Annotated in this window: 40 protein-coding genes, 15 tRNA genes and 1 pseudogene (2 of these 56 running past the window's edge); 31 read left to right on the plus strand and 25 right to left on the minus strand. The window is 38.8% G+C overall.

From position 1 onward, the window contains the following. The 4 genes from AOR04_RS06075 to AOR04_RS06090 all read right to left on the minus strand — a co-directional run. Positions 1–17, minus strand: a tRNA-Val gene (locus tag AOR04_RS06075) (it extends 59 nt beyond the left edge of the window). Between the two features lie 155 nt (positions 18–172). Next, positions 173–248, minus strand: a tRNA-Val gene (locus AOR04_RS06080). A gap of 150 nt (positions 249–398) precedes the next feature. Continuing rightward, positions 399–474 (minus strand) — tRNA-Val (locus AOR04_RS06085). 614 nt (positions 475–1,088) lie between these two features. Continuing rightward, positions 1,089–2,504: an IS4 family transposase gene (locus tag AOR04_RS06090; protein WP_096792777.1), complete on the minus strand. Its 1,416-nt coding sequence runs from the start codon at positions 2,502–2,504 to the stop codon at positions 1,089–1,091. A 659-nt stretch (positions 2,505–3,163) separates the two neighbouring features. On the opposite strand from AOR04_RS06090, the gene AOR04_RS06095 reads away from it, so the two are divergent. From AOR04_RS06095 to AOR04_RS06140, 10 genes are all read left to right on the plus strand, one after another. Further along, positions 3,164–3,239, plus strand: a tRNA-Ala gene (locus AOR04_RS06095). 37 nt (positions 3,240–3,276) lie between these two features. Then, positions 3,277–3,352 (plus strand) — tRNA-Glu (locus AOR04_RS06100). Between the two features lie 144 nt (positions 3,353–3,496). Continuing rightward, positions 3,497–3,572: transfer RNA gene (locus AOR04_RS06105), tRNA-Glu, on the plus strand. 93 nt (positions 3,573–3,665) lie between these two features. Continuing rightward, positions 3,666–3,741, plus strand: a tRNA-Glu gene (locus tag AOR04_RS06110). A gap of 181 nt (positions 3,742–3,922) precedes the next feature. Then, a tRNA-Glu gene (locus AOR04_RS06115) sits at positions 3,923–3,998 on the plus strand. Positions 3,999–4,090: 92 nt separating this feature from the next. Beyond that, positions 4,091–4,166 (plus strand) — tRNA-Glu (locus tag AOR04_RS06120). Between the two features lie 90 nt (positions 4,167–4,256). Then, positions 4,257–4,332: transfer RNA gene (locus tag AOR04_RS06125), tRNA-Glu, on the plus strand. Positions 4,333–4,515: 183 nt separating this feature from the next. Next, positions 4,516–4,591 (plus strand) — tRNA-Glu (locus tag AOR04_RS06130). A gap of 34 nt (positions 4,592–4,625) precedes the next feature. Beyond that, positions 4,626–4,976 carry a hypothetical protein gene (locus AOR04_RS21570; protein WP_157770537.1) on the plus strand — a complete coding sequence of 117 codons (351 nt, stop codon included), beginning with the start codon at positions 4,626–4,628 and terminating at the stop codon, positions 4,974–4,976. Positions 4,977–4,984: 8 nt separating this feature from the next. Beyond that, the gene (locus tag AOR04_RS06140; protein WP_008137432.1) at positions 4,985–5,251 is read left to right on the plus strand and encodes a DksA/TraR family C4-type zinc finger protein; all 267 of its coding nucleotides are present in this window, start codon (positions 4,985–4,987) and stop codon (positions 5,249–5,251) included. Between the two features lie 292 nt (positions 5,252–5,543). On the opposite strand, the gene gloA is transcribed toward AOR04_RS06140, so the two are convergent. Further along, positions 5,544–5,930 carry a lactoylglutathione lyase gene (gloA, locus tag AOR04_RS06145; protein ID WP_007378595.1) on the minus strand — a complete coding sequence of 129 codons (387 nt, stop codon included), beginning with the start codon at positions 5,928–5,930 and terminating at the stop codon, positions 5,544–5,546. Positions 5,931–6,604: 674 nt separating this feature from the next. On the opposite strand from gloA, the gene AOR04_RS06150 reads away from it, so the two are divergent. From AOR04_RS06150 to AOR04_RS06200, 11 genes are all read left to right on the plus strand, one after another. Beyond that, entirely contained in the window at positions 6,605–7,483 is an 879-nt protein-coding gene (locus AOR04_RS06150; RefSeq protein ID WP_002962960.1) for an NAD(P)-dependent oxidoreductase, read from the plus strand. Positions 7,484–7,630: 147 nt separating this feature from the next. Continuing rightward, on the plus strand, positions 7,631–9,889 hold the full coding sequence (locus AOR04_RS06155; protein WP_096792778.1) for a polysaccharide lyase 6 family protein: 2,259 nt from the start codon (positions 7,631–7,633) through the stop codon (positions 9,887–9,889). Positions 9,890–9,894: 5 nt separating this feature from the next. After that, positions 9,895–12,114, plus strand: coding sequence for a heparinase II/III domain-containing protein (locus tag AOR04_RS06160; protein WP_096792779.1), 2,220 nt, complete (start codon positions 9,895–9,897; stop codon positions 12,112–12,114). 5 nt (positions 12,115–12,119) lie between these two features. Next, entirely contained in the window at positions 12,120–12,464 is a 345-nt protein-coding gene (locus AOR04_RS06165; RefSeq protein ID WP_002962963.1) for a cupin domain-containing protein, read from the plus strand. A 2-nt stretch (positions 12,465–12,466) separates the two neighbouring features. Beyond that, complete coding sequence (locus AOR04_RS06170) at positions 12,467–13,774, plus strand: MFS transporter (protein ID WP_096792780.1); 1,308 nt, start codon at positions 12,467–12,469, stop codon at positions 13,772–13,774. A gap of 74 nt (positions 13,775–13,848) precedes the next feature. After that, positions 13,849–14,781 (plus strand): sugar kinase, encoded by a 933-nt coding sequence (locus AOR04_RS06175; RefSeq protein ID WP_096792781.1) that lies wholly within the window; start codon positions 13,849–13,851, stop codon positions 14,779–14,781. Between the two features lie 229 nt (positions 14,782–15,010). Further along, positions 15,011–15,628 carry a bifunctional 4-hydroxy-2-oxoglutarate aldolase/2-dehydro-3-deoxy-phosphogluconate aldolase gene (eda, locus tag AOR04_RS06180; RefSeq protein WP_096792782.1) on the plus strand — a complete coding sequence of 206 codons (618 nt, stop codon included), beginning with the start codon at positions 15,011–15,013 and terminating at the stop codon, positions 15,626–15,628. 14 nt (positions 15,629–15,642) lie between these two features. Further along, positions 15,643–16,725 carry a class II fructose-bisphosphate aldolase gene (gene fbaA / locus AOR04_RS06185; RefSeq protein WP_096792783.1) on the plus strand — a complete coding sequence of 361 codons (1,083 nt, stop codon included), beginning with the start codon at positions 15,643–15,645 and terminating at the stop codon, positions 16,723–16,725. After that, positions 16,722–17,684 carry a class 1 fructose-bisphosphatase gene (locus AOR04_RS06190; RefSeq protein WP_096792784.1) on the plus strand — a complete coding sequence of 321 codons (963 nt, stop codon included), beginning with the start codon at positions 16,722–16,724 and terminating at the stop codon, positions 17,682–17,684. Before fbaA ends, AOR04_RS06190 begins: the two co-directional genes overlap by 4 nt. Positions 17,685–18,143: 459 nt before the next feature. Further along, positions 18,144–20,876, plus strand: a complete 2,733-nt coding sequence (locus tag AOR04_RS06195; protein ID WP_096792785.1) for a poly(beta-D-mannuronate) lyase — start codon at positions 18,144–18,146, stop codon at positions 20,874–20,876. A gap of 386 nt (positions 20,877–21,262) precedes the next feature. Further along, positions 21,263–24,301: a TonB-dependent receptor gene (locus AOR04_RS06200; RefSeq protein ID WP_096792786.1), complete on the plus strand. Its 3,039-nt coding sequence runs from the start codon at positions 21,263–21,265 to the stop codon at positions 24,299–24,301. A 283-nt stretch (positions 24,302–24,584) separates the two neighbouring features. On the opposite strand, the gene AOR04_RS06205 is transcribed toward AOR04_RS06200, so the two are convergent. The 6 genes and pseudogenes from AOR04_RS06205 to AOR04_RS22125 form a co-directional block, all read right to left on the minus strand. Then, positions 24,585–25,325 (minus strand): FadR/GntR family transcriptional regulator, encoded by a 741-nt coding sequence (locus tag AOR04_RS06205; RefSeq protein WP_096792787.1) that lies wholly within the window; start codon positions 25,323–25,325, stop codon positions 24,585–24,587. A gap of 554 nt (positions 25,326–25,879) precedes the next feature. Further along, positions 25,880–26,347: an OsmC family protein gene (locus AOR04_RS06210; RefSeq protein WP_007378953.1), complete on the minus strand. Its 468-nt coding sequence runs from the start codon at positions 26,345–26,347 to the stop codon at positions 25,880–25,882. An 81-nt stretch (positions 26,348–26,428) separates the two neighbouring features. Further along, entirely contained in the window at positions 26,429–26,986 is a 558-nt protein-coding gene (locus AOR04_RS06215) for a GNAT family N-acetyltransferase (protein WP_096792788.1), read from the minus strand. Positions 26,987–27,425: 439 nt separating this feature from the next. After that, complete coding sequence (locus AOR04_RS06220) at positions 27,426–29,336, minus strand: aminotransferase class V-fold PLP-dependent enzyme (protein ID WP_033016109.1); 1,911 nt, start codon at positions 29,334–29,336, stop codon at positions 27,426–27,428. A gap of 427 nt (positions 29,337–29,763) precedes the next feature. Beyond that, positions 29,764–31,599: an SIR2 family protein gene (locus AOR04_RS06225; RefSeq protein ID WP_096792789.1), complete on the minus strand. Its 1,836-nt coding sequence runs from the start codon at positions 31,597–31,599 to the stop codon at positions 29,764–29,766. Positions 31,600–31,834: 235 nt separating this feature from the next. After that, a pseudogene (locus AOR04_RS22125) lies at positions 31,835–32,157 on the minus strand (hypothetical protein); the annotation flags it as partial. 150 nt (positions 32,158–32,307) lie between these two features. On the opposite strand from AOR04_RS22125, the gene AOR04_RS06235 reads away from it, so the two are divergent. Next, positions 32,308–36,135, plus strand: a complete 3,828-nt coding sequence (locus AOR04_RS06235; protein WP_232525518.1) for an SIR2 family protein — start codon at positions 32,308–32,310, stop codon at positions 36,133–36,135. A gap of 73 nt (positions 36,136–36,208) precedes the next feature. Here the strand turns inward: AOR04_RS06235 and nth are convergent, their stop codons facing one another. The 12 genes from nth to AOR04_RS06295 form a co-directional block, all read right to left on the minus strand. After that, on the minus strand, positions 36,209–36,844 hold the full coding sequence (gene nth / locus AOR04_RS06240) for an endonuclease III (protein WP_096792790.1): 636 nt from the start codon (positions 36,842–36,844) through the stop codon (positions 36,209–36,211). 46 nt (positions 36,845–36,890) lie between these two features. Further along, a complete protein-coding gene (locus AOR04_RS06245) occupies positions 36,891–37,589 on the minus strand; it encodes an electron transport complex subunit E (RefSeq protein ID WP_096792791.1) in 699 nt (232 codons plus the stop codon). Further along, complete coding sequence (gene rsxG, locus AOR04_RS06250; protein WP_007379032.1) at positions 37,586–38,227, minus strand: electron transport complex subunit RsxG; 642 nt, start codon at positions 38,225–38,227, stop codon at positions 37,586–37,588. The genes AOR04_RS06245 and rsxG overlap by 4 nt, the downstream gene beginning before the upstream one ends. Further along, positions 38,224–39,282: an electron transport complex subunit RsxD gene (gene rsxD / locus AOR04_RS06255; RefSeq protein WP_096792792.1), complete on the minus strand. Its 1,059-nt coding sequence runs from the start codon at positions 39,280–39,282 to the stop codon at positions 38,224–38,226. The genes rsxG and rsxD overlap by 4 nt, the downstream gene beginning before the upstream one ends. Continuing rightward, complete coding sequence (gene rsxC / locus AOR04_RS06260) at positions 39,279–41,822, minus strand: electron transport complex subunit RsxC (protein WP_096792793.1); 2,544 nt, start codon at positions 41,820–41,822, stop codon at positions 39,279–39,281. The genes rsxD and rsxC overlap by 4 nt, the downstream gene beginning before the upstream one ends. 8 nt (positions 41,823–41,830) lie before the next feature. Further along, on the minus strand, positions 41,831–42,385 hold the full coding sequence (gene rsxB, locus AOR04_RS06265; RefSeq protein WP_007379057.1) for an electron transport complex subunit RsxB: 555 nt from the start codon (positions 42,383–42,385) through the stop codon (positions 41,831–41,833). Position 42,386: 1 nt separating this feature from the next. After that, a complete protein-coding gene (rsxA, locus tag AOR04_RS06270) occupies positions 42,387–42,968 on the minus strand; it encodes an electron transport complex subunit RsxA (protein WP_008134172.1) in 582 nt (193 codons plus the stop codon). Positions 42,969–43,586: 618 nt separating this feature from the next. Next, positions 43,587–45,527 carry an EAL domain-containing protein gene (locus AOR04_RS06275; RefSeq protein WP_096792794.1) on the minus strand — a complete coding sequence of 647 codons (1,941 nt, stop codon included), beginning with the start codon at positions 45,525–45,527 and terminating at the stop codon, positions 43,587–43,589. 154 nt (positions 45,528–45,681) lie between these two features. After that, a tRNA-Asn gene (locus AOR04_RS06280) sits at positions 45,682–45,758 on the minus strand. A 29-nt stretch (positions 45,759–45,787) separates the two neighbouring features. After that, positions 45,788–45,864: transfer RNA gene (locus AOR04_RS06285), tRNA-Asn, on the minus strand. 21 nt (positions 45,865–45,885) lie between these two features. Then, positions 45,886–45,962 (minus strand) — tRNA-Asn (locus tag AOR04_RS06290). A gap of 21 nt (positions 45,963–45,983) precedes the next feature. Further along, a tRNA-Asn gene (locus tag AOR04_RS06295) sits at positions 45,984–46,060 on the minus strand. A 1,038-nt stretch (positions 46,061–47,098) separates the two neighbouring features. Here AOR04_RS06295 and AOR04_RS06305 point away from each other — a divergent pair. The 5 genes from AOR04_RS06305 to AOR04_RS06325 all read left to right on the plus strand — a co-directional run bounded on the left by AOR04_RS06305 (position 47,099) and on the right by AOR04_RS06325 (position 53,215). Further along, entirely contained in the window at positions 47,099–48,478 is a 1,380-nt protein-coding gene (locus AOR04_RS06305; protein WP_007378929.1) for an MATE family efflux transporter, read from the plus strand. After that, the gene (gene uvrB, locus AOR04_RS06310; protein WP_007378930.1) at positions 48,475–50,469 is read left to right on the plus strand and encodes an excinuclease ABC subunit UvrB; all 1,995 of its coding nucleotides are present in this window, start codon (positions 48,475–48,477) and stop codon (positions 50,467–50,469) included. The genes AOR04_RS06305 and uvrB overlap by 4 nt, the downstream gene beginning before the upstream one ends. A gap of 2 nt (positions 50,470–50,471) precedes the next feature. After that, positions 50,472–51,410 carry a class I SAM-dependent methyltransferase gene (locus AOR04_RS06315; protein ID WP_096792795.1) on the plus strand — a complete coding sequence of 313 codons (939 nt, stop codon included), beginning with the start codon at positions 50,472–50,474 and terminating at the stop codon, positions 51,408–51,410. Continuing rightward, complete coding sequence (locus AOR04_RS06320) at positions 51,411–52,091, plus strand: tRNA (adenine(22)-N(1))-methyltransferase (protein WP_096792796.1); 681 nt, start codon at positions 51,411–51,413, stop codon at positions 52,089–52,091. A 101-nt stretch (positions 52,092–52,192) separates the two neighbouring features. After that, positions 52,193–53,215, plus strand: a complete 1,023-nt coding sequence (locus AOR04_RS06325; RefSeq protein ID WP_096792797.1) for a hypothetical protein — start codon at positions 52,193–52,195, stop codon at positions 53,213–53,215. 4 nt (positions 53,216–53,219) lie between these two features. Here AOR04_RS06325 and AOR04_RS06330 read toward each other — a convergent pair whose 3' ends face one another. Beyond that, entirely contained in the window at positions 53,220–53,462 is a 243-nt protein-coding gene (locus AOR04_RS06330; RefSeq protein WP_010553668.1) for a hypothetical protein, read from the minus strand. A gap of 470 nt (positions 53,463–53,932) precedes the next feature. Here AOR04_RS06330 and AOR04_RS06335 point away from each other — a divergent pair, with 470 nt between their 5' ends. Further along, a complete protein-coding gene (locus tag AOR04_RS06335) occupies positions 53,933–54,382 on the plus strand; it encodes a methyltransferase family protein (protein ID WP_096792798.1) in 450 nt (149 codons plus the stop codon). A 93-nt stretch (positions 54,383–54,475) separates the two neighbouring features. Here AOR04_RS06335 and queC read toward each other — a convergent pair whose 3' ends face one another. Continuing rightward, positions 54,476–55,132 (minus strand): 7-cyano-7-deazaguanine synthase QueC, encoded by a 657-nt coding sequence (queC, locus tag AOR04_RS06340; RefSeq protein WP_008136967.1) that lies wholly within the window; start codon positions 55,130–55,132, stop codon positions 54,476–54,478. Between the two features lie 146 nt (positions 55,133–55,278). Between queC and queE the strand changes: the two genes are divergently transcribed. From queE to AOR04_RS06355, 3 genes are all read left to right on the plus strand, one after another. Then, positions 55,279–55,944: a 7-carboxy-7-deazaguanine synthase QueE gene (gene queE / locus AOR04_RS06345; protein WP_002960417.1), complete on the plus strand. Its 666-nt coding sequence runs from the start codon at positions 55,279–55,281 to the stop codon at positions 55,942–55,944. 241 nt (positions 55,945–56,185) lie between these two features. After that, positions 56,186–56,929, plus strand: a complete 744-nt coding sequence (locus AOR04_RS06350; RefSeq protein ID WP_096792799.1) for a class I SAM-dependent DNA methyltransferase — start codon at positions 56,186–56,188, stop codon at positions 56,927–56,929. A 271-nt stretch (positions 56,930–57,200) separates the two neighbouring features. Next, on the plus strand, positions 57,201–57,671 hold the 5' end (the start) of the coding sequence (locus AOR04_RS06355; RefSeq protein WP_096792800.1) for an IS110 family transposase. Its footprint extends 567 nt past the window's final position; 471 of the gene's 1,038 nt are visible here — the first part of the coding sequence; the start codon lies at positions 57,201–57,203; its stop codon lies off the right edge, out of view.

Here is a 57,671-nt window from a genome sequence, read left to right on the forward strand (position 1 = left end):
AACTGAGCTAACGACCCATATTACATGCTACTACCTAGATAGTACTGGACTTTAACCAGTGAACTTCGCCATCTTTTATAAAGGCGGTGATGCTCTCTTTTCTTGTAACTGAGCTAACGACCCATATAACAATTTTAAAACGCGACTATTATATAATAACAGGTTTTATATGTGGTGGGTGATACTGGACTTGAACCAGTGACCCTCGCCTTGTAAGGGCGATGCTCTCCCAACTGAGCTAATCACCCACATGTAAATTAAAACGCTACTATTAAAATAAATAGCACTGGATTTTAACCAGTGAACTTCGCCGTGGCTTGTAGGTAACGGTGATGCTCTTTTTCTAACTGAGCTAACGACTCATATAGAATTTAGATGTGAACACTTTAATTAAAAAGTGGTGGGTGATACTGGACTTGAACCAGTGACCCTCGCCTTGTAAGGGCGATGCTCTCCCAACTGAGCTAATCACCCACATCTAAACAACATTGCATTGCTGCGTTGTTGTGGGGCGCTATTATAGATAGAGTTGAAAATGTGTCAACACTTGAATGATAAAAATGTACTGAACGAAGGTTTTATAAACAACAGGATACGATTGAAGTCTATTTTATCATCAAATTTAAGGTTGCAGTTCAATTAAACACCTAAAAGTGAGCAGGGAATTGTAGTTCTATTAATCTTAAATTTAGTTTTACGATACTCATTGTTTTTTATTTGAGTCGTTTTTATGACTATGAACAAGATGAATTAGCATTAGGGCAAGTTATTTAGTGAATAGAGCGGTCCTTTAAAAATGAATTTAATCTAAACTTCCCAAAACAAATGCTATTTTCAACATTCTAAACTCTATTTTTGTACTTACTTTATTTTTATAAGCCAACCTAGCCATTTCGTAAATACGTATTCCTCACTACTAGCCTTCGGGTTAAGACTAAATAGATCACATATAACTAGGGCGTGTTGACCTTTGTGGATTCAAATTTGTCCAATCTAGGGACGATTAAATCGCGGCGCGAGGTTTGTAACCTAGTGGGCTCGGTAACTGCTCCTGCGTTACCCTAATGGCTTACATCCCTGTCTCTTGATCACAACTTTTCTGTCTGCTGAATTGATATTAACAATTCGGCAGATTCGACCATTTCTGCTAATTTCAACCACCCCTTCCAGAGTGCTTTTACGCCAACTCGACCATTTCTTTTACTGTCATACCACCCTCCCAATTTCGCTAAACTATAGTATAGCCAATGGAGAGACGGTACTTTATCCGGCAACACATCCTTTTCAACCTTTGCCCATAGTAATTTCCACGTCATCTCTTTAACACAAGTTGTACATCTCACTTCTTTGTCTAATTCACTCCTTTGCGCCATATTTTGCAGCTGTAATAACCTGACAGCAATAAACGCTTTAATGATCGCAATTCGTAAAATATTATCACTGTGCTGCAAACGTAAATCTTCTACTTCGGTTCCATCTGTTTTCCATGTTTTATGAAACTCCTCTACACGCCAGCGAAGTTCATAGTATCTTACTAATTTCTGGGCATCTTCTGCTGTATTTACGGGCTCTGTCGTATATAAAATCCAACATAATGGATTTTTTTGCGTACTTTCTTTTTCCTGACAGACAATGACATTGACGCTCAATGTCGGTGATTCTTGCCCTTGTACTCGCTTAGGCTTGGCGAGTGTTATAGGTTGATAGCTCAATGTAATTCGGGCCTGACGCGCTTTTCTTCCCGCACGTTGCGCTATATTAATAGTGTAACAACACTGACCCTGCGCTGTTTCTATTAACTGATTGAGATTGCATTGAGGCTCTATTAATTTTCTATTTTCTTTTGCTCTGACTAAAAATCGATGCCCTTCATCTTTTTGGTAAGTCATGTACTCATAAATGTCAGCTTCTCTGTCGCAGATGTTAAGTATATTTGATAATTCACCTGTACGTTTTTTTATATCCATTAATGTTTGTTGCCAGCGATAGCTTTCTTTCTCTTCGTAAGGGCGTTGCTGTTGTTGATCTTTAGTCCCTTTAACCTTTGATTTCCTAAACCAATAGTACTGGTCGAGTAAACCAATAACGTGCTCCGTATCTGCATCAATTGCTAAAGTTGAATACGCATATAGCGTTCTTGTTTTTGATGGTTTTCCTAATGTATTTGTACAGTTCACATCGCCTAATTCTTTGCAAACACTGTGTTTAAATGTCAATCCTGTCGTATCTTGGATAGCGAGAACCAAAGGCAACTGCTTTACCGCTTCACTCGTTTGTGAGAATCCTGAATAGGCAATCGCTTGAGGGGATATTTTCTCATTTCTAATGAAACGATAAGCGGCTTCAATTTTTGCGGGTGTATCAGAAGCCTTAACAATTGAGCTGTCTGCATTCTCAGCCATATCGCTTGCTAGTAGAGCTAATCGTCGGGTGCGTCTCGGATCTCCTAAATTAGCGTTACCAAAAATTAATTGAGCCCATTCTTCAGAAGTGTTTGTGTGCATATGATAAATCTATGAGTGATGATGATCGATTAGATCACAGACTTAACGATATTCAAAGACTTGTGTATAAGAGACAGGCTTACATCCATGTAAGAATAAGTAAAAACCGAGCAAAGCTTCCGCTTCACCCACCAAAGGTCAACGCGCCCTGAAGTTTTGTAGATAGAATTACGAAGCTACAATGCTCTTTTAAAAATGCTCTTCAAACAATAATCGAATTTTTAGTACGAGTTACGCTGGTTATTAAGCAAGTAAAGGCTGCGGGTACTCTCAAACCCACACTTAAGTTTTGGTTATTATAAGCAATTGTAACTTTTAAAAGATTAAGGCGATTGGCGAGGCCTTAATTGGTAGTTTTTAGATAAGTTTAATTTGCATATAAATGTATACCTTTGCTTTGATGAAATTTTGTTTCATTAAATGGGGGAGTGGGGGCTATTGAGTATTCGTTGTAATATAGTGATGTTATTATAAGCAGTAGGGTTAGAATCTTATTCAAATTGTATTTTTTAGCACGCTTGATAGCCAGTTTGTTGAAAATTAAACCATTTAAATAAAGCTAGGTAAAAAACTGTTGACTTTATTTTGGGTGGTGCATAGAATGCGCCCCGCACTAAGCGATACACGATGTGTTCATCACGACGGGTATTGATTAAGTTGGGGCCATAGCTCAGCTGGGAGAGCGCTTCGCTGGCAGTGAAGAGGTCTGCGGTTCGATCCCGCATGGCTCCACCAAAAATTAGTGTTTTGTCCTAGGGTAGCAGTTTTCTGTGTCCCCATCGTCTAGAGGCCTAGGACACCGCCCTTTCACGGCGGTAACAGGGGTTCGAATCCCCTTGGGGACGCCACTTAACTTTTATTAGTTAAAGGCGGTTTTACCGAGAAAATAGCGTCACAATTAAAGCTCGAGTCTTTACTTGTATTAAACGCAATTACCTTAAAGCTCATGATGTGAGTTAAACTTATCAACTGTCCTAGTGACACATTTATGTGTCCCCATCGTCTAGAGGCCTAGGACACCGCCCTTTCACGGCGGTAACAGGGGTTCGAATCCCCTTGGGGACGCCACTTACTTATTTTTAATAGGGAAGTGAAGTGTTATTAAGAAAGCTCGCCTGAAACGAGTCTAAAAATTCAGTTGTCCTAGTGACACATTTATGTGTCCCCATCGTCTAGAGGCCTAGGACACCGCCCTTTCACGGCGGTAACAGGGGTTCGAATCCCCTTGGGGACGCCACTTACTATTTTAAGTATTGTGTAAAGCAGTGTGACACCGCACTCTCTATGCACGATGTTATCAAGAGTACTAATCTCTTGGGGACGCCACTTACTTATTTTAATAGGGAAGTGTAGTGTTATTAAGAAAGCTCGCCTGAAACGAGTCTAAAAATTCAGTTGTCCTAGTGACACATTTATGTGTCCCCATCGTCTAGAGGCCTAGGACACCGCCCTTTCACGGCGGTAACAGGGGTTCGAATCCCCTTGGGGACGCCACTTACTTATTTTAATAGGGAAGTGTAGTGTTATTAAGAAAGCTCGCCTGAAGCGAGTCTAAAAAATCAGTTGTCCTAGTGACACATTTATGTGTCCCCATCGTCTAGAGGCCTAGGACACCGCCCTTTCACGGCGGTAACAGGGGTTCGAATCCCCTTGGGGACGCCACTTACTTATTTTTAATAGGGAAGTGAAGTGTTATTAAAGCTCGCCTGAAACGAGTCTAAAAATTCAGTTGTCCTAGTGACACATTTATGTGTCCCCATCGTCTAGAGGCCTAGGACACCGCCCTTTCACGGCGGTAACAGGGGTTCGAATCCCCTTGGGGACGCCACTTACTTATTTTAAGTATTGTGTAAAACAGTGTGACACCGCACTCTCTATGCACGACGTTATCAAGAGTACTAATCTCTTGGGGACGCCACTTACTTATTTTTAATAGGGAAGTGTAGTGTTATTAAGAAAACTCGCCTGAAACGAGTTAAACTATTCAGTTGTCCTAGTGACACATTTATGTGTCCCCATCGTCTAGAGGCCTAGGACACCGCCCTTTCACGGCGGTAACAGGGGTTCGAATCCCCTTGGGGACGCCACTTACTTATTTAATAGGGAAGTGAAGTGTTATTAGTGTTGAAAAATCCAAAAATCCAAAAATCCAAAAATCCAAAAATCCAAAAATCCAAAAATCCAAAAATCCAAAAATCCAAAAATCCAAAAATCCAAAAATCCAAAAATCCAAAAATCCAAAAATCCAAAAATCCAAAAATCCAAAAATCCAAAAATCCAAAAATCCAAAAATCCAAAAATCCAAAAATCCAAAAATCCAAAAATCCAAAAATCCAAAAATCCAAAAATCCAAAAATCCAAAAATCCAAAAATCCAAAAATCCAAAAATCCAAAAATCCAAAAATCCAAAAATATTCAGTACTTATAAAGATTCAATTTGGTAGCATAAATTTAAACATCCAACTTTATTAGGAGGATTTATGGCAAGTGGATGGGCACGAGACGGTGCAATTCAAGATCAAATTGATGCAAGTGTTAACGACGCCGTGCAGTTTGCAAGAAGCAATTTAATATCTGGCGCAAGTGCAGAGCTATGTGATGAGTGTGATGAGAAAATCCCACAAGCACGAAGGCTCGCGTTACCTGGAGTGCGTTATTGTGTTGCATGCCAAGCTGCAATAGAAGGTAATGATACTAGCGCTAAATCGTTTAATAGACGTGGCAGTAAAGATAGTCAGTTGCGTTAAAAAGGTGCTGAAAAGCACCTTTTATTTAATACCAATCTAAATAAGTATTTGAAAATTTATAAAATTAAATCCCTCCATAGTTATACCAACCAGCATAAATCTTTGATCAATTTAACGAATTAAATTGCACTATAACGTCGTTGAAAATTTTCATTTAGAACAACTAGATACAAAAATTTTTACCTAGTTCTAGCGTAATTTTCTTAACGTTAAATAGACCCCATATATAAGCAGACTAGCATTAAGCAAATTGTTATAACTTGAATTAGTTGGTAGGTAATTTAAGATTCACTCATATTTTTTTCTGAATTAACTCAATTGCATAACCATCAGGGTCTTTTACAAAAGCAATTTCAGTAGTACCACCTTTTACAGGCCCAGGTTCACGGCTTACATTGCCACCGGCAGCTTTAATATCAGCACATGCTTTGTAAATATCATCAAACTCAATAGCAATATGGCCATATCCATTACCAAGGTCGTAGCTATCTTCGTCCCAGTTATAAGTTAGTTCTAACACTGTGTTATCTACTTCATCGCCATATCCAACAAAAGCAAGCGTGTATCTGTATTCACTGTTATCGGCTCTGCGTAATTCCTTCATACCTAGTATTTCAGTATAAAAAGCAATTGATTTATTCAAATCGGCTACACGCAGCATAGTATGTAATAAGCGCATTTTTACTACCTTAGTTTCATTTATTAAGCTGTTATTTACTGCACAGTGTATGAGCTTTATGCGCTTTTGCAATAGATGAAGGCAAGCTGGGCAAATAAAATCGGTTGAGCTAATCCTGTTACAACATTTATTTATTGATTTACTTTATTTTTGTCTAATATAACAAGTTTAACAGTGAAAGTTTGATTATTGGTCAACCTGTGAATGGTTATGAAAACATTTAAATATTTATTGGAAATTATTGCTTGAAATATGGTTTTTATTAACCAAGTTGTTGTTATTAAGTAACTTAGTTGTTTTTGGTTTAATGCATTGTAAATTGACATGTTTTACAAAGTTAACTTATTGGTTGACAAAATTACTGTATGGTAATAAAGTTTTTGCATACCAATTGGTAACCTCTGTTTTCAGGGGGTTAAATATGTTGGTAAATTATCAGAGTAATACTTAGTCGTAGTTAATATATAACCAGTAATGTTTCAGCCAAATAAGACAACTTATTTATAGGTAGAGTTATTTTATATAGCAAAATTGCAGAACATAGATGGTTTATTTCATTAGCTTACTAAGGGTTACTCTACTGAATTAAAATAAAGACAGAGCGTACCTATTTTATGGGGTAAATCATTACTCATACTCATAAAAGTTTGCGCCATCATATCTAGGAGTTATTCATGTCAAAACCTGTTATTGGTTTCATTGGTCTAGGCCTTATGGGCGGCAATATGGCCGAAAATTTACAAAACAAAGGCTATGAGCTAATTGTTATGGACCTTAGTAAAGATGCGGTTGCAGCATGTGTTGCTCGAGGTGCAAAAACAGCAAGCACTGCAAAAGAGCTAGCTGAAGGTTCTGATATTGTTATGTTTTGTCTTACAACGTCTGCCGTTGTAGAAAAAATTGTTTACGCAGAAGACGGTATCCTAGCGGGCATTAAAGAAGGTGCAGTATTAGTTGATTTTGGTACTTCTATCCCATCATCTACGAAAAAAATTGGTGCTGATTTAGCAGCTAAAGGCGCAGGCATGATCGACGCGCCACTAGGTCGTACACCAGCACATGCTAAAGACGGTCTTTTAAACATTATGGCTGCAGGTGATATTGATACATTCAATAAAGTTAAACCAGTACTGGAAGATCAAGGTGAAAACGTTTTCCATCTTGGCGAGCTAGGTGCAGGCCATACAACTAAGCTTATCAACAACTTTATGGGCATGACGACAGTATGTGCTATGTCACAAGCATTTGCAGTGGCAGAGCTTGCTGGTGTTGACCGTCAACAACTTTTCGACATCATGTCGACTGGTCCATCTAACTCACCGTTTATGCAATTTTGTAAAAACTATGCAGTTGATAATGTTAGCGACCTTGGTTTCTCAATTGCTAATGCAAACAAAGATTTAGGCTACTTCCTACAAATGGTAGAAGACCTAGGTACTGAATCAAAAATCGCTGAAGGTTCATCAGCTAACCTACAAGCAGCGTTTGACGCTGGTATGGGTCAAGGTAACGTTCCTGAAATTTTTGATTACTTCAAAAAGTTAGAAAAGTAATACTTCTCGACCTTATTGAGCGCTTTAAGTTTTAACTTAAGGCGCTTTAACACACATGACACCAATTGACTAAAGTCTTTGTGTAATGTCAGCTTTTTTAGATTCTGATGAAGCATTACTTTCAGTCACAACGAAAAAGAGTTAACTATGCGTTTGATTAATACAATAAAGCTTAGTCTAGTTCTCATCGGTTGCATATCCACACAAATAGCGGCCAAAGATTATTTTATAGAAAGTAAACAAGCTTTTAATGATATCGCAGCCAATCTAGTTGCTGGCGACAAAGTAGTACTTAGAAATGGTACTTGGTCTGACTTCGAAATCCTACTTGAAGGCCAAGGTACAAAAAACTCTCCTATTATATTAACCGCTGAAACTAACGGAAAAGTAATTCTATCAGGTCAATCTAACCTAAGACTTGCAGGTAAATATCTTGAAGCCTCAGGTTTAGTATTTAAAGACGGCTACACACCGAGCTCAGCTGTAATAGAATTTCGTAAAAATAAAAATGAATTAGCCTACAATTCACGAGTTACTCAAACAGTAATCGATAATTACAGTAATCCAGACAAACGAGAGTCTGATTATTGGGTTGCCTTATATGGACAGCATAACCGCTTTGATCATAGTCATTTAGTTGGTAAACGAAATAAAGGTGTGACAGTTGCTGTTCGTTTAAACACTAAAGCAAGTCAGGAAAACTATCACCGCATAGACAACAACTATTTTGGCTACCGTCCTACTTTTGGTTCGAACGGTGGTGAAACCCTGCGTATTGGCACCAGCCACTACTCACTAACTGATTCGCATACATTGGTTGAAAATAATTACTTTGAACGTACCAATGGTGAAGTAGAAATTGTTTCGGTTAAATCAGGCAAAAACATCCTTCGTAATAACGTATTTTATGAAGCGCGCGGTACATTAACGCTGCGCCATGGTAATGGTAATCTTATAGAAGAAAATATTTTTATTGGTAATGGTGTTGATCACACAGGTGGTATCCGCGTTATCAATAAAGATCAAATTGTAAGAAATAACTACCTACAAGGCCTAACAGGCTATCGTTTTGGCAGTGGTTTTACTGTGATGAACGGCGTACCAAATTCATCTATTAATCGTTATCACCAAGTAGAAAATGCGACGATTGAAAACAACACATTTATAAATGTGCGTCATATTCAACTTGCTGCAGGTAGCGATGCTGAGCGTAGCGCAACCCCTAAAAATAGCGTAATGAAAAACAACTTAATCATAAATCAAGATGGTGAACAGCCATTTACAACATTCGACGATGTAAGCGGGCTGGTACTAAGTAACAACATTGCAGATACAAAAGTGCTTTCTGAGCTAACGTACGGTGTAAAAAAAGAAAAAATCACGCTTGAAAAAGCAAGTAATGGTCTACTTTACCCAACATCTAAAAGTTTAAATGTAGGTGCAAAGCGCGATTTAAAAGTACTTAAAAAAGAAGATACCGGTGTTAGCTGGTATGCAAAAGTACCTGCTTTAGTTGATTTTGATTCTGGTAAGACACATTCTGTTAAAGCTGATGTAAGTGCATTACTAGACGCTATTGATAATGCAGAGTCTGGCGATGTTCTAGAACTAGCGCCTGGCCAATATGATGTTTCTAAACTGGTTAAAATTGATAAAACGTTGACAATTAAAGCGAAGCAGAGCGCAAAGTCTAAACTTACTTTTCAACGCTCTACCTTGTTTGAAATACATGATGGCGGCAGCTTAAAACTAGATGGTTTATCAATTTCAGGTGAAAACGCGCCAGATGCAATAGGTAACAGCATTGTTCGTACGCAAAAATGGGGTATGGTTGATAATTACCGCTTTGTAATGACCAACTCACAGTTAAATGCTTTAGATATTAATCATTCATTCCATTTCTTTATCACTGGTAAAGGTGCAATGGCTGACGAAATTATTGTTACAGATAATACCTTTAATGCAGTAACTGGCGATATTTTACGTTTAAATACTGAAATTGAAGACTTAGGTGTTTATAACGCGGAATACGTTATTGTCAATAATAATACATTTAATGATGTAAAAGGCGGCATAGTTAAGCTTTACCGTGGTGGTTCTGATGAAAGTACATTTGGCCCCCATTTTGAAATGACAAATAACACGCTTAATAACGTCGGCCTTGGTAAGCGTAACAAAGAGCAAGCGAGCATTTATGTTCACGGTGTTCAGGTTACTAATATCAAAGATAATAAATTTGTTAAATCTGCTCCTATTGTTGTAGAGCACACAGTAGGCGAGCCTAAAACTGAAATCTCAGACAATATATTTGATGCAACTAAAGCACCAAGTGTTAAAGAACTAAGAGTTAAAGGCCCACACACGGCAGTATTAAAAAACAACAACATTTTAAAGAAGGCAGGGTAAATACTATGTACTTATTAAAATGCCAAACAGGTTTTAAAATAGCGGCTGTAGCAGCACTTACATTACTTACATCATTGGGTGCGCATGCAGCGCACCCAAACTTAGTAATTACTACTGATGATGTTAAGCAAATGCGCCAAGCAATAGGCAGCGAAGGTAAATTTTCTACTGCGTTTGAGCTATTAAAAGCGCAAGTAGACGAACAAATAGCTCAACCAATTGCGGTACCTGTACCAAAAGATGGTGGTGGTGGTTATACACATGAACGCCACAAAAAAAATTATCAGCTTATGTATAACGCAGGAATCATTTATCAACTAAGCCAAGATGATAAATATGCAAACTATGTACGCGATATGTTGCTTGAGTATGCAAAATTATACCCAACGCTTGGTCTGCATCCAAAACGTAAAATGGACTCGCAAAATCCAGGTAAGTTTTTTTGGCAAAGCCTAAATGAAGCAATGTGGCTTGTGTACACAATACAAGCTTATGATCTAATTCATGACTCGTTAAATGCCGATAACATTAAAACAATCGAGAATGACTTACTCCGTCCTGTTTCGTTGTTCACGTCTGTAGGCCAACCCTCTACATTTAATAAAGTACATAACCATGGAACATGGGCAACAGCGGGTGTTGGCATGGCAGGGTATGTATTAGGCGAATCTGAGTGGGTAGAAAAATCATTATACGATTTAGAAAAGTCGGGTAAGGGTGGCTTTATTAAGCAGCTAGAGATGCTGTTTTCACCACAAGGTTACTATAATGAAGGTCCTTACTATCAACGCTTTGCACTATTACCCTTTGTAACGTTTGCTAAAGCGATTGAAAATAACGAACCACAACGAAAAATATTTGAATATCGCGATGGCATATTATTAAAAGCGATTGATACGACGATTCAACTTAGCTACAACGGTTTGTTTTTCCCAATTAACGATGCAATAAAAAGTAAAGGTATCGATACTATTGAGTTAGTTAATGGTGTAACGGCAGCCTATGGCTTAACCAACGATGCGGGTTATTTAGATATTGCTAAGCAACAAGACCAAATAATTCTCTCTGGTGATGGACTAAAAGTAGCTCAAGCACTTGATAACAACATGGCAAAACCTTATTCGTTTAAATCTGTTGCCTTCGGCGATGGTAATGACGGTAAACAAGGTGCTCTAGTTGTAATGAGAACGCAGGTAGGTGGCGATCAAGCACTGCTATTTAAACCTGCTGCACAAGGCTTAGGTCACGGTCATTTTGACAAACTAACATGGCAATTTTACGACCACGGTAATGAAATTGTATCTGATTATGGCGCAGCACGTTTTTTAAATGTAGAAGCTAAATACGGCGGTCGTTATTTACCTGAAAACGAAACTTACGCTAAACACACTGTTGCGCACAATACGGTAGTGGTTGACGAAACAACGCATTTTAATGCAAATGTTGAAGTAGGAAATAGTAATTACCCTACACTTAACTTTTTCGAAACAAATGAATACGGCACGATTTCAAGCGGCGAAATAAGCACAGCTTATAACGGCGTTGATCTTGAGCGTACGCTTGCACTTATTAACTTACCTGAACTACAAAGCACAGTTGCACTTGATATATTTGATGTTGCTGCAAATAAAGCGCATCAACTTGACCTGCCTTTGCATTATAAAGGTCAGCTTATCGATACTAGCTTTGAGTTAAAAGCAAATGCAACACAACTGTCTGCGCTAGGTACTAAAAATGGCTACCAACATCTATGGCTTAAAGCTCAAGCGCAACCTCAAAGTGGTTTAGCTAAAGTAACGTGGCTAAACGAAAATGGTCGCTTTTATACGCAAACGAGCTTGGTTAAAGGTGATGAGTCTTTCTTATTTACTCAAATAGGCGCAAACGACCCTGATTTTAATTTACGCAACGAAAACGGTTTTATTCGTCGTGTTGAGGGTCAAAAAAATCATAAATTTATATCAGTATTAGAGCCTCACGGTGAATACAACCCAAGTAAAGAATATACCTTAGAAGCTGTTAGTAGAGTTACAAAGCTTGAATATAGTCAGCAGGGCGATTTAACACTTGTTGAACTTGATATTAAAGGCAATTCGTATTTAGTGGCTATTAACAAAGTTGCTGAATCAGCTAAGTCTGGCACACACACATTCAATTATCAAAATAAAGAGTTCACTTTAAATGGCCGATTAGGCGTTTATATGATGAACAATAATCAGGAGTAAACAGGATGCAAAAGCAAAGCGCAAACTTTTCATTTGGCAACGAGACCGAAATTGAAGATTTAGGAAATGGTCTAAAACGTCAAATGCTAGGTTATAACGAAGAGCTAATGGCCGTTAAAATTTGGTTTGAGAAAGGGGCTATTGGTTATAACCATGCTCACAGACATTCTCAAGTAACGTATGTTGTTGAAGGTGAGTTTCACTTTAACATTGATGGCGTAACTAAAATCTTAAAACCGGGTGATAGCTGCTTAATCCCTCCATTTGCTGATCATGGTGCTACCTGTCCAACAGGCGGAATCCTGATTGATACCTTTAGCCCAGCGCGTGAAGACTTTCTTGAGGATTAATTATGCAACTTAAAGGCTTACGTTGGTGGGTTATAGCGCTAATTGCGCTAGCGACCATTATTAACTATATAGACCGCCAAGCACTTAGTGTGCTTTGGCCGGACATTGTTGAAGATTTGTTCCCTGATGAATCAGCATTAGAACGTAAACAAATATACGCTAACATTTCAATTGTATTTGTATTTGCTTATGCATTTGGTCAGGCCATATTTGGTAAAATATTTGACTGGGTAGGCACACGCTTCGGTTTTGTTTTATCGATAGGTGTTTGGTCTATTGCCACCGTTGCGCATGCATTTGCACAAGGTGTACTTAGCCTTAGTATTTTTCGCGCAATCTTAGGTGTAGCAGAAGCCGGTAACTGGCCGGGAGCAGCTAAAGGTAATGCTGAATGGTTTCCAACTAAAGAGCGCGCCTTAGCACAGGGTATTTTTAACTCTGGTGCCGCAATTGGTGGCATTATTGCTATTCCTTTAATTGCTTATTTAACTATCTACTTTAGCTGGCAAATGGTGTTTGTTTTTGTGGGTGTATTAGGTTTTCTTTGGTTAGTGCCTTGGTTAATTTTAGTTAAAGCGCCGCCTAGCTCTCATCCTTGGCTTACTGCCGAAGAACGTGAATATATCTTAACAGGTCAAAGACGTGTTGATGATAACGGCGATGTAACTGGCGAAGATGAAGAAGAATATAATCCTTCAACGAAAGAGTTACTGTCTCGTAAGCAAAGCTGGGGTGTAATTATTGCCTCTGCTGCGATTGACCCTATTTGGTGGTTATTTGTTTTTTGGATTCCTATTTACTTAAACGAAGTATATGGCATGGATGTTAAGTCTATTGGTATATACGGTTGGGTACCTTATGTTGGCGCTATGTTTGGTGCTTGGTTTGGTGGCTTATTGGCTCAAAACCGACTTAAAGCAGGCTGGAATACAGACAAAACACGTAAGCTAACTATTACGCTGGGTTGTTTAATTATGCTACCTGCGTTACTTGCAATGGCAAATCCAGGTGGACCAACAACTGCGGTACTAATTATGGCTGTTATCTTATTTGGTTTTCAAACTGCAATTGGTAACGTGCAAACACTACCAAGTGATTTGTTAGGCAAAAAAGCGGTAGGTACATTATCAGGTTTCTCTGGTATGGCGGCAAAACTTGGCGCTGTAGGCCTTACATCGCTTGTGCCTATTCTTACTGCTGATGGTAACTATACGCCAGCATTTGTTATTGGTGCTTCTTTAGCCATTATAGCAATGGCCGCTGTTTGGATTTTAATTCCAAAAATAGAACCTCTTAAAAAGCCTCAATAATCTAGATAATAACTGCTATGCCAACATATTTTGTATAAGCGCATAGCAGTTAACTAAATAGGGTAACTTCCAAGATGAAAAATATTTACTTTATCGGTGAATGCATGGTCGAGCTTAGAGCTATGAGCGCAGCCACACTACACCAATCATTTGCAGGCGATGTTTATAATTCTGCAGTGTATTTAAAACGTTGCTTCCCGCAGGTTACTACTTCGGTTGTTACGGCTTTAGGTCAAGATAATTTAAGTAAAAAAATGCAAGAACGCTTTGAAAGTGAACAAATAAATACACAACTCGTATTTGCTCACGATACCAAAGTACCTGGCATGTATTACATAGAAACCGATGAGCATGGTGAACGTAGCTTTATTTATTGGCGTAATGATTCTGCAGCTAAAAAGGTTGTTGATTTTTTAGATGCTGATGCGCTCGAGCAGCTTAGCCAAGGTGATATGTTTTTCTTTTCAGGAATTTCATTAGCAGTAATTGAAGAAAGTGCACGTGAGCATTTTTGGAAAGTTGTAAAGCAGCTCAAAGATGCTGGGGTTAAAATAGTTTTTGATCCTAATTACAGAGCGCGTTTGTGGAATAGTGTAGAGGAAACAAAAGAGCAGTATCATTTAGCTTTTACGCTTGCAGATATCACCCTACCAGGGGTTGAAGATTTAACAGCACTTTATGACGTACATAGCGTAGAAGCGGTTGTTGAATATTTAAAACCTTACCAAATTGAAGAAATTGTTGTTAAAAATGGCCCTAAATCGGTAGTGACAAAAGAGGGCGATACGCTTCAAAACCACACCATAATACCGGTAACAAATGTTGTAGATACGACATCCGCAGGCGATGCCTTTAACGGTGTTTATTTAGGTGCTCGTTTATCTGATAAATCAATTTCAAGTGCTGTACAACTTGCTGCAAAAGCAGCAGGTGCTGTTATACAACAGCCAGGCGCAATTGCTCCAAAAGATATATTTCAGCTAGCAATGGCTGAAGCTGGGAGCTGATACCAATTTTATTAAAAACATGATCACCTTAGCGTATTAAATAACTCACTAACTACGTTAAAAATTATTTATATAGAGCAACTATGTATCATAATTTTAGCCTTGTTATTGAGCTATTTTCTTGTCGCTATAATAGCTCATTAATTTAATGCAATTGGTATAACAAAATAATCAAACATTAAAGGCCGTTATACCTCGGCCGCATTACTTTTTATAAAGGAACAAGGTTATGACTCGCTTTTCTAAACTTATGTCAGGACAAACACTGCTACCTATAATTCAAGCTGATACGCCAGAGCAAGGTGTTCAAATAGCAAAAGCCATGGCTAACGCGGGCCTTACTCTAGTTGAAGTAGTACTAAGAACAGAGGCATCAATAGAGGCATTAAAAGCTATTAAAGCACAAGTGCCTGAGCTAAAAGTAGGTGCGGGTACAGTCATAAATACTGATATTTTAGAGCAAGCACTTGAAGCGGGTTCTGACTTTATTGTAACGCCAGCGGTGTCTCCTGCATTACTTACAGCGTTTGCTAAATGTAATGTACCGGTACTTCCTGGTGTATCAAACACCGGTGATATTTTAATGGCGCTTGAATATGGCTTTGAAGAGCAAAAATTATTCCCGGCTTCGCTTGCCGGTGGAGCACCTTTTGTATCAGCTGTGTCGTCAGTATTTAGAGCAGTCAGCTTTTGTCCTACAGGTGGTGTTAGCGAAAGTAACAAAATGGACTATCTTTCTTTAAATAATGTATTCGCCGTTGGCGGTACTTGGATAGCGAAAAAAGAATGGGTTGAACAAGAAAATTGGCAAGCAATTACCGATTCTTGTATCCAAGCTTTAAAGTAGAAAGGATCTGATAAATGAATTATTTAGCCCCAACAATACTGCCAGGCGTAATCGTTGGCGACGAAGTAAGTGCTGTGTATGAACACGCACGTACTAACCAATATGCGTTACCAGCGGTAAATGTTGTTAGTACAACATCTATAAATGCGACGCTAGAAGCTGCTAAAAAGAAAAACTCGCCCGTTATTATTCAGCTTTCTAATGGTGGAGCTCAATTTTTTTGTGGTAAAAGCTTATCCTTACCAGAGCAACAATCAGCAGTGCTTGGGGCGGTAAGTGCTGCAAGATATGTACATTCAGTGGCAGCACATTATGAAGTGGCAGTGATGCTTCATACTGATCATGCAGCTAAAAAGCTACTACCTTGGATTGATGGTTTGCTTGATGAAGGTGAGAGACACTTTGAACTGACTGGCGAACCACTGTTTAGCTCGCATATGATTGATCTGTCAGAAGAGTCTTTAGAAGAAAATATCGAAATTTGCGAACGTTACTTAATGCGTATGGCAAAAATAGGTATGACGCTAGAGATTGAGCTTGGCTGCACGGGCGGCGAAGAAGACGGTGTTGATAACTCACACTTAGATAGTTCTGCTTTATATACTCAACCTGAAGATGTTGCATTTGCTTACGAGCGTTTAAGTCGTATTAGCCCTAACTTTATAATTGCGGCATCTTTTGGCAATGTTCATGGTGTATATAAACCGGGTAACGTTGTTCTTACGCCAACTATTTTAAAAGATTCACAAACTTACGTATCAGAAAAATTTAATCTACCAAGCAACTCAATTAACTTTGTATTTCATGGTGGTAGTGGTTCTGAGTACAATAAAATTGCAGAGTCTTTAACCTATGGCGTAGTGAAGATGAATATTGATACCGATACGCAGTGGGCGTGTTGGACAGGTATTTTAGATTACTACAAAGACAAGCAAGCATACCTACAAGGGCAAATTGGTAACCCTGACGGGGATGATAAGCCAAACAAAAAATATTACGACCCTCGCGTATGGCTGCGTCATTCAGAGCAAAGTATGGTTGCAAGGCTAGAGCAATGCTTTGACGATCTAAATTGTGTAAATAGGTATAGCGTATGAAAAGATTAAATACAGTATTGAAAGAAGACGGTGTAAATACCGACCTTATTTTACTTATTCGCACAATTTTAGCGACCAGTAAAGAGATAGCTTTTCGAGTAAGCCAAGGTGAATTAGCCGGTGTTTTAGGTTCAACATTGAATGAAAACGTTCAAGGTGAAGTTCAAAAAAAGCTTGATGTAATCGCAAATCAACTACTTAAAGACATACTACTTGACGATAGCAGCGTACGAGCAGTTGCATCAGAGGAAGAAGATCATGCGGTAGGTGGCCATCCTGAAGGTCAATTTATTGTTGCTTTTGACCCGCTAGATGGCTCTTCTAATATTGATGTTAATGGGCAAATAGGCACTATATTTACTATTTACTTAGCCCGTGATGATGTTCCTTTTGACAGCGACGAGCAATTTAGTCAGCCTGGTATAAATCAAGTATGTGCAGGTTATGTGTTATACGGCCCTTCATCATTACTTGTAATGAGCACTGGCGGGCCAACACGTTGTTATACATTAGACTCAACACACGGCGGTTACTTACTGACAAATAAGCAGTTAAGTGTGCCAGAGCAAAGTCGTGAATTTGCCGTTAATATGGCTAACTACCGTTACTGGGACGAACCAACACAAGTGTATTTTGATAAATTGCTATACACCTGTGAAAACTTCGAAAAAAGCTCAATCCGTTGGAATGCAGCGATGGTCGGCGACGTTCATCGTATTTTATGCCGAGGCGGTTTATTTTTGTATCCACAGGATAAACGTATCGGTAACGATAACGGAAAAATAAGACTGCTTTATGAAGCAAATCCGTTAGCACTTTTAGTTGAAAACGCAGGTGGCAAAGCAACCTCTAGAGGAGCGCGAATTTTAGATATTGCGCCAACTAGCTTGCATCAACGTGTGCCTGTTGCTTTAGGCTCGAATGAACCTGTGGAATTTTATAATAGCGCTATGTTATAAAACAGCACTCAACAAAAAAGGGGCAAGAAAATTGCCCTTTTTTTACCCTTATTTTTCATTTTCTTTGTAAATAATCCTTTCTATGCAAATTCACTGCATTTCTTAATTTTTTATAGTCTTCAAGTAAGAATACTTCACATATTAAATAAATCTTATTTACTTAATCCCGAGTAAAACCAATTTTTTACTCTAGGGTTATGTATTTTCCTAGTAATTATGCACGATTGAATTCAATTTTTGACTAGAAATAACAGCGTAGGGTTAACTGTATGTTCATTTATTGTTATTTAATTCGGTGGGTATAGTGGAAAAAGTTATTTTATTATGGTTATATTACCAAGTTGGTTAACAATTCATTTGCAATTTAGATGGGTTTGGTAATAAGCGCACGATTTATTTGGTAACACACACAATAGATAGCCAAATATTAAAACTATAAATTTGGAGAATAGAGCCACCATGAAATTAAAACACTTTGCACTATGCGCTATTGCGATGGCAATAGTTGGTTGTGACACAGATTCAAACAATAATGACAACAACTTGGGCTCTATTGCTCTAACCGGAACAGTAACAAGTGGGCAAACATTAACAACGGCCGTTAGTGACCCAGATGGGATATCGGGTGAAATTACATATTTTTGGTATGCAGATGGGCAAGCTATTGAAGGGGCTAAAAGTTCATCATTTACATTAACGGATGACCAAATCGGCTTATCTATTACTGCACAAGCACTTTATACCGATGATGATGGCATTAATGAATCACATATCACAGAACCAACCGCAGATGTTGCCGCAATTGCATTCCCTGCAAGCTTAACCATTACGGGTGACGCGCTAGTTGGTTCGCAACTAACTGCCAATGTAGCTGACGAAAATGGTTTTGATGGCGATACAGTAACTTATAAATGGTTTGCGGATGATGTAGAAATTGCAGATGAAGTACTTTCAACGCTCACGTTAACAGACGCACAATTTGGTACGGTTATTACTGTTAGTGCATCTTTTGAAGATGATCGTGGGTTTGCTGAATCTGTTACTTCAGCCAGTACAGAGGTTGTAGCACGAACAAACTCAGAGGGTGAAGTGATAATTAGCGGCACGCCAACTGTTGGAAACACATTAACAGCAGAAATTAATGATACCGATGGAGCATCAGGAGATATTACTTATCAATGGCTTGCTGACGCACAAGAGATAGATGGCGCAATAGAGAGCACCTTTGCAGTTGATGCATCACTTTTAGGTCAAAAAATAAGTGTGCAAGTTGCTTATACAGATGATAATGGATTTATCGAGGATAATACATCAGAGGAAACAATTGCTGTTTCTGCTGTTGCGGTTGACGAAGCCGGTAGCGTAGCCATTATGGGAGTAGTGCCTTATTTAACAAGTGGTGAGTTAACCGCTGAGATAACTGATAACAACGGTGTTGAAGAGGCTAACGTTACTTATACTTGGTCTGCTGATGGCGTTGAAATAGCTGGCAGCAATAGTAAAACATTTACACCTTCTGCTTACGCAGGCTCAATAATGTCAGTTACAGCTACGTATACAGACAACGATGGCTTTGCAAGTAGCGCTACAAACTCACTTGACACAGTGGTTTACACACAATTAGTTACTAGCCCTGAAGCACTCCTTGGTGCTATAAGTGGCGGTTTAGCTGATGGCGATGTTATTGGCTTAAACACCGGTGTTTATGCTGATATGGACGCAATTTTATTAACCAGTGCAGTAACACTGCGCGCTGTAGAAGGGCAGAATCCGGTACTTAGCGGGGAAGTATGTGTACATGTTGCCAACGGCGTTGACGGCGCTGCATTAACAGGGCTTACCTTTAAAAACATAGACACTAAAGCGGGTGCATTTTGTGAAACCGAAGAAGAAACTGTAATTTACTCAGAGGGCGATAACTTTATATTTTCACAAAATACTATGGATGGAGAAGACACTTCACTTAATAACGCTAAATACAATTGGATAGTGTTAAAAGGTAAAGGCGCACTAGTGGAACGAAACACGTTTACTAACCGAAATACGGTAGAAGAAGGCTCTGTGATTAAAATGTCATCTTCAAGCTCTGATCACACTATTCAGTATAATTTATTCAGTGATAGTAATAATCCAAACTTTGCTGAATCAAGCTTACACCTAATTAATGCTGGTAATACAACGGGCGCTGACGCGGCAGAAAACGCTAATTTTACTATTCAATACAACAGGATAGAAAACTTTGTAACAGGGCGTCGTTTAATCAAAGTGCAAACATCTGGTGCAACTATCAAAGGCAATACAATTGTAAATCCTAATGGCGGTATTTCATTAGAAGATGGAGGATTTAACAGTGTCACAGATAATGTGATTATTCGTACTACGGATATTGCTAGCTCAGATGATAGACCGAGCGGTGTGTTAATTACACCACTTGGACATACCGTTAGTAATAACTATATTGCAGGTATTCGCTCTGATAATAAAGAAGCGGGTGGCATAGTGTTTACAGCTAATCCCTTTTCGCAAGACGATGGCGGCGTACCAAAGTCAGGAAATCAAGCAGTGCTAAATGCTGCTGGTGACTTTACACTTAACGTTAAGAACAATACGGTATTAAACTCTCAACAACCCATAGTGTTCAGTACTGAGATCGGCTCTAAAGCACCAGCAAGTGATTGTGATGAGTTAACCGCAGTGAATGCGCCAGTGCTATATGGTCTAACCAAAAATGCGTTTGTTATCAACTTTGATGGAAATTTAATTGCAAACGGTTTAGGTGATCAATCTAGTAGCGATACAATTGCCAGTAGTGCATTAACACAAGGTTTATTTTACCCATATACACTTAGTAGTGACCATGCTTTTGAATATGACTGCGACTTAATTAATCATACTTCATCGGTATTAAGTAACAACTTTGGTTATACGGATAGTCGAGTATCAGGTGATGCAAGCGGCGACTGGGTTGAAATCAGAAAACTAAACGGTAATGGTGCATTTGATACTGATGGAGCTATCGACCAAGACCCAGCAACTAATAATAAAGAAGTGCTAGAGTATGTTACAGCAACAAGTACGCTAATAGAAACATCGCCAACTGGTGCGCAGGTTTTGGCTGGTGCTAGGGGCCTTCATTATATTCAAACTTCAGAAGTGGGTGTTGGATCTACTTGGAAAATACAAAACGATTAATTTGTAGTAAAACGTTTAATCGGTGTTTTGATTAAAAACTTACTAATTTTTTAGCCCCAATTTTGGGGCTTTTTATTTCCTCCCAAATACACCCCTCAAATCTGCGCAGCAGGTAAATTGACTCCCAATAGATAGACACGCCCAGACGCATGTTGCGTTTATAAGCAAATATTTTATTCGTAATACTTGTACCAACAACCTATTTTACCCCTTGGTAATACCTATAAAATAGAATTGGTCTTAACGCTGGTAATATTTAAGTGTTAAATTGGTTGATCAAGTGACTTCAGTTGAGTATATTAAATACAGGATTCACATTCTATCTACACAAGCATAACAAGCGACACATAACTAAAACACACTACAACAACCAACGGAGAATTTTAATGTCGTTGAAGTCAGAAAATAATAATTCGATAGCGGGACCATTTGTACTAAGTCCAATAGCAAAATGGGTAAGAACAGCGGTAATTGCTGGTATGGCTGGTTCATGTGCACTTACTGCGCAAGCTCAGGAAGCTGAAAAAAAGGTTACTGAAGTTGAACCTGATGTTGAAATCATTAGCGTTACAGGTACACGTAAAACAATACAAGATCAGATTGCTATTAAACGTGAGTCTACCACTGTAGTTGATGGCCTTTCATCAGAAGACATTGGTGATTTACCTGCACTGTCTATCGGTGAAGCGCTGGAATCAATTACAGGTGCTGCATCTCACCGTGAAAATGGTGGCGCAACAGAGATTACTATTCGTGGTCTTGGACCATTTTTAAGTGCCACTCATATCAATGGCCGTGAAGCAACCAATGGTGGTGGTGACCGCTCAGTTAACTTTTCACAGTTTCCATCAGAGCTCGTAAAAAAAGTAGCTATCTATAAAACGCAAGATGCATCAATGATTGAAGGTGGTGTTGCAGGTGTTATTGCTCTTGAAACCGTAACCCCTCTCGATTTTGGTAAGCAACGCGTATCAGGGGAAGTTAAATTAAACTATAACCCTGATGAAAGTAATGTAGAAAACTCATTACAAAGCGATTTAGGTTATCGTGGTACGTTTAGTTATGTGGACCAGTTTGAATTTGATAACGGCCAAGCCGTTGGTGTGTCTTTTGGTGTACAACGCCAAGATATTAGCCAACCAGAAGCTGAATATAGAAGCTCAAGCCCGTCAGGCTCTTCATTATGGGCGTGTTTAAACGATCCTAACAATACCAATGAAGGTTTTTATCGTAGCAGCGCAGGTGACTGTGAAGATCAAGTTAGTGGCAGTAGTAACCAAGGTTACGATACAGATATTGATTCTGAAACCGGCAAAGCAAAAAGTGATGGTACGCCTTATGCGTGGACTGGCAGTAGTCGCAGTTTTCGTCAAAATGAAACATCGGATGAGCGTGACGCAGCATTTTTTGCATTGCAATACCAGCCTTCAGATGCGTGGGATATTAATTTTGATACGCAAATTTCAGACAGAACACAAAAAGAAGCGCGCCACGATTTAATTTTTTTACAAAAACGCGCAACACCAGGTATTACTGGCCCCACACTTGTTACTAACGATGTAGGTGGTATTTTACATTGGGAAGGCGAGGAGCGCATTGAGTCAGCGGGTGAGCAATTTTCTCGTGAAGAGAACTACCAAGGTTATGGTTTAAACATTGAACACAATGTAACTGACCGATTAACGGTTAATCTTGATTTAGCGTATTCAAAAACAGATCGTGAAGAACTACAAATTTCAAACCGCGGTAGAACATCGGATCGTAATTTTTTCTCTTGGGATTTGGGCGATGAAATTCCTCATTTCACATTAACGGATTTTAATGTTACAGATATTTCTAATTTTACTGACAGTTTAAGAACACGTTTAGATCGTGAGAATGTTCGCGAAAATGTAATAAAATCAGCGCGTTTAGATTTTGATTATGAATTAGATAGTGGTATGTTCACTAAAATTGAAGGGGGTATCAGAACATCTGAGCTTTCTTTCATACAATTCGGTGGCAGCCAAGGTAATGGTTCAAGAAACGAATACACAGTAGGTGACGATACGGCACTTGAAATTCTGCAAGGCTGTCAAATAGACTTCCCTGAATCAGACTTTTTATCAAGCGTGTCTGATGGCAACATTGTAACCAATGTTGATAGTGATGGTAACGTTATTGGTTCAGGTACAGGTGCTTCGTGGGCAACCTACGACAACGTCTGTTTTTCGCAAGCAGTTGCAGCAACTGATGCCGATTACAACGGTGTGTTCGCCTATCCTGACGTTGAATACCAAAATACTGGTACTGTCGATGTAACGGAAAAAACCACTTCAGCGTATTTAATGGCTAGTTACGATACAGAGATGTTTGGTAAATTTATACGTGGTAACTTTGGTCTTCGTGTAGTAGATACTGAAGTAACATCTGTTGGCTTCAGAACAGATTATTCTGTTGGTACGGATGCAGACACTGGATTTCTTGAATTGGTATCAGATTCTACAACACTTGATAAAATTCAAAGCGGCTCTAGTTATACCAAATATTTGCCTAGCTTTAACTTAGTTGTAGATTATAGCGAAGATATATTATTGCGTGCGGGTATTTACCGTGGTATGTCTCGCGCAGACCCGTCAGATTTGAGCTTTAACCGTGAATTTTCAACGAACAGTAACGATGATGGTGCAGCCACTTCACTTTCTGATTTAGTCGTAGGTGTAAACGGTTCTGGTAACCCTGCCACTCAGCCATTAATGTCATGGAACTATGATGCGGCGGTGGAATGGTATCCGAATGAAGATTCGATTGTAGCGTTTAGTCTATATTACAAACAGTTCCAAGGCGGTTTTGAAAAACAAACTATTTTAGAAGAGTTTATAATAGATGGCGAAAGTATATCTCTGCCTATTACTAACTCTGTTACATCAGACGATGACAGCGAAATAGTCGGTCTTGAAGCTTCGCTTTCTTACCGCTGGGATAATGGCTTAGGTGTAAAGTTTGGTTATAACTTCGCTGACACTGATTTTGAATTTGAAGATAGCTTATACGGTGATACATTCACTACTGACCTTGATGGTAATACAACACAATTAACGGAAGGTATTGTTGAGCCAGGTTCAGTTCCTGGTTTTTCTAAGCATGTATTTAGTAGTCAACTTTACTACCAAATTGGCGACTTTGATACTGCGGTTATTTACAAATACCGTAGTGAGTATTTCCAACCTTATACAAGTAATGGTACTCGTTTACGCTATGTTGACGCTGTAGGTGTGTGGGAAATGCGTGCATCGTATAAAATCAATGAGCACTTTAGAATCAAAGCTGAGGCAATTAACTTATTTAGTGCACCTAAATCACAAGACTTCTTTGTTGAAGATAATTTAGGTGAAGTGAATGATTATGGCCCACGTTTATTCTTAGGCATGAGCTTTAAACTTTAAACTATAAAGTTAGAAATAGAAAAGGCGGTTTACCGCCTTTTTTCTATTTTTATCATTCTAAAGCTAGGTGAGTTTGTGTATTAACTAAGCTGAACTCTGGTTAAGAGATTTATTATACCAATCTGCTTATATATGGGTCTATTTAACGTTAAAAAATTACGCTGAACTAGGCAAAATTTTTGTATTTTGTTCTAAATGAAAAACTTTTAACGACGTTATAGCGCAATTTAATTCGTTAACTTGCTCAAATATTTATGCAAGTTGGTATTATTCAGAGTTCAGGTTATTTAGTTAAGTGAGAAATTGAATAAAGCCCACGAGTTTCATCTGTTTTTCGTCTTACTTCTTCCAATGCTTTAGCTTCACTTGCTTCAAATAATGCATTGATCAATCTATTAAAGTGATTATGCATCGCCTTTCTTGCGGCGGATGGGTTTCGATCAGCTATTGCATCATAGATAGTGGTGTGCTCAGCCAAACGCTGATTTATATTTTGCGAACAAACACCTTGGTGAGCTAATAATATTTGTGGTTCTGAGCGTCGTAACTTCCAAAAGTTATTAATGGTGAGTGCTAGCGCTTTATTACGAGTTGCTTGTGCGATAATTTCATGGAAAAGTTGATCTGCTTCATCAGCTTTGTCAGAAAATTCCATGTCTATTAGTGTTTGCTTAAGTGCTTGTAGCTCACTATCTAAAATTTTAGAGGCTGCTAGAGCTGCAGCTTCCGATTCGACTAATGCGCGTGCCTGAGTTAGTTCAAATGCACTTATTGGGGGAATTAAAGACGCTGTTTTTTTGCTACTAGTAACAAATACACCCGATCCAGTTTTTACTTCAACGCGCTTTCTAACTTCCAGCGCAATAATAGCTTCACGAATAGTAGGGCGACTAACATCGTAAACTTCTGCCATTTCACGCTCTGCAGGCAAACGGCCACCTACTGGATAAATACCTTGATCAATTAAGGCTTCTAGTTTTTCTACAACCATCCAGAAACGTCTGCGCTTTTTAACATTTTGCATTACTTAATCTCTCAAAGTGGGGAGGTTTTGTTAACTTTAAACTCAAATTTTATGCTGCTTATAACGTAAAGAAACACAGTTAAAGCTTGGCATAATTAATTTTTATTATAAATACGAAATTTTAGTAGTCAAAATAATAAGTATTAGTCTAACTGTAAGCCAAGGAATTATCTTATTTTTCTTTTAAAACAGAGCATAAGCTAATTTACGATTTTTTGTTATTGATAAAACTTTATTTTATGGCGTTTTGTCTTTAAATTCACATAAATCGTATAATCCGACAACAATCTTGCTTACAGGCAAGAGGGTGTATGGTGAGTACAATACTCATCAGTGTTTTATATAAGCTGGTTAATACTACACAGGCTACTTTGTAAACTTTAACAGCATTTTTACTCAAGGCGAAGTTAGCACGATAAAATGCGAAAATATGCATGTTTCAGTGATTACAGGCCAGTGCATAGTCTCAAAATAGCAGTGGATAAACTCATTAACCCGACAGTTAAAACGACTAAAAAGAGTCATGAGTTGTCGGTAGTATCTAAACTTACTAGTTAAACTGAAATTTCCGTAACAACTTCAGTTTTTACGGAATTAGCTATAAAACATTGTTCATGGGATTGATGATGCATTTTCTCAAGTTGCTCCATTGTTGGTTTCTTATCGCCTGAAAACTGAACATGTGGTTTAAGTGTGACTTTAGTCATTGAAATTTTACCATCACTATCTTTTTCCATAATACCAACTGCCTCGTCTACATATGAGTCAACTACATACTTTTTTTTGGCGGCAATAGATAAAAAGAATAACATGTGGCAACTAGAAAGTGATGCAACAAAAGCCTCTTCGGGATCGACATTTTTTTCAATTGAATAAGGTAATGGAACAACATGAGGGGAAGATGAAGCTAGTACGGTTTGACCGCCATCGAAAATCCATTTATGCCCACGGCTATATTTATTATCAATATAACTTTCATTATTTTCTCTTACCCAATTAATTTTGGCAAAATATTCTGACATATACACTCCATGTTGATGGACGTAGCCTAAGGGATAACTTAAATAGCCTCAACGTCTTGTGAATAAAAATTGTAAACATATTTATATAGGACTGAACTCTGAACGGAGTAAGCCGAAGCACTTGAGGTCATGAAATTTATTTTTCCAAAACCCACACTCACGTCGAAGTCCTTCTTCTTTAAATCCAAGCCGCAACAATAATGATTCAGATGCGATATTTTCAGGTATCGTATCAGCCTGAATTCGGTTTAACTTCCCACAAGCTAATATTCCAGAAAAACCAGCATCAACAATTGCGCGGACTGCTTCCACAGTATAGCCACATCGCCAAAATTGAGGGTGTAGCTCGTAACCAATTACAGCATTACGCATTTTACTGTTCCACGAATTAAACCCGCAAGTGCCTATCAATTGTCCTGTTGGTTTTAATCGGATGGCCCATCTGATGCCTTGCTGTTCGTGGTATCTTTCATTAAAAAGGTTAATCAAATTAGCAGCTTGATTGTGTTCACGAAAAACATTTAAATCATAGTATTCGATTACAGATGGGTTAGAAAATAAATTGAACAACTCAGCTTCATCTTCAACACGAAGCTCTGTGAGTAATAGCCGATCAGTTTCAAGTGATGGAAATACCATCTAAATTCCTTTTATAATAAATTAATTGCACATGTATCTGTTGATGCTGCGCTCATGCTTTTAGTTTTCTTTAGTGTCAATGTCAGGCCAGTTTTTGGCTGTGTTCACTCGCTGCGAGCTATAACAAGTTTGTGGTTTGTACCTACGCATAACCAACCCTGTATGGCTCAGATATTGATCATCCCCAATACGAACCCAGCCATACTCCCATCTATACATTGAACCGTATACCAAAAGGCATCGATTATGTCGTTAATGACGGTCATAAACGCGAAGTCATAAACATTAATGATATTAAAGTGGAACAACTGTTAATTACGCGCTTGCATTAAATTATCGGTGTAATCTGGAATTATCACTCATACAATAACGCTTCATACAGCAGCAATGTCTTGCGACATTACTGCCCAGCGATAACGATAGTACTAAACGAATACCGTTACTTCTTAACCTTTCCCTTAAGTACATAAATTTCACCATCAAAACTGCCTTGAATTGTCAGCCCTTGGCTTGCCAATTCCTGCAAATATTCAATGTGATCTTCAGTAATATGCTGGCCCGGCACTAAAAGCGGAATACCTGGCGGATATGGGGTAACTAAACCAGCGCAAATGCGGTTGTTACTTTTGCTAATAGGCACCGATTCGCGCTCGCCATAAAAAGCATCGCTTGGAATACAGGCTAGATCGATGGCGGGTAAATTTTCTGGTAAGCGGGCTCTGCGCGTCGATTTCGACAGCTTCACTTTGCCCCCATCTAGCTTTTTCAATGCATTGTACAAACGAATTATTTTCGAACGTGTGCCGCCAAGCGTGAGTAAAACCAAGATAGTGCTGTGCGTATATTTTTCTATTTCTAGACCAATTTCGTCCAGTAAATATTTATGAATATCTTTTAATGAATAAGGTAGCTCACTAATATCAATGAGTATTTTTAATGGGTCGTGGCCCATGTTATCACCGCTAAAGTGCGGAAATATATCCATAAAGTCTTGCTTACCGAGCACTTTAATGTGCTTGAGCGACGCCATCTGTTGTTTAAATTCGTCAACATGATTTAGCAACGCATTGAGCAACTTATAGCCTTCCATCTCTAATTGCTTTTGGCATACATCAAGAGACGCAATAAGCTGATATTTGGGCGATGTGCTGGCGTAGATACTGTAAATATCTCGAAAAAAATCAGCATCAAAATCGGGGTCGTTAATATGGATATAAGACGCCTGAGAAAATGCCGAAACTACTTTGTGTGCGGAATGCGTAATGTAGTCAGCCCCAGCATGTATTGCAGAATAATAGCGAAAGCTAGGATGAAACAAAGAGTATGCAAACCATGCCTCGTCAATAAACACCTTAATACCATATTGATGAGCGTAATCTACGACTTGTTTCAGGTCGCTAAGCAGGCCATCGTAAGTACAGCCGGTAAGCACCAGTAATTTAGCATCAGTATTGTTTTCAATTGCTAACTTTATGTCGGCCAACGACGGTGGCGCGAAAATTCCATATTTTGGATTTAAAATACTCGCCAAATAAATGGGGTAACTGGCAGATTGCAAAATGCCATAGTGGACTGATTTATGACAATTACGGTCAACAATTACTTTATCTCCCTTACGCAGGAGTGTTTGTAAAATAATTTTATTTGAGGTAGACGAACCGTTTGTAACAAAGTAGGTGTGCTTAACTTCAAACGTTGCCGCTGCTGATTCTTGAGCGCGACCAATAGTATTCGTGCTGTCTGACAATGAGCCTAGCGAATCTACCGACACCGACAGGTCGCCAACAAATACATTGCGGCCATAAAACTGATAAAAATCTTTAATATAAGGAGAGTTTCTAAAGCTAGAACCTCCGCTATGACCCGGTGTGTGCCATGAATCGTTTGACTCGCCCACATAACGACGATACGCCGTCCAAAATGGCGTTTCCGAACGGTCGTCAAAATCGTTGATCATATAACCTAAAATTGCTTCAGGGTCAGAAATTACTTCATCTTTAAAGAAAAACGATTCAATTTCTTCTGACTCGTTAACGATTTCCAGCCCTTTGGTGTCGTCGCCAACAACATAAACCGGCAGCTCAAGACGAATAGCCTTTAACTCTTCAATAAAGCGGCTATACATACGCTCACCCACTTTATTGTGCATATCCCAGCTTAGAACCACGGCTTGAATATCACCATCTTCCGCTACATGTTCCAACGCGCGTTTAAGCTCAAGGCATTCAATAATATCGATATGAATATCATCACGCTCAAAGTTAGGAATAGTCTTTGACAGATTCGTTGAAAGCCCTTGTAAAGTGGTTGGGTCTTGCTCAATTATCAAGATACGAAGTAGAGGTAGCATAGAGGTTTTCGCAATAAGATTTATAATGCTCAATAGCATAACCAAAGGAGTGTAACTTGTGAAATTAATACTTTGATAATGTTCTAATAATTGGGCTGTTTCATTGGCTACTACAAATGAGAGGCGCAATGAAATTCATGTGTTTTCTGTTTCCATCGTAAGCAAAAAGATTTTGATCATTATCAACGGTAATATACTTCCTTTTAAGTTTTATACCACTACAGTATAAAAATTATACCTATTTGATGGGCAGTTTTCTGCCAGTGTAGGTCGAATAAGCGAAGTGCCATCCGACACAGTAAAATACCTTGCCAATTATTATCAATATTTTATGTTGTCGAGTGGTTGAAGAGTGCCAGTTGCAGACACTCATAACCTTAGTCACTTGTTAGCTTTGCGCTATTATAACCTGTTAAAGCCATACGAATTACACATTATTTAAAGAGTTTAGTGCAATTAATCGTCGTTCCTTACCTGAGCTGTCACCTAGTGAAATGGCTATCTCTATACTTTTATCTAAATGCATTGCGGCATACTTAAACTCCCTAGACAGCACGAAATACTCGGCAATATTCTCATGCCACTTCCCTTGCCCAATATTATCACCACACTCAATAGCAATAGAAAGAGCGTCATTCATTGCTACAAATGCTTTTTGTAATTTACCTTGACGAAGGTACATAATTCCTAAGTTTCCTGTCCATACACCTATATTGAAAGTATGGTCCATTTTTTTTGCTATATTTAAAGCTTCTTTATAATTGATTTCTGCTTTTTTGTAACAGTTAAAATGATGGAAGTAAATATTCCCCAAATTCCCTATACTCCAACCAACATCTGTAACACTACCAATAACTTTGAATAATTCGGAGGCCTTTAAAAAATGAGTTTCTGCACTCTTATATTTTTCTATTGCTTTATATGAAATACCTATCTCCATATGCACTTTTCCACGAAAAACCATGTCAGATATAGAACAAAGTTTCAAAGATTTTGTTAAATTAAAAAGAGACTCTTCAAAATTACTCTGATTCCTCTCACTTACACCTAAATTCCTTAGATGCAGACTCATCATTTTTTTGTCTTTAATTGATTTTGCTATTTTAAATCCTCGCTCTGAATATAATTTAGCTTGCTTGGGATTAGAAGACGCATAGAGAAACGCTAGATGGTTGAGCGCCATACATTCAATTTCTAGATCGTGTTCTAAGATAGAAATTTTTAAGGATTCTTCATAGTAAGGAATCGCACTTATCTTTTGAGAAGCATTATTTAGTAGTTCACCTGAGATAAAGTATGAAAAAGCATTGGATTTAATGGAGTTAAATTGTAAAGCCCATGATTCGATAAGTTTCGATACTTTATCTTGAAATTCAGTTAACTGCTTATTGGATAAAGCGCAGACCCGCGAGCTAAAATATTTATCCGTTTGATGAGCTAGCTCGTCTATTACAAAATCTGTATTTGCTTGGATTAAAGCCCCTTTTGCATTAGGGTGATAAAATCCTTTAAAATCCCCAAGGTTTTCACTAAAAACCAAGGAGTCTAGTCTGTTCTTTGAATGTTCGTGATTAAGGTGATAAATTTTGTTTTTACAACTACCCCTTTTAAACATTGGGGTTAAGTCAAATACATCTGAGCAACTGTAACCCATAACTAATACTGCTTCATGTTGAACAGATGAAACGAGGTGCTCAACTATTCTCTCTCTTGGTGAAATAGCAGCTTTTTTAGCTACCTTTTCTATGGTTATAACAAGATCTTCTTTTCTTGAGATACAACCATGTATTTTAATTAATACTGGCAGCACACCTTCTAAATCTATCGACATGAAATCACTATCACTTCTAGCCACCAGATAGTCTTTACCTTCTACCATCCCTTCAAATTCAAGAGCTTGCTCTATATGTTCAGTGAAGTTTGTTGTCACTACTGTTTTTATATAGCCACACTTAATGGCTTTTGCAATAATATAATGATTCTTATTTGGTTTTCCAATATTGAATATCTCAAGTAAGTGATCAATGTTGCTATGTTTTCCTAGTATGCTAAAAAACGCTTCAAATGGCATGTTTGACATATTCAATAAAAAATCATTATCTTCAGCTGAAAAAGGTAGTTGGGACAATATTTTTGTCATTATCCCGTGTTCCCCTTTCACTAACGGCACACCCGAATAAAAATCTAAACCAGCTCCAAAAAATATAGCTAATTTACTGTTTTTTATTAAATTTGATATTTCAAAAATATTTTCTGATTTCATAATTATGTCAATAGACTAAAAGTTTAATTGTGGGGGCTAGAAAAGCTAACGAGCCTGTAGATTAACTCGTTTTTTATTTATGAATAAACCATAGCTGAGTTCCTATTTTGGTTCAATCGATTACTGTGTTTTTCATCGAATATAAAAAGCTGGTTTAGTGTTGTTTTAATTGGCGTTTGGAAGAGATTACCGGTGTTTGAGTGGCTTTTATTTAGAGTAAAAAGGCTTCCCCTTCTCAGTGCATTGTGTTTTGCAGCTTTTCTATATTCTGAACAAGACAATACAGTTGCTGCAGCGTCAAGTAAGGCATTCACTTTCATTTGACCTCGTAAGGTCAGTTTGTTCATCCCTTTATTCACCGTAATATACCGCTTTTTATTTAAAGGAAAGCCGGTTCGATACAGCCGAGTCGTTTGCCATTCTTTAATAAACAGCTATCGTCGTCCGATTGGGCTGTCTGTTTTTACTTTCATTTTGTCAACATAGCACAGCTTTTTGTGTGATTCATTATTTATAACAATGCACACTTAATGCTGTTTTTGTTGGCTTTTTTCGCAATAATTAGGATGGGTGTCATCCTAATTTCATACTAATTATGATATTTAATAAAGCGCCTTTATGAATCAGTGAAATAAACATAAAAACTTGATTTATATATATTTAAAATGCATATTGTCGTTAAGTTTGTACGCCAAGGAAGACTAAATTATGAGTATTAAAATTCCAACATCTTTACAAAACCGTATTGCAAATGGAGAGGTCATACCACTAATTGGTGCTGGTGTTTCAATGTCAGTAATTACTAACATGGGTATAACAGCTTTTCCCTCTTGGGAAGAGCTGTTAAATGCAGCGGCTGAAAAACTTGCAGGTGAACTAAAGGAAGATGAATCCACTATCGTTAAACTACAAATTAAAAAGAAAAAATTTCATAATGCTGCTAAGGAAGTAATTGAAGGGCTTCAAGGGAGAGTGTGGTATAACTTCTTAGACTCAAAGTTTAATATAAATTTCGATGAACTCAACGAAACCAGTAAATTATTGCCCCATACTATATGGCAATTGAGTAATCGAGTCGTAACATTGAACTATGACAAAGTTTTATCATGGGGCCATACTCAGCCGGCAAATGTGTGCGCGTTTGATAATGCAAATGGTAGCAAGCTTGCTGAGTTCACAAGAAATGATAGAAGCCAAGATATGTTGTGGCACTTGCATGGCAGAATTGAAGATCCTAAACACATAGTTCTCACACCTAACTCATATCATCGGTTGTATGAAGAGGATGCTGAAGAACACTATGTTGCGGCACTACAAAAATTCAAAGAGTTAATTTCTAACAACACGCTGCTCTTTATTGGTTGCTCTCTTGATGATGCTGAACTACTAGATAAACTTATAAGCGAGAACAAACTTTTTGAAGGCAATACAGGACCTCACTATGCATTAGTATTAGAAGCAGACAGACAAACAATTGAACAAAAGTTACAAGGTAACAACGTTGAATTACTTACATTTAGTGGGTTTGGTCAGCCACTGATTGATGCTGTGCAACAATTGGCCGACTGCAAAGGTGAACAAAAACAAGCAAACCAAGAGGTCGTAGAGTCATTTGAACAAGCCAAAGAGCAGTCCAAACAGTATGATAAAATAAGTGTATATACTGCCTCCCCACTAGATAAACCACTAGCTAGTTCAGATATCGTCGCAAAACTTAAAAAATTTAAATATCCTATTTATCATCAGGCTTTTACAGAACGCAATTTAAGAGAAGGGGATGATTACTCAATTTTATTTTTACTTGCGAAGAAAACAAGCAATGGATTACTAATTGAAGATGATAGTGCTTGTAGTGAGTATATAGCTATTGATGAGTTGCAAGAAAACTTACCTTTAAACGCTAAGTTGACAGTATTAATCACTGACAAGCTACTTAGCGAGCAAGAGTTAGAGCAAGTTGACTTTCCTCTGCTTGTTTTATCACTGTTGAACAAGCAAGGAAGGGATCTAAAAGTTTTAGATAAATTAACTCATCAGTTATTTAAAAACCCTGATACTAAACACTTTATTGATAAACAGGATATTCAGTTGGTAAAGGTTACTAAATCTTTATTAGAATCCCTTAATCCTGAAAATAAACTTCATTGGTCATGTCATCAACCTGTATTGCCTAGAGATATAAATTCGAGTGAGTTACAAGGATTTACTGGCCGACTATCCGATTTAGCGGATATTAGCCAAAAGCTCGCTAAGGCAGCCAATGGGCAAAGACTATTAACAATAAAAGGTAGTGGTGGCTTAGGGAAAACCACGATAGCAAAAAAAGTGGCGTTTGAATTAGCCATTCGCGGGCATTTTGATGGAGGCGTTTATTTTATTGATTGTGAAAATATAACGAGTGCTAATCAACTTGAAATGCACATAGGTGAAGCCTTTAATTTACGCACTGCCGAAGATTTATTTGGCTACTTGGCAAAACATCACGATCAACGTAGCCGATTGTTAATTTTTGATAACTTAGAAAGTTTATTGTATTTAAAAAAAATAGATAAAAATACAAACAAACAAGCTATCGAGCAAGTCAAAGACTTGTTATCACGAACGTTAATTTATTCAAAGGTATTGGTGACATCAAGAGAAAGCGTCAACACAGATTGGGAAGATATTCTCCCCTTTAGGCAAATGGAATCAGAAGAAGCGTTATCTTTATTTAATCACTTAACTAAAAATAGTTACCTCAGTGGGGAAGAACAGGAGTTTGCGCGCAGAAAGGTTTTAGAACCATTACTTAATAATAATCCGTTAGCAATTAAGCTCATTTGTGATGGTATGCCCAAAGGTAAAAGTTTAAAAGAATTGAAGCATGAATTAGAGGAAGATTTTTTTGGTAAGGTCAAAGAAGAAGATTTAATTCTAATGTTTGACGACGAAGTAGACGCTAATATTAATCGTCAAGAATCAATCTATATCTCTATACTCTATTCCTATCAAACACTTACCGATAGCCAAAAACGTGCTTTTGAATCGTTTTCTCTATTTCCCGATGGTATTGATTTAGACACTTTTAAGCATTTAATAATAGAAAGTAAAAAGGCAGATAGAAACCAACAAGTCGACAAGCATAAAAGACCAATGAGTGACAAAGATATTGCAGTGCTCGCGAATAAGTCATTAGTTGAAGATTATAATGGGTTCTATACACTCCAATCGGTTATACAACGATTTGCTCGCTTTCAATTTGAGCAACATATGCTAGAAAAAGATAAGCTGGAACTTTTTAGGCAAGCATTTCGTTTTAATCAGCAGCTTGTTGAGTATATTAACGAACTAAGAGATATAAATAATAAAGCGATTTTTATTTTTTCATCTCTATTCAATAACTTTTTAGCGGCTATTTCTTATGGTGCTAAGAAAAATGTATTGAGAAGTGATGAAGAACTAGAAGACTACTTCCTGATGTTAAGACTCATTTGTGGAATTTCATGTGAATTAAATTTATCCCCTGATTTTTTAGCAACTACTAATTTAATTGATATTAAAGGCTTTGTAACTGAAAAAAATAAAGAGCAAGTAGGACTTACATGGCAAGTTATTGAAATTTCTTCAAAGTATTATAAAGGAGAATTTGCTGACGCTTATAATCAACTAAAAGTTTTAATACCAACCGAGAACTTTATTTCTATTTCTGGGGATATTGCGAAAGGTCAAATGCTTAATGCTATTACTTTGAACGTTGCACGGCATATATACACATTGGAAGGTGATGCTTTTTCCAGTATTTTATATGATATAAACCTTAGTAATAACTACTATAGAAATACAAGCATAGATCTTGCTTGTGTGCAGATAGCTATGAAAGCTGGGTCTCTAATGGCTTTATTGATGACTTTAGTGAAGTTGGATATGTGTTATTTTGAGGCGCAAAGTTATTTAAATGATGGCATAGATCTTAATCAACTTGATAAGGTGATAGATCGGTTACATGAGAGTGAGCACTTACAAAAAGTGAATTTAACTTACATGAAATCTCGCTATACTTATGTAAGTTATGAATCTATAGATAAGTTAGTTAATGTAAACCCTTATACTAGGGGGTTAAAAAAACTCATGTATGCTTTTTCATGCGAACATGAGCTATTTGCCAGTGAAGATAGTAATAGTGAATTGAATCATAGAGTTATTAAATACTATCAATCAGCACTTCCAGACTTAAGCCATATTAAATTTTACTACGTACAAGCTATTTATTTTTATGCTCGATTTTTACAGCAAATAAATAGTCAAGATTTTGAAACAGTCTACGAGCAAGGATTAGAATTAACTAGAAAGCACTATTATCGCTATTGGCAACATAGTTTTCTATTATTGAAGCAACCATCTCTAGGGAGTTATGAACCTGAAGATTACCCACTACCTGGAAACCCCGATATTTCACCATTAATTGAAAAACAAATTAAGTGGATAAAGAAGAGTTATGGCACAAGTTTAAATCCTTTTAACCAAGAACTAGAGGCTTTAAAGGCTATTACTAGTTGAGATTTGGAGATAACTTAAACAATGCGGAGCGCAAATAATGCACCGCATAAATCAATTAAAAATCTTAGAAAAATTAATCTGACGTTTTATCTTTAAACTCACACAAGTCTTCGATAATACAGCTGCCACACTTAGGTTTACGTGCTACGCAGGTGTAACGTCCGTGAAGAATCAACCAATGATGTACGTCTACTTTAAATTCTGCAGGCACTACTTTTTCAAGTTTTTGTTCAACGGCTACAACATCTTTACCCATGGCAAGCTTAGTGCGATTAGAAACACGAAATATATGCGTATCTACTGCTATTACAGGCCAACCAAAGGCGGTATTGAGTACAACATTAGCTGTTTTACGGCCAACGCCTGGTAGGGCTTCTAGGGCTTCACGATTTTCTGGCACTATGCTGTTATGCTCATCTACCAATATTTGGCACATTTTGTAAACGTTGGCCGCTTTTGAATTAAATAGGCCAATGGTTTTAATGTAATCACGCAGTGTATCGTGGCCTATATCTAAAATGGCTTGGGGTGTATTAGCAACAGGGAACAGTTTTCGGGTTGCTTTATTAACACCGACATCGGTTGCTTGTGCTGAAAGAGTTACTGCTACTAGTAACTCAAATGGGCTTGAATATTCAAGCTCTGTAACTGGATGTGGATTATCGTCGCGCAGGCGCGACAGTATTTGGTGACGTTTTTCTTTATTCATGCAACTTAAAACGCATTAGCTTTTGCTAAGTTAATGCGCTTTCCCCTTAAGTTAAGCTAGTAACACGTGCTCGAGGGCCTTTTTCTGCCTCTGGCGGTGCGATTTGTTTTGATTTTATTTGTGCGTCTATTACGTTTTTAGCCGCAATAAGCAGCCCTAGGCCTAAAAATGCGCCGGGTGGCAAAATGGCGAGTAAAAATTGGTTATCAAAGCTAAATACTTCAATGCGTAAGCTTTGTGCCCACGGGCCTAATAATAAGTCGGCGCTGTCGAATAACGTACCTTGGCCAATTAGTTCACGCATTGCGCCTAAAACGACCAGCACAATCATAAAGCCCAAGCCCATCATTAAGCCATCAAAGGCTGATAAGTGAATTGGGTTTTTAGACGCGTAGGCTTCAGCACGGCCAATAATAGCGCAGTTAGTAACAATCAGCGGGATAAAAATCCCTAAAGACTGATAAAGCCCAAATGTATAAGCGTTCATGAGTAACTGCACTATGGTTACAAAGCCTGCAATGATCATAACAAACACCGGAATACGAATATCTTTTGGTACCCAGTTTCTTACTATTGATACACTAATATTAGAGCCGACTAAAACAAGCAGTGTTGCAAGCCCTAGACCCAGTGCATTTGTAATTGTAGAGGTAACAGCTAATAACGGGCAAAGACCTAAAAGCTGCACTAGGGCAGGGTTATTTACCCATACACCTTCTTTATATAAAGTTTTTAATTCGCTCATTTAGTTACCTCTGCACATTTGGCGTTAGGCGCGGCAAAAATAGCATCAAATTCACTCTGTGCGAATAGCACTGCGTTTTTTACTGAGCCAACCACTGCGCGAGGCGTAATGGTGGCTCCTGTGAACTGATCAAATTGTCCCCCGTCTTTTTTAACGGCCCAGCGAGCATCGTCTTCGCCTTGCACTGTTAAACTTTTAAATGTGGTGATCCAAGAGGATTTTTTAACTTCTACCTTATCACCTAAACCAGGGGTTTCTTCGTGTTTAGTGCTGCGCACGCCTGCAATAGTACCATCACTTAAAACGGCCGTTAGCAAGTTAATATCGCCACTGTAACCACTTGGTGTGACATGCCTTACAACAAGAGCAACGGGTTTGTTATTTTTGCGGGCGCGATAAATTATTTGATTAGCATAAGGGCCTAACCGTTCATCTGAAATAATAACGCAATCGGTTGAAAGCGCGTTATCGTAAGTACTCGGGTCAAGCACTTCTTGCAATTGAGACGTTAGGTGTAGCTGTTCTTGTTCGGCAATTTTATCGGCGGTTAATGCATTAATTGACGCAACGAGCCCCGTGGTTACAAGGGCAAATGCCGTTAAAATAGCGCCATTTTTAGCCATTGATGAAATAATCATTTTACTGCTCCATGGCCATAAGTACGTGGTTGCGTGTAGTAGTCAATCAATGGCACTGCAATGTTTAATAACAGTACAGCAAACGCAACGGCATCAGGATAACCACCAAAAGTACGAATTAAATACACTAGTAAGCCAATTAAAGCACCGTAAATTAAACGACCTTTATTAGTTGTTGCGGCTGAGACAGGATCGGTCGCAATAAAGAATGCCCCCATCATAGTGGCACCACTTAATAAGTGAAATATTGTACCAGGCTCAGTTCCTGGCGCTGCAATATAACCAATGGCGCTGCACATAGCTAAGCTTGCAATAAAGCTGACTGGGATATGCCAGTTAATGACTTTTTCTTTAAGTAGGTATAAACCACCGGCTAAAAAGCCTAAATTAACCCACACCCAGCCAAGGCCTGCCCATTCATTAAATAATGATTTTTGCATGCTTTCGGTCACCGTTAAGCCGTGGCCAATATCGGTTTTAATAGTATCAAGAGGTGTTGCCATCGTGATGCCATCAATACCTGCACGGACTTGGTCTAAGCTGTAACCAAGAGAGGTGAAGTCGGTAAATATTATGCGCAGTTGTTCAGTAAATCCAATAACGTTGTTAGATAGTTCAGACACAGGTAACCACGAGGTCATTTGCACCGGAAATGAGACTAATAACAGTACATAGGCTGCCATTGCAGGGTTAAATAAGTTAAACCCTAAGCCGCCATATAATTGTTTAACGATAACAATAGAAAATAAGCAACCAATAATAATTATCCACCACGGGGCTAAAGGCGGAATGCTTAACGCTAATAACACAGCGGTTAGCCACGCACTGCCATCACTTAATGCAGGCCAAATAGGGCGCTTACGCAAAAACATTATGGCCGCTTCAAAAACCGTTACTGCAGTTAATGCCAGTACTAACTGAATGAGCACGCCAGTGCCAAAAAATACAACTTGAGCAATGAGTCCAGGAATACACGCAGCTATAACGGTAAGCATTAATCGCGTTAACGATTTATGACTGTGGTTATGCGGCGAACTGGCCATGGTTAATTTCATGACTGATCATTTCCTTCTTTTTGTAACTTTTTGGCTTTTGCTCGGGCAATAGCGGCAGCAACAGCTGCTTTTTTCTTATCGTCGCTTGATTTAGGTACGTCAGCGTCAATAGAGCTAGATGAATTGTCGGTATTATCGGGTGCGTTTGGTGCTTCTGCATCTTGAAGTGCTTTAGCTGCTTTTTTAGCTTTGGCGCGTGCAATAGCAGCGGCAACGGCGGCTTTTTTGTCATCAACTGGTGCTTCGGTTTGCGGCGCTTCACTAATGGCTGGCTCTGCATTTTCTAATGCTTTAGCTGCTTTTTTAGCTTTGGCGCGTGCAATAGCAGCGGCAACGGCGGCTTTTTTATCATCAACTGGTGCTTCGGTTTGCGGCGCTTCACTAATAGCTGGCTCTGCATCCTCTAGTGCTTTAGCTGCTTTTTTAGCTTTGGCGCGTGCAATAGCAGCGGCAACGGCGGCTTTTTTGTCATCAACTGGTGCATCGCTTTGCGGCGCTTCACTAACGGCAGGCTCTGCATTTTCTAATGCTTTAGCTGCTTTTTTAGCTTTGGCTCGTGCAATAGCAGCGGCAACGGCGGCTTTTTTATCATCAACTGGTGCTTCGGTTTGCGGCGCTTCACTAACGGCAGGCTCTGCATTTTCTAAGGCTTTAGCTGCTTTTTTAGCTTTGGCGCGTGCAATAGCAGCGGCAACGGCGGCTTTTTTGTCATCAACAGGTGCTTCGCTTTGTGGCGCTTCACTAACGACTGGCTCAGTACCTTCATTTGCTTGCGCTGCTTTTTTAGCTTTAGCGCGAGCAATTGCTGCAGCCACTGCTGATTTTTTATCATCAACAGGTGCAGTATCGGCTGATTCATCTGTTTGAGATTTTTGATCTTTATATTTTCTAGCTTGTTCTTTACGTAGTGCGCGTTCTTTTGCGACTTCACTATTATCAGGTTCTAATTCCGCAGATTGATCACCGAGCTTTTTAGCTTTAGCGCGGGCTATAGCGGCAGCAACGGCTGATTTTTCATCGCCATTATCTGATTTGTTTTTAACGCGGGCTAAAGCATCAGCTACTTTTTGTTTTTCGTCAGCCGATTTAGCAGCAGGTTTACGTTTATGGCGGTTTTGTCTTTCTTCTTGCTCGCGATCTAGGCGCTCTTTACGTGCATCAAAACGCTCTTTTGCGCGCTCGGCTTTAATTTTATCAGCCTGTTGTTCTTTAATTTCCACTTTGGCGACACGGTAGTACTGTACAAGTGGGATTTCACTTGGGCAAACATAGGCACATGCGCCACATTCGATACAATCAAATAAATTGTGTTCTTGTAGTTTGTCGTATTCTTTTGACTTAGCAAACCACTGTAATTGCTGTGGCAATAAAGAAGCAGGGCAGGCATCAGCACACGCACTACAGCGTATACAGGCTTTTTCAGGGCCGGGTTCTGCTAGCTCTTTATGATCAGGCGCTAAAATACAGTTAGTTGTTTTAACTATGCCAATCCGCACTGTTGGCAGAGTAAAGCCCATCATCGGGCCGCCCATAACAACGCGTTGCTGTGGTACAGGTGAAAAACCTTGGCAATCAAGTAAATGTTTAATTTCAGTGCCAAGTAGTGCCCATACATTACCTGGTTTATGAATAGTATTACCTGTTACAGTGACTACCCGTTCAATGAGTGGCTTACCTTCGTACACAGCTTGCTGCACGGCAAACAACGTACCTGTGTTTTGTACAAGTACGCCAATGTCAGCCGGTATGCCGGCGCTTGGCACTTCACGATTAGTGAGTAGCTTAATAAGTTGTTTTTCACCACCCGATGGGTAAATAGTCGGGACCGTTTGCACAATTATTTTTTCGCTATGCTCAGCCGCCTTAGTCATAGCAACTATCGCTTCAGGCTTGTTATCTTCAATGCCCACAATACACAACGCTGGATTTAGCAACTGTTGCATGAGTTCAAGGCCTTGAATTACCTCAATTGCATGCTCACGCATTAAGGTATCGTCGGCTGTAATATAGGGTTCACACTCAACCGCATTGACTATCAAAAACTCAATCGGTTGCTTTGTGTCAGCTTTTACATAAGTAGGAAAACCTGCGCCGCCCATACCGCTAATACCGGCTTGATGAATTATATTTACTAGTTCGTCGTGGGTAAGCGTTGTTGGATTATTAATTGGGTTAAGTGCCACCCATTCATCTTTACCATCTGGTTCAATAACAACACTCAGCTCAGGTAATGCAGAAGGATGCGCAGAAGGCATTGGTGCTATATCAGTAACAATACCCGAGCTTGGGGCATGTACAGGCACTGACCAGTTTGCAGCAGGGGAGGTTAGAGCTTGGCCTTTAAGTACACGCTGTCCTTTTTCTACAAGCAGCTTACCGTTTGCGCCTATGTGTTGCTTTAGCGCCACTACGAGCTTATCGGGCAATGGTAGGCGCGTAATGCTAGCACTATTAGAGAGTGATTTTTGTTGTGGTGGGTGTATGCCGCCAGAAAATGGCCAAACAACCCCTTCTTTTATTTGTTCAAGTAACTTATCCACTCAAACCTCTAATCTATTTGTGTAACAGGAATAGCATCTAGCTGCCATTTCCAGTTTTGTTTAGTTTCGGCTACAGGCAGCATATCAATGCAATCTACAGGGCAGGGCTCAACACATAAATCGCAGCCAGTACATTCATCAATTAACACCGTGTGCATTTGGCGAGTCGCGCCTAAAATAGCGTCAACAGGGCAAGCCTGGATGCATTTAGTGCAGCCAATACATTCGTCTTCGCGAATGTAGGCTACCGTTTTTATTGGCTCTGCTTGTTCGCCGCCGGCAAGTGGTTTTTCATCAACTCCCATTAAGCCGGCAAGCTTTTTCATGGTAGCTTCGCCACCCGGTGGGCATTTGTTTATTTCATCGCCATTTGCAATTGCTTCAGCATAGGGGCGACAACCTGGGTAGCCACATTGTCCGCACTGGGTTTGCGGTAAAATGGTGTCTATTTGCTCAACAATGGGATTGCTCTCTACGCGAAATCGTATAGCGGCAAATCCTAAAATCAACCCAAAAACCAGCGCTAACGAGCCAAGCGCAATTAAGGCATAAAACAAGGTCATATTAAAATTTCACTAATCCGGTAAAGCCCATAAACGCCATCGACATCAATCCTGCGGTTATCATGGCAATAGAGGCGCCTTTAAAAGGAGTGGGTACGTCAGCTGCTGCTAAACGTTCACGTAATGCTGCAAATAATACCAGCACTAACGAAAAACCAACCGCAGCGCCAAAACCATACACTGCCGATTGTAAAAATGAGTGATCTTCTTTGATATTCAGTAAAGCGACACCTAATACAGCACAGTTAGTGGTTATAAGTGGTAAAAATATTCCTAATAATCGATATAGGGTTGGGCTGGTTTTACGTACCACCATTTCGGTAAATTGCACCACAACGGCAATTACTAAAATAAAGCTCATTGTGCGCAAAAACTCTATGTCGAGTGGGATTAAAATATACTGATTCACTAAATAACTGGTGACGGAGGCGAGCGTAAGCACGAAAGTGGTAGCCAAAGACATACCAATAGCTGTATCAAGTTTTCCTGATACACCCATAAAAGGACATAAGCCTAAAAATTGTACTAATACAAAGTTATTAACCAGAACAGTACCAATCAATAACAAGACATATTCAGTCATGCGAGCCTCACGCTATAAAAATCCTGTGTATTATCCTTTTTTCTGGTGTGATTAACAACATATGCAGTGATTATCATTTAAATAAACAATATTAATTTAAGGGGTAATAACAAAGATGTAAAAATACTGTGATTCGTATGTAACCTGAGCTCTGGATAATAAATCTATCCCGAGCAAGTAAATTAAGCACTAACTGCGTTGAGTTTACTTGTATATAGGCTGGCTATTAACGTGTAAATTCGCCTTGTTTTCACTGAAAATCTCTGGCTAGAGAAAATAAATTTAAATATCACCATGGCTCAATACGTTAGTAAATCCCTTAGCCAGTGTTCAGGTTATGTAATACCAACCGGCATAAATCTTTGATCAATTTAACGAATTAAATTGCACTATAACGTCGTTAAAAATTTTTATTTAGAGCAACTAGATATAAAAACTTCAGCCTAGTTCTAGCGTAATTTTCTTAACGTTAAACAGACCCCATACATAAGCAGATTGGTATAGTATTCATTTTACTTTGCAGTGTTAGTGGTGCCACCAAATAACTGTACTACGATTTACAAAGCAAAAAAGAGCAACAAGTGCTCTTTTTAAATTAGTCAATGTTGCTTAATTGGTTTAGATATCTTTAGGTTTTTCTATGTAATAACCTTGCACGCCATCTAAGCACAAGGTTTCTATAATATGTTTTTCTTCTTGGCTCTCAACACCTTCGGCAAAAACATTAACACCAATGCGGTGGGCTAAATCGACCATTAAGCGCATAAAGTACTGATTGTTTTTATCATCTTCTAGGCCGCGAGTATAACTGGCATCCATTTTAATAAAGTCAGGTTTTAAATCGCGGAAAAACTTAAATGAGGTTAAACCAACACCAAAACGTTCAACAGTTACACGTGCGCCCACTCGGTGAACCATATCAATAAAGCGCTTACTTGCTTTAATATTTTGTTGTAAGCCGAACTCGCTCACTTCAAAAATAAGTTTTGATGCAATATGAGTATCTTTTAATAAGCGACGCTCTAACCAAATTACAAACTGATCGTTATGAGCGCTTGAAGCTGTGACATTTAAACCAAAATATTTTTCAGAAAGGTTACGACTTTTAACTTTTTCAAGTGATGAATCGATAATTAATTTATCTATATCAACTGCCATACCAAGCTTTTCAGCCATAGCTAAAAATGAAGCTGTAGGCAGGACTTGATTATCTTCTGTTTTAAAGCGAACTTGAATTTCAGCGTATGCTTTAATACTTTTACCAAGCGGCATAATATTTTGCATAACCAAATGAACTCGTTTGGACTCAATAACCTCGTTAATCACTTTACGCCAGTTTTGATTACCAAACCCAGCACTTACATTATTTACAAGATCGGATTCACGCTGTACATGCCATGCATTAATCTGCTTAGACTGCGCCATACTCATCGCATTATCAACAACTGAGAGAAGTTCGCCTAAAGGCTTACCCTTTTCATAACCAACAATACCGGTATTAGCCACAGAGCTTAATTCTTGATTCTGCTGATATTGAGTGAAACGAGATTGTAAGTTTTCGCCAAAGCGTTCGGCTTCTTTAAGTGGTATATGGGGAAGTACAACAGCAAAATCAGAACTATTTAATCTAAATAATTGGCTGCCAGCATACGTGCCACTTATATGTTTAATTATATCAGCCACACCCTTTACGTACTCATCACCTTTTTGATAGCCACGGCTTTGATTTATTGCTTGCAGCTCACTACAGCGAATCATTGCTAATGAGCCAAAAGTACTTTGTTCATTATTTTCAATGTTTTTTTCGTAGTACTCAACAAACATATTACGATTACCTAGCGCGGTAATTACATCTTTATATGCTTCGTGTTTAATATTGAGCGCTTCACTTTGTATATATTCATTCTTCGTTTTAAGAAAGTGCGATAAGCGGTTAAAACTTGGTACTAAATCTTTTCCTAAGCTTTTTAGTTTAGAGCTATCTAGCACTGTTTCTAATTCACCGGCTTGGTTTTGGTTAATATAAACATCGATAACGTCAGAGACGGTCATACTGATACTTTTATTTAGATGATTAAAAATAGATTGCATCAAAATAATAGGAATAATTACTAAAACAGCGGAAATAAAGATAATAATAAAAAGTGATATTTGAAGTTGTTCAGCTAAGTGTTGAATATTAACTGTAAATTCAACTTTTATATCTGCAGCCTTATTTACCGCAAACTGCGGTCGGGCAGAGTTAAAAATAGACTGTATAAAATCTGCAAATAGTGGCAGGTCAATAGGGGAGTTAACTTTAAATACTTCTGCGCCTTGGTAATCTCGTAACGTAAAGCTTGAGAACGTTTTACCATCAGCCAATGATTTTTTTAAATTTTGTACTAAATTATCGTCAAAAGAAAGGTCGTTTATATAGTTGGTAACGCTAGCTTGCGCATTTTTTTGAGCTTCACTTACTGCATTATCAAAGCTTACCGAAATGAAATAGCTTCCAGCTGCAACACATAATAACCAAGAAATTATTTGTATAAAGATAAGTTTTTTAAAGCCAGCCATTTTTTCAGTCTTTTAATAGTTCAAAAGGGAAGGAATGAAATCCTGATTAGTAAATCAGAGCAAATTATTAGCGCGATTTGTTTTTTTATTTATAAAACAGAGGGTAGTGGAATTTAGAATGAATGTCTATCAATGTCTATGAAATTATTAGAATTGGCTCCCCCTCCCCGACTCGAACGGGGGACCTGCGGATTAACAGTCCGTCGCTCTAACCAACTGAGCTAAGGGGGAACTAAAGTAGAAATTTTATTATGATGATTTGGCTCCCCCTCCCCGACTCGAACGGGGGACCTGCGGATTAACAGTCCGTCGCTCTAACCAACTGAGCTAAGGGGGAACTACATCATAAACATAAACTTGGCTCCCCCTCCCCGACTCGAACGGGGGACCTGCGGATTAACAGTCCGTCGCTCTAACCAACTGAGCTAAGGGGGAATCGTTTATGGTTGAAAAACTTGGCTCCCCCTCCCCGACTCGAACGGGGGACCTGCGGATTAACAGTCCGTCGCTCTAACCAACTGAGCTAAGGGGGAAGCGTCTTGCCTTTCAACGGGGCGAAATATTAATGACCGCGCCGCAAAGTGTCAACATATAAAAGTTATAAATTTAAAAAAGGTGGTTATTCGTTGTTTTTATGTTCGATCTGCGTGTTTTGTGACTTCATTTAAAGAACCTTTTAAAAAATAGAGTTACGATTTTAGACGATATGCCTATTTTTGAGATCGCCTTTCTTAGTTCTTTGAGCAAATAAAATACAATGTTAAACCGCTTAGCTGTAAAAAATACGCACAAAATATAAAAAGCAACGTTTGTATTTTTTATTGTTGGTCTGTTTTGTCAAAAAAGTAAAAGCTTTAAATTGATTTTCGATAATCACAGAAGTGAATTATTTTTTACAACTTATATGTACGTGGTGATTATATTGTCAGAGCTCAAAAATAATACAATCAATACGTTGCGTTATACTTTTATTTTTTCACGAGAATATAATCAGGTTAATAAGGCAATTTATATGTCGAGATGGTTTTTGCTCTAAAACCAGAAAAACGCGATAAATTGAATATTTGTAATAAGTCAGATCTGAGTGAAAAAAGCATCACTCTAAAAGCCTTTGTAAATGCGGGCTTGAATGAGTTATCCACGGTTTCTGTGGATAACTCTGTTTATGAAACTTTAAGAACATCAGCGGCACCAGCATTTTAGAGTGCTACAACGATTTCAAGCTTTTAAATCATTATTTTTATTTCATTAAAAAACAACAGGTTACTATTATCAATTTAAATCATCTAACTCGATGAGAGAATTTTTTCGTTACGATAAAATAAAGCATGTCTTTGTGTGAAAATGCATCAGTAATGAACGGGGGTTTGTAAAAAAAGTAACTAAAATGTGTTTTAATTGTTTTTTGGCGGCTTAGTGCTCAATTTTAGCAAAAATATCTAAAAATAGATCTTTACTGTTTTGTCGAATAGTTAGTTTTATGTTTCCTTCAAATCTGTTGATAAATCCGTGGCTTGAATTGTCTTGATGCTTTAAAATGATTTGCTCAGTAAAAGAGGCTTATTTATTTCATGCGCGCAATTTCAAAAACTCAGACTCGCCCAGATTTACTAAACGATCCTATCTTGCCTACATTAAAGACCATGACCATTCCGATGATTTTTGGCATGATCACGTTAATGATGTTTAATATTGTTGATACATTTTTTATCAGCTTATTAGGCACAGAGCCATTGGCTGCAGTTAGTTTTACGTTTCCTGTTACGTTTACAGTTATTAGCTTAGCCATTGGGTTAGGTATTGGTACGTCGGCAGTTATAGCTAAAGCTTTAGGTAGCAACAAAATAGATGAAGCGCGTTTTGACGCAAGCGTTTCAATATTGGTTGCTTTTGTTTTAGTGCTTATTTTATCGTTTATTGGCTATTTGCTAATCGACCCCATATTTACGTTATTAGGCGCAGGTGAGCAGGTACTTCCTTTAATACACGAATACATGAATGTATGGTTTATCGGTAGCGTATTTTTAATAACCCCAATGATTGGTAACTCGGTACTGCGTGCCAGTGGCGATACTAAAACGCCCAGTATTGTAATGGGCGGGGCGGGGCTTATAAATGCGGTTCTCGATCCTATGCTTATATTTGGTTTTGGCCCTATTCCTGCGTTAGGTATTCAAGGTGCCGCTATTGCAAGTGTAATAGCATGGGGAGTGGCTGTTGTTATTATTTTATATTTACTAATAGTAAAAAAACGGTTGTTGAGTTTAAAAGCCGGGTCGCAAACGGTGGTAGGCGCTATTCGTAAAATATTAAAAATAGGTTTACCCGCCGCAGGCGCAAACATGTTGACCCCGGTTGCAATGGCTGTGATGACCGCTATGGTTGCACATCACGGACCTGAAGCCGTCGCCGCATTTGGGGTAGGCAGCCGGATAGAATCTATAGCCAGTATTCTTGTACTTGCTTTGTCGATGACATTACCCCCGTTTGTGAGCCAAAACTTTGGAGCGGGTAAATTATGCAGAGTAAAAGATGCTTATATTGGTACCTTAAAATTTGTGATGATTTGGCAATTTGCTATTTATATTTTGCTTATTGTTTTTTCAGGCTTTATTAGTCAAATGTTTGGTAAAGAACAAATGGTAATTGATGTGATAAAACTCTTTATTTACACCATTCCGTTTAGCTACGGTTTGCAAGGGGTGATCATATTATCTAATTCTTCGTTTAATGCTTTACATAAACCAATGAATGCACTGTTTTTAAGTACTATTCGTTTATTTGTTTTTTACCTACCGTTTGCTTATATAGGTAATGAGCTAGCTGGTTTAATTGGATTATTTATTGGTGCGGCACTGGGTAATTTATTTACTGCAATGGTGGCATATAAATGGTTTATGAAAGAGCTCGATGCGTTGAGCAGTCAATCATTACGGGAGTGCAATAGTTGAGCGATCATTTTCAGTTAAAATCACATTTTAAGCCAGCAGGCGATCAGCCTACCGCGATTAAACAATTGTGCGAAGGGTTAGAAGCGGGGCTTGCACACCAAACCTTATTAGGTGCTACGGGTACAGGTAAAACCTTTACCATGGCTAATATTATTAACGATTTAAATCGTCCAACAATAATTATGGCGCACAATAAAACGCTTGCTGCTCAGTTATATGGTGAGATGAAAGAGTTTTTCCCTAAAAATGCCGTTGAATACTTTGTATCGTATTACGATTACTACCAGCCAGAAGCCTATGTTGTATCAAGCGACACATTTATCGAGAAAGATGCTTCGATAAATGAGCATATAGAACAAATGCGTTTAAGTGCGACCAAAGCACTGCTTGAGCGCCGCGATACCATTATTGTGGCATCGGTATCGGCTATTTATGGTTTGGGTGACCCTAAATCATACATGAAAATGATGCTGCTTTTAAAAGTCGGCGAAAAAGTCGATCAACGCGATATGCTACGCCGCCTCGCCGAAATACAATACACCCGTAACGATGTAGATTTTAGCCGTGGTACATATCGCGTGCGTGGCGAAGTGGTCGACATATTTCCTGCCGAGTCAGATACCTATGCCGTACGCGTAGAAATGTTTGATGACGAAATAGAGCGCTTAAGTATTTTTGACCCGCTTACTGGTGCTATCGAAAAGCACATAGTACGCACCACTATCTACCCAAAAACACACTATGTTACCCCGCGTGAGAAAATACTCGGGGCTATCGATAAAATACAAGAAGAACTAAAAGATCGAAGAGCGCAGTTACTCAGTGCTAATAAATTAGTAGAAGAGCAACGCGTAACACAGCGTACGCAATACGATATAGAAATGATGCGGGAGCTAGGTTATTGCTCAGGTATAGAAAACTACAGCCGCTATTTATCGGGTCGCACGCCAGGCGATCCACCGCCTACGTTGCTTGATTATCTCCCAGACGACGCATTGATGATTATTGATGAATCGCACGTAACCGTATCGCAAATTGGCGCAATGTATAAAGGCGACAGAAGCCGAAAAGAAAACCTAGTTGAGTATGGCTTCAGAATGCCCTCAGCAATGGATAACAGGCCGCTGCGTTTTGAAGAGTTTGAAGCCATAGCACCACAAACTATTTATGTATCGGCAACGCCTGGCGACTTTGAGCTAGAGCGTTGCGTAGGCGAAATTGCTGAGCAAGTAATTCGTCCAACAGGGTTGCTTGACCCACTTATAGAAGTGCGCCCAGTAGGGGATCAGGTTGATGATCTTTTATCAGAGATTTATAAAAGTGTAGAGAAGGGCGAACGTGTACTTGTAACTACACTTACAAAGCGTATGTCTGAGGATTTAACCGACTATTTAAGTGAGCATGGCGTAAAAGTGCGTTACTTACATTCAGACATTGATACGGTAGAACGAGTTGAAATAATTCGTGATTTACGTGCGGGCGTGTTTGATGTGTTAGTGGGCATTAACTTACTTCGAGAGGGCCTTGATATGCCAGAGGTGGCACTTGTTGCCATACTTGATGCCGATAAAGAAGGCTTTTTACGATCGGCTCGCTCTTTGATACAAACCATTGGCCGTGCTGCTCGTCACTTAGATGGCCGCGCTATTTTATATGGCGACAGAATTACAAAATCAATGGCAAAGGCCATGGACGAAACTGCGCGCAGACGCGAAATTCAACATGCTTACAACGTTGAGCACGGCATAGAGCCTCATGCTCTGGCTAAAAAAATACTCGATGTAATGGATGTAGGCGAAGAAGCCGGCCCTAAAGACAACCTTAAACTTATTCGTAAAGAGTCTAAAAAGGTACTTAGTGCGAAAGAAATTGCTGTGCAAATTAAGCAGTTAGAAACCAAAATGCATGCATACGCAAGCGACCTAGAATTTGAAAAAGCGGGCTCTGTTCGCGATGAAATACATGAACTACAACAACAGTTGATTAATTAAAAATGACAGCAAACTTTACTCCTCTTATTACTGCGCTTGAAGACGCGCCAATTTTAAAAAATGAACTGTGTCGTGTTTTTCATGGCCGAGGCCACAGCGTCGAAGCGTTAAGTCATATTAATTTAGACTTTTACCCGCCCAGTTTATTTTTGGTTTCGTACGACGAAATTGACGAGCAAACACTAAGCGAGCTTACCGATGTTGTGTGGCAGTGGGCACAAAAAAACCAGCCAGAGCTTATTAGCTCACTTGTGTATCAGCAACGCGCTGGCGTACAAAGCCAAAACACCGTGGTTTATGGGCAATTACCTAACCCACATGTTGTAACCGAAAACGGCATTCGTTTTTTGGTTGATTTACAGAGCCGTCAAAATACCGGAATATTTCCCGATATGCGCAGCGGCCGTGAGTTTGTAATGGCCAACAGCAAGCATGGCAAAGTGCTTAATTTGTTTTCGTATACATGTGGGTTTTCGCTTGCAGCCATGCAAGGCGGGGCAGATCATGTAATGAACATGGATATGAGCAAAGGCGTACTTAAAGTCGGCAAGCAAAACCATCAGCTAAATGGTTTTGAGCGCGGCGTAAGTTTTTTACCTCACGATATTTTAAAGTCGTTTGGAAAACTAAAAAAAGCAGCCCCGTTTGATTTAATAATAGTTGATCCGCCAAGCTTTCAAAAAGGCAGCTTTATATTAACTAAAGACTATCAAAAAGTGCTGCGCAGGTTGCCAGAGCTACTTTGCAATACCACGCAATTGTTATTGTGTGCTAATAGCCCAGAGCTTAGCGAAGAGGCGTTTAAAGCATTAATAAACGAGCACACCCAAGGCGCAATTGAATTTGTTGAGCGCCTAGCCCCCACCGAGCGTTTTATTGAAGTAGACAGCAATAAAAGTTTAAAAGCGCTTGTCTATAAAATGTCACAAATACCTGCTTAAATGAAGCTCAGTAAACGCTTAACTGCCATTGATACATTAATTTCGCAGCATCACGATATTATTTGGGATTGTTGCTGCGACCATGGTTATTTAGGCATGGCGCTATTAAAGCGCGCAGCTGCAAGCCAGGTTATTTTTGTAGATATAGTCGCCACTTTAATGAACGACCTAGAAACGCAATTATCATCTATTAATAAATTACAAAAAACCTGTGATAAAAATCCGCAGTGGCAGGTCTTATGTCAGGATGTAGGCAAAATTGAAATTGCTCAAAGCAAAAGCCAAGTAGTTGTAATAGCAGGTATTGGCGGTGAGCTGTTGTTAAGTTTAATACAACAAATCACTGCTAATAACGTAAGTGAGCATTTAAATAATGTTCGTTTTATTTTGTGCCCAGTGCATCACACTTATAAGTTGCGAGTCGGTTTAAAGCAATTAGGTTTAGGGCTTGTAAGTGAACAAATAGTTTACGACAACAAACGTTTTTATGAAGTGATTGAAGTGAGCTTTAGTAGCAATAATGAGATTAGTCACACCGGTAATAAAATGTGGAATTTTGCTAGTGCAGAGCACGCTATGTACCAGCGCCAACTCATAAATCATTATAATAAAATGCTCAATAAAGATAAGCCATACTATCAAAAAGTTATAACAGACTATCAAGAACTCACCGATAGTTAAAAAAGCCCAAAAGTAGGGCGTACATGTGATCTAATTACGACATTGACGACGTAATGTGTTCATAGTTTATATCGCACAACGCGAGTTTATTTGGTTTATTTATGTCAGATAACAAGAGTCACATTAATCATTTGCTTAGCAATGAGCAAAAATGGCAACACAGTTACGAGCAACCTATTTCTTATGCACCCCTTGTGCAATTAGCTAATAGTAGCTGGGTGGTGCCACAGCATTTTTTACGTTACAAGCACACGCTTCAAAGCGTAAACGAAGTACTTGAGAGTATTGAATTTTCGGCTCACTTTAGAGTGCTTGCTGCACAAAAAGGTGAAGAAATTTACCTGCAAGTAGCAGTGCTGAGTCCTGATAACTACCAAAAAAGCGCATCTACTAATGAAGCCAAAGCTAAAAAACTATTATTTGGCAGACGTTGGATAGTAGAGGAAAACTTACCTACCTCAGAGCTTATTCAAACCGCATTTTTAGCGTTAAAAGTAGCGCGAGAACATGAAGTAAGAGAGCTTTTTCAGTTAATGCAAAGCGGCGCAACAAGCACGCCATTTAATAACCATCACGACTTACCGGTAATGGCTCAAAACCCTGAACTTGTTAAAAGCGAAGCGGTTACAAGTAACGTTGATGACGTGCTTAAACGCATTGTATTTGCAGGAAAAAGCATTGAGCTTAAAAGCCAGCAGCAAGTAGCCGAGCAACATTTATATACTGTTGAGCTGTTGTGTGAGGATTGCCAGCTTAGCGAGTTTAATAAAAAAACAATTGCGTTTTTAACAGCAGATCCATCCGTTAATAGCTTTTTACACGGCTTAATTGCGGCATTGGTGGCCACAAGTAACGACTACGTAAACGAGCAGTTTAAATACAAAGGTTTTACCCGCTTTAGTAAGCACGTTGCGGTTGAACAAATAGGTAACCTAAGTATCGCTATGCGCTCGCCAAGTACCGTAGGGCTTTGCTCTATGGGTAAGCAACATGCTAATCAGTTAAACTTTGAGATAGACAGTGGGCGAGCACCACAGGGCTGCGGGCAAGCTATTGGTGGGTTTTTAGCTGCTCACGGTATTGAGCAGCCAGAAAATGCACATTTATATCCAAATTACTTATAACAATTTAAAGCTTATTAATTTCATCTTTAACGTTAAAGCTTGAATCAGTAACAATAGCCTCAAGTGTTTGTACACGCTCTTTTAATGCAAGCACTTGTGCGTTTGTTTCAGCTAGTTGTTTATGGGCATCGCTGTTGTTGTTTTGCATTTTATGCTTAAACTCAAGGTGCTTTTTATACATATCGTAAACTACTCCTGAGCCAACCGAAATTAGCACAATAAGTACAATCATCGTAGTTCCAGACATAACCTCATTCCTTATCATTTTATTATTCGTTTATGGTTAAAGTATAACCTTTAAGCGCTTTTGATAAAGCTGACAATTGTAACTTAATTTGTATACTTTACTTAAGCCAAGCTTTGAGCGTGTTCATCATTTATACACTTCAGATATTGTTTAATAGCTAGGGCGTGTTAATCTTTGTGGATTGAAATTTGTTCAATCTAGGGGCGATTAAATCGCGGCGCGAGGTTTGTAACCTAGTGGGCTAAGTAAAAACCGAGCAACAAAGAGTTAATTGTCCCTAGAAAGAACCCAAAGGGCAGCGCATGTTTGGTCTTTATGCTGCGTTATCGCCTATTTATGGGGGATAGCCACACTACATAGGCTCTGCCTTGCCTAATAACCAAACATACTGCTGCAAATTCAATCACCAAAGAACAACACGCCGTAATCACCATATAATAAACATACTTTAGCCAATACAGTGAGTTGCTATGTTAAATAATAAAATTCCACCGGTTATAGTGGTACTGTTTTTTGCAGGCATTATGGCTTTAATCGCGCATTACAGTGTTATTGATTTCACCGCTTTTATTACCTACTTAGCAGCAAGTTTGGTCATTATTGGGTGTGTTTTTTGTATTGCAGGGGTAGCGAGCTTTAAAATAGCAAACACCACAGTAAACCCTAATAAACCTGAGCAAGCGTCAAAACTTATTACGAGCGGCATTTATAAAATTTCACGTAACCCAATGTATGTGGGTTTTGCATTTATTTTAGCAGGGTGGGGTATTTGGTTAAGTTCCTTGTGGGCGCTTTTATGTATTATCGGGTTTATTGCCTATTTAACGCTTTTTCAAATAATACCCGAGGAGCGTGCGCTCACTAAATTATTTGGCGAAGAGTTTACCGCCTATAAAGCGCGCGTAAAACGCTGGTTGTAATTAATACCATTGACTTAAAAACCTGACAAACAAAAAAGGCTATCAATGATAGCCTTTTTGTTTACAGCAATTGTATTACTAATTAATTGCGGCTTATTCGTATTCTAACGGGTCTGTAATGTTATTTAGTGCAAATGCTTCAAGGCGTTCTTGGCACGCGCCACATTTACCACAGGCCTTTTCACGGCCGTTATAACAGGTCCACGTTTGGCTGTAATCTAAACCCATTTCAATACCGTCGGTTAAAATACCAATTTTAGTATTGTTTAAGTATGGGCTAAAAATTTCTACCGCGTCGTAGTTAGCAATACGGCACACGTCATCCATTTTTTGCACAAATTCAGGACGGCAGTCAGGGTAAATAGCATGATCCCCAGAATGAGCGCCGTAATAAACTTTGCCAGCTTTAAGTGATACCGCGTAACCAACAGCAAGCGAGAGCAAAATCATATTACGATTAGGCACAATCGTACTTTTCATGCTTTCTTCTTCGTAATGGCCTTCAGGCACATCAATATCATCAGTAAGTGATGAGCCACCAATAAGTTGGTTAATCGCCGAAATATCAACAATTTTATGCGGAACGTTCAATTTTTCACACACACTTGCCGCTACTTTAAGCTCTTTTACATGACGCTGACCATAGTCAAATGAAAGGGCATATACATCATGGCCTTGTTGCAGGGCTTTATTTAGTACGGTAAACGAGTCCATACCGCCGGAATAAATAACAACTACTTTTTGCGTCATATCTGTTTTGCTCTTAGTTTTAATAGAGGTTTATATCAGGGCGCGATATACTACACGGCCGCAGCTTAAATAACAATTTTTGCACAGCGCTTTTTGGTTTTTTAATAGTAGCAATTTGGCTGCTAGCGTAGTAAGTGAGATCTCTTTTGTACAAAATTAATGAAGTGTTTGAAACCATTCAAGGTGAAGCTAGTTTTACCGGCACACCCTCAATATTTTTACGTCTGCAAGGTTGCCCTGTAGGCTGCTCTTGGTGCGACACCAAGCAAACGTGGGATGTTGATAATGTATATAAAGTATCGCTGGATGAAACCGTAGAAAAAAAAGCCGACTCAGATCATTGGGCTAACGCCAGTGCAGAGCAAATTTTAGCGCTGTTTCAATCACGTGGGTATACCGCAAAGCATGTAGTAATTACCGGCGGCGAGCCATGCATGTTTGATTTAAATCCAGTATGTAACTTATTACACGAACACGGTTTTAGCACACAAATAGAAACCAGCGGCACGTTTGAAATACTCGCCCCAGAGCAAACATGGGTAACGGTATCGCCAAAAATCAATATGCGCGGGGGTTATGAAGTACTTACCAGCACCATGAAGCGTGCAAACGAGATAAAACACCCCGTTGCCATGCAAAAGCATGTTGAAGAGTTAGAAGAGTTATTTGCTAAAACAGGTGTTAACCCTAAGCTTGTTTATTTACAGCCAATTAGCCAAAAAGTATCAGCAACCAAATTAGCAATCGACACCTGTATTGCCAAAAACTGGCGCCTATCAATACAAGTACATAAGTATTTAGGAATTAGTTAAAGCCAGCTTAAAGTTATATTACGTAGGTTGGGTAGAGCGAAGCTAAACCCAACGAATCTCCACCCAACGAATCTCCACTTCCATACCGTTTTATAATAACGTTTCATAATATTTAAATACGTAGGTCGGATAAGCGAAGCGTCATCCGACAACCATAAAACTCATATCTTCTTCGCTAATAGCCATAACTAGTTTACTATGCGCGACTTAAAAATATTCCACTACTTACCACTAGGCTTATATGTCCGCAAATGCACTTTACACCGACCTTTCTGATTACTACGACTTAATGTGTGCAGATATTAATTATCAAGCCCAAAGCAATTCTATTCACAGGCTGCACCAAATTTTTGGTAATGGCGCAAATACCCATCTCGATTTAGCATGTGGCACCGGCCCGCATGTACGCCACTTTATTGATAACGGCTATAAAAGTAGTGGGCTTGACTTAAACCAGCCAATGCTAGATAAAGCAAAAGTTCGTTGCCCAGAAGCGCAATTTTCGTTGCAAAACATGAGTGAATTTAAGGTAACTGAGCACGTGGATTTAATTACCTGCTTTTTGTATTCAATCCATTACTGCGACGGCATTAATAAGTTAAAAGAATGCCTTGCCAGCGTACACAGCGCATTAAACGTAGGTGGAATATTTTGCTTTAACACGGTTGATAAAAACAAAATCGACAGCGATTCATTTGTAGAGCACACCGCAACAAGCGAAAATAGCTTATTCACATTTCGCTCTGGTTGGCACTACAGTGGCAGTGGTAGCAAACAGTTATTAAAACTCAACATAGAAAAAACCACCGCAGATAAAACACTCGTATGGCACGACGAGCACCCAATGGTTGCTTTTAGTTATACCGAGCTTAAAGAAGCCTTAAAACCGTACTTCGAAATTCACATATTTGAACATGACTATGACAAAATAACCCCATGGGCAGAGCGCTCAGGCAACGCCATTTTCGTCTGCGTAAAAATTTAAGACTAACTCGTAGGTTGGGTAGAGCGCAGCGAAACCCAACGAGATCCAATACCCAAGCCCCCCAATAAACCGCGTTATATTTATTTGGAAACGTAGGTCGGACAAGCGAAGCGCCATCCGACACAGTAACTTATTTGAGTTTCGGCGAATATAAACAGCTAATTAATTATGATGTATGAAGTCAAGATTTGATAATCATATAGAAAGCTCCTCGAGTTTTTCGATACAGTTGTGTTGACCAAAACATAAACAGTACCTCGAGGAACTTGGTATGAAACTATATGGTGGAATTGACTTGCATTCAAATAATAGTGTTATTGCTATCATTAATGAACAGGGTGAAACGCTTAGCTGCAAGCGTTTAAATAATGACATTTCTGTCATTTTATCTTTTTTAGCCCCTTATAAAAACAAGTTAACAGGGCTTGTTGTCGAATCAACATTTAATTGGTATTGGTTAGTTGATGCATTAATGGATGCAGAATTTAAACTACACTTAGCGAACCCCGCTGCAATTCAACAATATTCAGGCTTAAAACATGCTGACGACCATAGTGATGCACGTTGGCTAGCTGAAATGCTACGTCTAAATATTCTGCCTGAAGGCTATATTTACCCTCGTGAACTTAGGGCTATTCGAGATTTAATGCGCAAACGAATGGACATTGTTCAACAGTCCACTAAAAACTTATTATCGGTGCAAAGTTGTTACATGCGTCATCTTGGTTATAAGCTCGGTAGC

The organism is Pseudoalteromonas sp. 1_2015MBL_MicDiv (assembly GCF_002407505.1).
GTDB classification, from domain to species: Bacteria; Pseudomonadota; Gammaproteobacteria; order Enterobacterales; family Alteromonadaceae; genus Pseudoalteromonas; species Pseudoalteromonas fuliginea.

Excerpts from the sequence above, each read along its gene's own strand:
- AOR04_RS06315 (WP_096792795.1), top strand. The coding sequence starts at position 50,472 with ATGACAGCAAACTTTACTCCTCTTATTACTGCGCTTGAAGACGCGCCA.
- AOR04_RS06090 (WP_096792777.1), bottom strand. The coding sequence starts at position 2,504 with ATGCACACAAACACTTCTGAAGAATGGGCTCAATTAATTTTTGGTAAC.
- AOR04_RS06220 (WP_033016109.1), bottom strand. The coding sequence starts at position 29,336 with ATGCTACCTCTACTTCGTATCTTGATAATTGAGCAAGACCCAACCACT.
- AOR04_RS06160 (WP_096792779.1), top strand. The coding sequence starts at position 9,895 with ATGTACTTATTAAAATGCCAAACAGGTTTTAAAATAGCGGCTGTAGCA.
- eda (WP_096792782.1), top strand. The coding sequence starts at position 15,011 with ATGACTCGCTTTTCTAAACTTATGTCAGGACAAACACTGCTACCTATA.
- queC (WP_008136967.1), bottom strand. The coding sequence starts at position 55,132 with ATGACGCAAAAAGTAGTTGTTATTTATTCCGGCGGTATGGACTCGTTT.
- AOR04_RS06190 (WP_096792784.1), top strand. The coding sequence starts at position 16,722 with ATGAAAAGATTAAATACAGTATTGAAAGAAGACGGTGTAAATACCGAC.
- AOR04_RS06140 (WP_008137432.1), top strand. The coding sequence starts at position 4,985 with ATGGCAAGTGGATGGGCACGAGACGGTGCAATTCAAGATCAAATTGAT.
- AOR04_RS06200 (WP_096792786.1), top strand. The coding sequence starts at position 21,263 with ATGTCGTTGAAGTCAGAAAATAATAATTCGATAGCGGGACCATTTGTA.
- AOR04_RS06225 (WP_096792789.1), bottom strand. The coding sequence starts at position 31,599 with ATGAAATCAGAAAATATTTTTGAAATATCAAATTTAATAAAAAACAGT.
- nth (WP_096792790.1), bottom strand. The coding sequence starts at position 36,844 with ATGAATAAAGAAAAACGTCACCAAATACTGTCGCGCCTGCGCGACGAT.
- rsxB (WP_007379057.1), bottom strand. The coding sequence starts at position 42,385 with ATGACCTTGTTTTATGCCTTAATTGCGCTTGGCTCGTTAGCGCTGGTT.
- fbaA (WP_096792783.1), top strand. The coding sequence starts at position 15,643 with ATGAATTATTTAGCCCCAACAATACTGCCAGGCGTAATCGTTGGCGAC.
- AOR04_RS06330 (WP_010553668.1), bottom strand. The coding sequence starts at position 53,462 with ATGTCTGGAACTACGATGATTGTACTTATTGTGCTAATTTCGGTTGGC.
- AOR04_RS06195 (WP_096792785.1), top strand. The coding sequence starts at position 18,144 with ATGAAATTAAAACACTTTGCACTATGCGCTATTGCGATGGCAATAGTT.
- AOR04_RS06335 (WP_096792798.1), top strand. The coding sequence starts at position 53,933 with ATGTTAAATAATAAAATTCCACCGGTTATAGTGGTACTGTTTTTTGCA.
- AOR04_RS06165 (WP_002962963.1), top strand. The coding sequence starts at position 12,120 with ATGCAAAAGCAAAGCGCAAACTTTTCATTTGGCAACGAGACCGAAATT.
- AOR04_RS06350 (WP_096792799.1), top strand. The coding sequence starts at position 56,186 with ATGTCCGCAAATGCACTTTACACCGACCTTTCTGATTACTACGACTTA.
- AOR04_RS06245 (WP_096792791.1), bottom strand. The coding sequence starts at position 37,589 with ATGAGCGAATTAAAAACTTTATATAAAGAAGGTGTATGGGTAAATAAC.
- AOR04_RS06325 (WP_096792797.1), top strand. The coding sequence starts at position 52,193 with ATGTCAGATAACAAGAGTCACATTAATCATTTGCTTAGCAATGAGCAA.
- AOR04_RS06210 (WP_007378953.1), bottom strand. The coding sequence starts at position 26,347 with ATGTCAGAATATTTTGCCAAAATTAATTGGGTAAGAGAAAATAATGAA.
- rsxG (WP_007379032.1), bottom strand. The coding sequence starts at position 38,227 with ATGATTATTTCATCAATGGCTAAAAATGGCGCTATTTTAACGGCATTT.
- AOR04_RS06150 (WP_002962960.1), top strand. The coding sequence starts at position 6,605 with ATGTCAAAACCTGTTATTGGTTTCATTGGTCTAGGCCTTATGGGCGGC.
- rsxA (WP_008134172.1), bottom strand. The coding sequence starts at position 42,968 with ATGACTGAATATGTCTTGTTATTGATTGGTACTGTTCTGGTTAATAAC.
- AOR04_RS06275 (WP_096792794.1), bottom strand. The coding sequence starts at position 45,527 with ATGGCTGGCTTTAAAAAACTTATCTTTATACAAATAATTTCTTGGTTA.
- AOR04_RS06320 (WP_096792796.1), top strand. The coding sequence starts at position 51,411 with ATGAAGCTCAGTAAACGCTTAACTGCCATTGATACATTAATTTCGCAG.
- gloA (WP_007378595.1), bottom strand. The coding sequence starts at position 5,930 with ATGCGCTTATTACATACTATGCTGCGTGTAGCCGATTTGAATAAATCA.
- AOR04_RS06215 (WP_096792788.1), bottom strand. The coding sequence starts at position 26,986 with ATGGTATTTCCATCACTTGAAACTGATCGGCTATTACTCACAGAGCTT.
- AOR04_RS06170 (WP_096792780.1), top strand. The coding sequence starts at position 12,467 with ATGCAACTTAAAGGCTTACGTTGGTGGGTTATAGCGCTAATTGCGCTA.
- AOR04_RS06235 (WP_232525518.1), top strand. The coding sequence starts at position 32,308 with ATGAGTATTAAAATTCCAACATCTTTACAAAACCGTATTGCAAATGGA.
- rsxD (WP_096792792.1), bottom strand. The coding sequence starts at position 39,282 with ATGAAATTAACCATGGCCAGTTCGCCGCATAACCACAGTCATAAATCG.
- AOR04_RS06305 (WP_007378929.1), top strand. The coding sequence starts at position 47,099 with ATGCGCGCAATTTCAAAAACTCAGACTCGCCCAGATTTACTAAACGAT.
- AOR04_RS06205 (WP_096792787.1), bottom strand. The coding sequence starts at position 25,325 with ATGCAAAATGTTAAAAAGCGCAGACGTTTCTGGATGGTTGTAGAAAAA.
- AOR04_RS06175 (WP_096792781.1), top strand. The coding sequence starts at position 13,849 with ATGAAAAATATTTACTTTATCGGTGAATGCATGGTCGAGCTTAGAGCT.
- AOR04_RS06155 (WP_096792778.1), top strand. The coding sequence starts at position 7,631 with ATGCGTTTGATTAATACAATAAAGCTTAGTCTAGTTCTCATCGGTTGC.